50 protein-coding genes and 1 pseudogene (1 of these 51 running past the window's edge) are annotated in these 57,671 nt (G+C 65.9%); 26 read left to right on the forward strand and 25 right to left on the reverse strand.

The window, feature by feature from the left end:
• The 4 genes and pseudogenes from AC5Y5Z_RS00005 to AC5Y5Z_RS00020 form a co-directional block, all read right to left on the reverse strand.
• Window positions 1-717, reverse strand: a pseudogene (locus AC5Y5Z_RS00005) (hypothetical protein); the annotation flags it as partial.
• Window positions 718-740: 23 nt separating this feature from the next.
• On the reverse strand, window positions 741-1,259 hold the full coding sequence (locus AC5Y5Z_RS00010) for a hypothetical protein (RefSeq protein WP_499922637.1): 519 nt from the start codon (window positions 1,257-1,259) through the stop codon (window positions 741-743).
• 1 nt (window position 1,260) lies between these two features.
• Complete coding sequence (locus AC5Y5Z_RS00015; protein WP_499923149.1) at window positions 1,261-2,517, reverse strand: molybdopterin-dependent oxidoreductase; 1,257 nt, start codon at window positions 2,515-2,517, stop codon at window positions 1,261-1,263.
• Window positions 2,518-2,616: 99 nt separating this feature from the next.
• Window positions 2,617-3,330, reverse strand: a complete 714-nt coding sequence (locus tag AC5Y5Z_RS00020) for a methyltransferase domain-containing protein (RefSeq protein WP_463824761.1) — start codon at window positions 3,328-3,330, stop codon at window positions 2,617-2,619.
• Between the two features lie 517 nt (window positions 3,331-3,847).
• On the opposite strand from AC5Y5Z_RS00020, the gene AC5Y5Z_RS00025 reads away from it, so the two are divergent.
• Genes AC5Y5Z_RS00025 through AC5Y5Z_RS00035 form a run of 3 tightly spaced genes read left to right on the forward strand, consistent with a single transcriptional unit; the run spans window position 3,848 to window position 6,232 of the window.
• Window positions 3,848-4,912 (forward strand): NAD-dependent epimerase/dehydratase family protein, encoded by a 1,065-nt coding sequence (locus AC5Y5Z_RS00025; RefSeq protein WP_499922640.1) that lies wholly within the window; start codon window positions 3,848-3,850, stop codon window positions 4,910-4,912.
• A 4-nt stretch (window positions 4,913-4,916) separates the two neighbouring features.
• Window positions 4,917-5,570: a glycosyltransferase family 2 protein gene (locus AC5Y5Z_RS00030; protein ID WP_463824759.1), complete on the forward strand. Its 654-nt coding sequence runs from the start codon at window positions 4,917-4,919 to the stop codon at window positions 5,568-5,570.
• On the forward strand, window positions 5,567-6,232 hold the full coding sequence (locus tag AC5Y5Z_RS00035) for a TIGR04282 family arsenosugar biosynthesis glycosyltransferase (protein WP_499922642.1): 666 nt from the start codon (window positions 5,567-5,569) through the stop codon (window positions 6,230-6,232). Before AC5Y5Z_RS00030 ends, AC5Y5Z_RS00035 begins: the two co-directional genes overlap by 4 nt.
• Before the next feature lie 56 nt (window positions 6,233-6,288).
• Here the strand turns inward: AC5Y5Z_RS00035 and AC5Y5Z_RS00040 are convergent, their stop codons facing one another.
• From AC5Y5Z_RS00040 to AC5Y5Z_RS00095, 12 genes are all read right to left on the reverse strand, one after another.
• Window positions 6,289-7,095 carry a methyltransferase domain-containing protein gene (locus tag AC5Y5Z_RS00040; RefSeq protein ID WP_463824936.1) on the reverse strand — a complete coding sequence of 269 codons (807 nt, stop codon included), beginning with the start codon at window positions 7,093-7,095 and terminating at the stop codon, window positions 6,289-6,291.
• A 421-nt stretch (window positions 7,096-7,516) separates the two neighbouring features.
• On the reverse strand, window positions 7,517-8,077 hold the full coding sequence (locus AC5Y5Z_RS00045) for a hypothetical protein (RefSeq protein ID WP_499922644.1): 561 nt from the start codon (window positions 8,075-8,077) through the stop codon (window positions 7,517-7,519).
• A 14-nt stretch (window positions 8,078-8,091) separates the two neighbouring features.
• Complete coding sequence (locus AC5Y5Z_RS00050; protein WP_499922645.1) at window positions 8,092-9,429, reverse strand: FAD-binding oxidoreductase; 1,338 nt, start codon at window positions 9,427-9,429, stop codon at window positions 8,092-8,094.
• A complete protein-coding gene (locus tag AC5Y5Z_RS00055; RefSeq protein WP_499922647.1) occupies window positions 9,416-12,130 on the reverse strand; it encodes a cytochrome b5 domain-containing protein in 2,715 nt (904 codons plus the stop codon). The genes AC5Y5Z_RS00050 and AC5Y5Z_RS00055 overlap by 14 nt, the downstream gene beginning before the upstream one ends.
• A 667-nt stretch (window positions 12,131-12,797) precedes the next feature.
• The gene (locus AC5Y5Z_RS00060) at window positions 12,798-12,974 is read right to left on the reverse strand and encodes a hypothetical protein (protein ID WP_499922649.1); all 177 of its coding nucleotides are present in this window, start codon (window positions 12,972-12,974) and stop codon (window positions 12,798-12,800) included.
• Window positions 12,971-14,146 (reverse strand): CaiB/BaiF CoA transferase family protein, encoded by a 1,176-nt coding sequence (locus AC5Y5Z_RS00065; RefSeq protein ID WP_499922650.1) that lies wholly within the window; start codon window positions 14,144-14,146, stop codon window positions 12,971-12,973. Before AC5Y5Z_RS00065 ends, AC5Y5Z_RS00060 begins: the two co-directional genes overlap by 4 nt.
• A 168-nt stretch (window positions 14,147-14,314) precedes the next feature.
• Window positions 14,315-15,250: a LysR family transcriptional regulator gene (locus AC5Y5Z_RS00070; RefSeq protein WP_463824753.1), complete on the reverse strand. Its 936-nt coding sequence runs from the start codon at window positions 15,248-15,250 to the stop codon at window positions 14,315-14,317.
• A gap of 81 nt (window positions 15,251-15,331) precedes the next feature.
• Window positions 15,332-15,784, reverse strand: a complete 453-nt coding sequence (locus AC5Y5Z_RS00075; RefSeq protein WP_463824752.1) for a DUF4395 domain-containing protein — start codon at window positions 15,782-15,784, stop codon at window positions 15,332-15,334.
• The gene (locus AC5Y5Z_RS00080) at window positions 15,784-16,224 is read right to left on the reverse strand and encodes a thioredoxin family protein (RefSeq protein ID WP_499922652.1); all 441 of its coding nucleotides are present in this window, start codon (window positions 16,222-16,224) and stop codon (window positions 15,784-15,786) included. Before AC5Y5Z_RS00080 ends, AC5Y5Z_RS00075 begins: the two co-directional genes overlap by 1 nt.
• A 35-nt stretch (window positions 16,225-16,259) precedes the next feature.
• Window positions 16,260-16,943, reverse strand: a complete 684-nt coding sequence (gene cysE, locus AC5Y5Z_RS00085) for a serine O-acetyltransferase (RefSeq protein WP_463824750.1) — start codon at window positions 16,941-16,943, stop codon at window positions 16,260-16,262.
• Between the two features lie 2 nt (window positions 16,944-16,945).
• Window positions 16,946-17,878 (reverse strand): cysteine synthase A, encoded by a 933-nt coding sequence (cysK, locus tag AC5Y5Z_RS00090; protein WP_463824749.1) that lies wholly within the window; start codon window positions 17,876-17,878, stop codon window positions 16,946-16,948.
• On the reverse strand, window positions 17,875-19,155 hold the full coding sequence (locus tag AC5Y5Z_RS00095) for a thioester domain-containing protein (RefSeq protein WP_463824748.1): 1,281 nt from the start codon (window positions 19,153-19,155) through the stop codon (window positions 17,875-17,877). Before AC5Y5Z_RS00095 ends, cysK begins: the two co-directional genes overlap by 4 nt.
• Before the next feature lie 383 nt (window positions 19,156-19,538).
• On the opposite strand from AC5Y5Z_RS00095, the gene AC5Y5Z_RS00100 reads away from it, so the two are divergent.
• From AC5Y5Z_RS00100 to AC5Y5Z_RS00165, 14 genes are all read left to right on the forward strand, one after another.
• Complete coding sequence (locus AC5Y5Z_RS00100) at window positions 19,539-20,486, forward strand: family 2A encapsulin nanocompartment shell protein (protein WP_463824747.1); 948 nt, start codon at window positions 19,539-19,541, stop codon at window positions 20,484-20,486.
• Window positions 20,473-22,356, forward strand: coding sequence for a family 2A encapsulin nanocompartment cargo protein cysteine desulfurase (locus AC5Y5Z_RS00105; protein WP_499922655.1), 1,884 nt, complete (start codon window positions 20,473-20,475; stop codon window positions 22,354-22,356). Before AC5Y5Z_RS00100 ends, AC5Y5Z_RS00105 begins: the two co-directional genes overlap by 14 nt.
• 236 nt (window positions 22,357-22,592) lie before the next feature.
• Window positions 22,593-23,360, forward strand: coding sequence for an MlaE family ABC transporter permease (locus tag AC5Y5Z_RS00110; protein WP_499922657.1), 768 nt, complete (start codon window positions 22,593-22,595; stop codon window positions 23,358-23,360).
• Between the two features lie 16 nt (window positions 23,361-23,376).
• Window positions 23,377-24,228, forward strand: a complete 852-nt coding sequence (locus AC5Y5Z_RS00115) for an MlaE family ABC transporter permease (protein WP_499922659.1) — start codon at window positions 23,377-23,379, stop codon at window positions 24,226-24,228.
• 5 nt (window positions 24,229-24,233) lie between these two features.
• On the forward strand, window positions 24,234-25,502 hold the full coding sequence (locus tag AC5Y5Z_RS00120; protein WP_499922662.1) for an MCE family protein: 1,269 nt from the start codon (window positions 24,234-24,236) through the stop codon (window positions 25,500-25,502).
• On the forward strand, window positions 25,499-26,527 hold the full coding sequence (locus AC5Y5Z_RS00125; protein ID WP_499922665.1) for an MCE family protein: 1,029 nt from the start codon (window positions 25,499-25,501) through the stop codon (window positions 26,525-26,527). Before AC5Y5Z_RS00120 ends, AC5Y5Z_RS00125 begins: the two co-directional genes overlap by 4 nt.
• The gene (locus AC5Y5Z_RS00130; RefSeq protein WP_499922667.1) at window positions 26,524-27,687 is read left to right on the forward strand and encodes a virulence factor Mce family protein; all 1,164 of its coding nucleotides are present in this window, start codon (window positions 26,524-26,526) and stop codon (window positions 27,685-27,687) included. The genes AC5Y5Z_RS00125 and AC5Y5Z_RS00130 overlap by 4 nt, the downstream gene beginning before the upstream one ends.
• Window positions 27,684-28,997, forward strand: coding sequence for an MCE family protein (locus tag AC5Y5Z_RS00135; RefSeq protein WP_499922670.1), 1,314 nt, complete (start codon window positions 27,684-27,686; stop codon window positions 28,995-28,997). Before AC5Y5Z_RS00130 ends, AC5Y5Z_RS00135 begins: the two co-directional genes overlap by 4 nt.
• 11 nt (window positions 28,998-29,008) lie before the next feature.
• Window positions 29,009-30,121: an MCE family protein gene (locus AC5Y5Z_RS00140; RefSeq protein WP_499922672.1), complete on the forward strand. Its 1,113-nt coding sequence runs from the start codon at window positions 29,009-29,011 to the stop codon at window positions 30,119-30,121.
• Complete coding sequence (locus tag AC5Y5Z_RS00145) at window positions 30,121-31,590, forward strand: MCE family protein (RefSeq protein ID WP_499922676.1); 1,470 nt, start codon at window positions 30,121-30,123, stop codon at window positions 31,588-31,590. Before AC5Y5Z_RS00140 ends, AC5Y5Z_RS00145 begins: the two co-directional genes overlap by 1 nt.
• An 11-nt stretch (window positions 31,591-31,601) precedes the next feature.
• The gene (locus tag AC5Y5Z_RS00150; RefSeq protein WP_499922678.1) at window positions 31,602-32,225 is read left to right on the forward strand and encodes an Rv1363c family protein; all 624 of its coding nucleotides are present in this window, start codon (window positions 31,602-31,604) and stop codon (window positions 32,223-32,225) included.
• Window positions 32,222-32,839: a hypothetical protein gene (locus AC5Y5Z_RS00155; protein ID WP_499922679.1), complete on the forward strand. Its 618-nt coding sequence runs from the start codon at window positions 32,222-32,224 to the stop codon at window positions 32,837-32,839. Before AC5Y5Z_RS00150 ends, AC5Y5Z_RS00155 begins: the two co-directional genes overlap by 4 nt.
• Window positions 32,836-33,318 (forward strand): CAP domain-containing protein, encoded by a 483-nt coding sequence (locus AC5Y5Z_RS00160; RefSeq protein WP_499922681.1) that lies wholly within the window; start codon window positions 32,836-32,838, stop codon window positions 33,316-33,318. The genes AC5Y5Z_RS00155 and AC5Y5Z_RS00160 overlap by 4 nt, the downstream gene beginning before the upstream one ends.
• A gap of 151 nt (window positions 33,319-33,469) precedes the next feature.
• Window positions 33,470-34,858, forward strand: coding sequence for an MBL fold metallo-hydrolase (locus AC5Y5Z_RS00165; RefSeq protein WP_499922682.1), 1,389 nt, complete (start codon window positions 33,470-33,472; stop codon window positions 34,856-34,858).
• 89 nt (window positions 34,859-34,947) lie between these two features.
• On the opposite strand, the gene AC5Y5Z_RS00170 is transcribed toward AC5Y5Z_RS00165, so the two are convergent.
• A complete protein-coding gene (locus AC5Y5Z_RS00170; protein WP_499922686.1) occupies window positions 34,948-35,220 on the reverse strand; it encodes a hypothetical protein in 273 nt (90 codons plus the stop codon).
• Between the two features lie 115 nt (window positions 35,221-35,335).
• A complete protein-coding gene (locus tag AC5Y5Z_RS00175) occupies window positions 35,336-39,397 on the reverse strand; it encodes a bifunctional nitrate reductase/sulfite reductase flavoprotein subunit alpha (RefSeq protein WP_499922689.1) in 4,062 nt (1,353 codons plus the stop codon).
• 424 nt (window positions 39,398-39,821) lie between these two features.
• Between AC5Y5Z_RS00175 and AC5Y5Z_RS00180 the strand changes: the two genes are divergently transcribed.
• The gene (locus AC5Y5Z_RS00180) at window positions 39,822-40,280 is read left to right on the forward strand and encodes an LppP/LprE family lipoprotein (RefSeq protein ID WP_463824935.1); all 459 of its coding nucleotides are present in this window, start codon (window positions 39,822-39,824) and stop codon (window positions 40,278-40,280) included.
• Here the strand turns inward: AC5Y5Z_RS00180 and AC5Y5Z_RS00185 are convergent.
• A complete protein-coding gene (locus tag AC5Y5Z_RS00185; protein WP_463824730.1) occupies window positions 40,277-42,217 on the reverse strand; it encodes an acyl-CoA dehydrogenase family protein in 1,941 nt (646 codons plus the stop codon). The two genes, AC5Y5Z_RS00180 and AC5Y5Z_RS00185, sit on opposite strands and share 4 nt — an antisense overlap.
• A gap of 105 nt (window positions 42,218-42,322) precedes the next feature.
• Here AC5Y5Z_RS00185 and AC5Y5Z_RS00190 point away from each other — a divergent pair, with 105 nt between their 5' ends.
• Entirely contained in the window at window positions 42,323-42,889 is a 567-nt protein-coding gene (locus AC5Y5Z_RS00190) for a methyltransferase family protein (RefSeq protein ID WP_499922692.1), read from the forward strand.
• Window positions 42,889-43,974 carry an esterase-like activity of phytase family protein gene (locus tag AC5Y5Z_RS00195; protein WP_499922694.1) on the forward strand — a complete coding sequence of 362 codons (1,086 nt, stop codon included), beginning with the start codon at window positions 42,889-42,891 and terminating at the stop codon, window positions 43,972-43,974. Before AC5Y5Z_RS00190 ends, AC5Y5Z_RS00195 begins: the two co-directional genes overlap by 1 nt.
• Here the strand turns inward: AC5Y5Z_RS00195 and AC5Y5Z_RS00200 are convergent.
• A complete protein-coding gene (locus AC5Y5Z_RS00200) occupies window positions 43,946-45,475 on the reverse strand; it encodes an ABC transporter permease (RefSeq protein WP_499922695.1) in 1,530 nt (509 codons plus the stop codon). The genes AC5Y5Z_RS00195 and AC5Y5Z_RS00200 overlap by 29 nt on opposite strands.
• 395 nt (window positions 45,476-45,870) lie before the next feature.
• Between AC5Y5Z_RS00200 and AC5Y5Z_RS00205 the strand changes: the two genes are divergently transcribed.
• On the forward strand, window positions 45,871-46,092 hold the full coding sequence (locus tag AC5Y5Z_RS00205) for a hypothetical protein (protein ID WP_499922698.1): 222 nt from the start codon (window positions 45,871-45,873) through the stop codon (window positions 46,090-46,092).
• Window positions 46,093-46,609: 517 nt separating this feature from the next.
• Here the strand turns inward: AC5Y5Z_RS00205 and AC5Y5Z_RS00210 are convergent.
• Window positions 46,610-47,086 (reverse strand): MarR family winged helix-turn-helix transcriptional regulator, encoded by a 477-nt coding sequence (locus AC5Y5Z_RS00210; RefSeq protein WP_463824727.1) that lies wholly within the window; start codon window positions 47,084-47,086, stop codon window positions 46,610-46,612.
• 96 nt (window positions 47,087-47,182) lie between these two features.
• Between AC5Y5Z_RS00210 and AC5Y5Z_RS00215 the strand changes: the two genes are divergently transcribed.
• Genes AC5Y5Z_RS00215 through AC5Y5Z_RS00230 form a run of 4 tightly spaced genes read left to right on the forward strand, consistent with a single transcriptional unit; the run spans window position 47,183 to window position 52,386 of the window.
• A complete protein-coding gene (locus tag AC5Y5Z_RS00215) occupies window positions 47,183-49,228 on the forward strand; it encodes an ATP-binding cassette domain-containing protein (RefSeq protein ID WP_463824726.1) in 2,046 nt (681 codons plus the stop codon).
• A complete protein-coding gene (locus AC5Y5Z_RS00220; RefSeq protein ID WP_463824725.1) occupies window positions 49,225-50,073 on the forward strand; it encodes a CbiQ family ECF transporter T component in 849 nt (282 codons plus the stop codon). Before AC5Y5Z_RS00215 ends, AC5Y5Z_RS00220 begins: the two co-directional genes overlap by 4 nt.
• 4 nt (window positions 50,074-50,077) lie before the next feature.
• Window positions 50,078-51,523, forward strand: a complete 1,446-nt coding sequence (locus tag AC5Y5Z_RS00225) for an amino acid permease (protein ID WP_499922701.1) — start codon at window positions 50,078-50,080, stop codon at window positions 51,521-51,523.
• Window positions 51,520-52,386 carry a universal stress protein gene (locus tag AC5Y5Z_RS00230; protein WP_499922703.1) on the forward strand — a complete coding sequence of 289 codons (867 nt, stop codon included), beginning with the start codon at window positions 51,520-51,522 and terminating at the stop codon, window positions 52,384-52,386. The genes AC5Y5Z_RS00225 and AC5Y5Z_RS00230 overlap by 4 nt, the downstream gene beginning before the upstream one ends.
• A 342-nt stretch (window positions 52,387-52,728) precedes the next feature.
• Here the strand turns inward: AC5Y5Z_RS00230 and AC5Y5Z_RS00235 are convergent, their stop codons facing one another.
• The 4 genes from AC5Y5Z_RS00235 to AC5Y5Z_RS00250 form a co-directional block, all read right to left on the reverse strand.
• Window positions 52,729-52,947, reverse strand: a complete 219-nt coding sequence (locus tag AC5Y5Z_RS00235; RefSeq protein WP_499922705.1) for a hypothetical protein — start codon at window positions 52,945-52,947, stop codon at window positions 52,729-52,731.
• 482 nt (window positions 52,948-53,429) lie between these two features.
• Window positions 53,430-54,746, reverse strand: a complete 1,317-nt coding sequence (locus AC5Y5Z_RS00240; protein ID WP_499922706.1) for an extracellular solute-binding protein — start codon at window positions 54,744-54,746, stop codon at window positions 53,430-53,432.
• Window positions 54,743-55,555, reverse strand: coding sequence for a carbohydrate ABC transporter permease (locus AC5Y5Z_RS00245; protein WP_499922708.1), 813 nt, complete (start codon window positions 55,553-55,555; stop codon window positions 54,743-54,745). Before AC5Y5Z_RS00245 ends, AC5Y5Z_RS00240 begins: the two co-directional genes overlap by 4 nt.
• Complete coding sequence (locus AC5Y5Z_RS00250; RefSeq protein WP_499922710.1) at window positions 55,542-56,414, reverse strand: carbohydrate ABC transporter permease; 873 nt, start codon at window positions 56,412-56,414, stop codon at window positions 55,542-55,544. The genes AC5Y5Z_RS00245 and AC5Y5Z_RS00250 overlap by 14 nt, the downstream gene beginning before the upstream one ends.
• Window positions 56,415-56,447: 33 nt before the next feature.
• Here AC5Y5Z_RS00250 and AC5Y5Z_RS00255 point away from each other — a divergent pair, with 33 nt between their 5' ends.
• Window positions 56,448-57,671, forward strand: partial view of a TldD/PmbA family protein gene (locus tag AC5Y5Z_RS00255; protein WP_499922712.1) — the 5' portion only. The gene runs 294 nt beyond the window's last position; 1,224 of the gene's 1,518 nt are visible here — the first part of the coding sequence; it begins with the start codon at window positions 56,448-56,450; the stop codon falls past the right edge of the window.

Below are 57,671 nucleotides of genomic sequence, written 5' to 3' on the forward strand. Positions count from 1 at the left end.
GGCGACACCGGTGAAGTAGCCATCGGCGGACACCGCGATCCAGATCGCGGTCGGCGCGACCGCAACGAACGGCGCGGCCAACCGGGCGGTCGGCTCGTCGGCCACGGCGCGCACCGCGACGATCACGGCGGCGGCCGCGCTCGACCCGACCAGCAGGCAGAACGCACCCGCCCACGCACCACCCCCCAGTCCGATGCGGTCCAGCCAGACGAAGGTGAGCAGGGCGCCGGGGGGATGGCCGGAGACGTGGGTGATCCACGAGTTCGGCTGGAAGTCCACAATGCGGCTGGCGAACGTCCGCAACATCTCCGGGATGTCGGTGACGGCCGGTACCTGCCGCAGATATTCGTGTTGGGCGACCAGCCGTCCCGCGAACCCGAGTTGCCAGCCGTCGATCATCGCCAGCGCGAACGCCCACCCGCACGACGTGGCCCACGTGGCGAGCGTGAGCGTCCGCCACGACAATCGCTGCGCCAGGCCGGTCCCCCAGATGACCGCGGCAAGACCGATCGCGAGCGCGGCGATGCTGCCCCAGCCCACATGGGCTTTCCACCAGCCGAAGATCGGTGCGGTGTCGGCGACCGCGTGGATCGCCTGCGCCGAACTGTTCTTCAGCGGTGTGACGATGCCCAGGTGCAGGAAGGGCACCAGGAAAGCCGCGACCACCAGCACGATGCCCAGCGAGACCGCGATGACTTCGCGACGGCCGGTTTTCACAACACCCCACCTTATGGCCATGGTCAGACGGTGAGGTCGGTCGATTTCGCGCGACGCCCCAGTATTGCGAGGCGAGCGGCGTAGGCCAGCGCGCTGAGTCCGTATACCGCGGCGACGAGCAGCAGCCAGCGCCCAAGGAAGGGTTGCTGATCCTGCCCGGTGGCCGCGGCATAGCTCGGCCCACCCTGCTCGATGATGCCGGGGAAGAACAGTAGTAGCGACAGTCCCGCGGCCAGGGTCGGAACGCGCAGGTAGTTGAGCGGCGAGACGCGCGGCGCGGGCGCTGAACGTTGAATACGCACGGCGGCAAGGGCTTTGATCAGCGACCGGTCGGCCAGCGCGTAGAGCGGAAACAGGATGAGATCGTGTGCAACGATCGCAGCCAGGAACCAGACGCCGATCGATTGCCACCAGACGCTGGAATTCCATAGCCCGTTCGGGCCCAACAGGATTACGACATAACCTGCCAACGCCAACGCCGCGACCGTGCCTAGGAGATGCAGTGGGTCGGCCCCGTAGCACGCGGTGAACTGGGCACGCATTTCAGGATGCCCCGAAGTCGATGGACCGTACCCACTTGGTGTTGTGCACCCCCGGCAGCGCGGGCACGATGATGCGCGCGGGATAGCCGTGGTCCGGCGACAGGTCAGCGCCGTTGACCCGAAGCGCCAGCAGCGAGTCGGGATTGCCGATCTGGTTGGCCTGCAGCACGGCCTGATTGAAGGCACCGGCGCGTTCCAGCGATCGCACCGTGGCCCGGGTGGGGTTCGGCGTCCCGACCAGTGCGGCCAGATCAGCCAGGCGGACTCCGGTCCACGTCTGCGTCGTCGACCACCCTTCGACGCAGGCGATCGGCAGTTCGGCGGTGTATTGCGCCATCGACTGGAGGGCGGCCCTGTCCATTATGAGCTTTCGTCCCGGCCCGCGCAGGGTGAGCCGCCAGTCCGCGCCCGTGTCGGCGGGCGTGATGGCCGCGGCCGCAGCGGTTCTGTTGACCTGGAAATCACCGTCGCGGCTGCGTCCCCGCGGCAACAGCAGGGCCGTCCTGCGGATGCCGCCACCGAGGGTCTGGCCTGCGGTGAGTGCGGCGACGAACAGCGCCCCGCCGGAGACCAGGCCAAGTGCCCCGCGGCGACTCAGCGTGGGGGGAGCGGGGTCGGCGGCCACCAGCCCGCTGACGTCGGGAGGTTCCGGACGGGTGTCGGCGCGCGAGGTGCGCAATATCTCGCGAATTGACCGAGACCGTAGTCCGGCCAACATCTTTGGCCATTTGATCACTACATGGACGACGAAGCCGGCGATGAACACCCACGCCCCGTAATAGTGCGCGGTGTAGAAGCTGAATCCGAAGAGGTAGTCGTACTGGATGTTGAGCACCCCGGTGGCGAGTTCGAAGAGGATGCCGCCCACCAGCATCAACAACGACACCCGCTCCAGCAGTTGCGCGATCGAGCGTAGCGGCGGCCACGCGAACAGCCGCGGAATCACCGACCAGAGCTTGGCCAACACCACCGGCACGAGTATCAGGCCCAGACCGACGTGCACGCCCTGAGTCAGCCGGTACAGCCATGATGGCCGGCTCGGCCAATCGAAGGTCGGTAGCTTGAGCCAACCCACATCCTGCGGGAACGCCTGACCGAACTGTGGACCGTAGGCGACATAGGACAGCAGGCCGGTCAGGATCACCACCGGTAACCCGATCAGCAGCGCTGCACCGAACACCGACGTCAGCCACGGGCCGCGCAGAGGGCTGCGAAAGAGTTGCAGCCGACGCGTTCCCGGGGGAGGGTGGCGCTCCAGTGCGCGCCACAGCGGAGCCGGAAATGCGTGACGCGCCCCGTTCTCGGGTGGCGAATCAGTTTCTGTCACAGCAGTTTCAGTGCCTTGATGATAAAGGCTTCAAGCGGGGATGCCGGCGCTGGCGCCGAACCGCCGACGCGCTGCATCCGTCAGGACGGCGAACACCCGACCGTGCACTTCAATCACCTCAGTGACGAAGAATTCGGCGGCGTAAGCGATCCCACCGAGCGCCTGGATTCCGACGCGCGACCACGGAAACCATTGGCCGAGATGATGTTCGGTTTCCCAACGCAGGATCTCGAAGCAGACCGTGGTCGTCGGCGAATCGATCTCGGCGATCACGACACCGCCGGGGGCGAGCAGGTCGGCGGCCCGTCTGAGAGTCCGGACCGGGTTCCCGCCGATGCCAATGTTGCCGTCAATCAACAGGATCTGCTGCCAGCTGCCCTCGGCCGGCATCGGGGCGAACAAGTCGCGCCGAATCGCGGCGCCCCCGCGACGTCGTGTCATCTCGACCGCGGCCGCTGAACTGTCGACTCCGAGTGCAGGTAGGCCGCGCTCCTGCAGCGTTGCGGTGAATCGTCCCGGGCCACAACCCACATCGAGAGTGGGCCGGGGCGAGCACAGGCCCAGGACGTGCTCGTCAGCGAGCCGGTCCTGCGGCGTGGTCTGCTGCCCACCCAGCCAGCGCACCATCGGCAGATCGCGGCGCTGGCCGCGATGGTCCCGCGCCCAGCACAAGCGGCCTGCTGCAGCCGAGCGATAGATCAAATCGGCTGATCTGGACACCGCCTCGCGCGCGTCGACGCTCACTGTGGAACTCGCAGAGCGTCCGTGGCCAGCGGGGTCACCGGCGCTGTCCGGGTTGTTCTGAAGACGTACATCACCATGCCGTTCGCGTCGTGGGTGCATTCATCCGGTATTCGGAACCGAGCGCCGGGTGGATTGCCGTCAGCTTGATTTCAAAACACGCAATTTTCGCTCGCGGCTCGCCACAACCCTGTGATCAGGTGTTTCGTATCAGGCGGAGTCGGGCACAGGGGACGGATGACAGGTGACCGCGCGCTGTTCGGGCTTGCCGACGAGCCGCGAGCGGTCAGCCCCGCAGCCACCCTGCCGCGGGCGTCACACCCGGATTCGCCGTGACGGCAGCGTGGTAACCCACCACACCGCGCCGGGTCGCTGCCGCGCGGCCGAAAGGAGTCGAGATCTCCCACGCAGCAAGCACTTTGGCGGCCGGCCCACGCGGACACGTACGGTGGGGCTGGTCCGACGAGAACGACGAGGAGAACATGGAGTTGTTCAACCCCCGCGTGCCGCTGGCGCAGCCGTGAGGATATTGCTGACCGGGGCCGCCGGATTCATCGGGTCCCGGGTGGGCGCCGCTCTGCGCGCCGCCGGCCACGAGGTGGTGGGCGTCGACCTCCTGTTGCCGGCTGCCCATGGTGTCGATGCGCAGTTGCCGTCGGGATGCCACCGGGTCGACGTCCGGGACGGCGAGGCGTTGGCCCCGCTGCTCACCGGTGTCGATCTGGTATGTCATCAGGCTGCGATGGTCGGCGCCGGGGTGAACGCCGCCGACGCGCCCGCCTACGGCGGCCACAACGACTTCGGCACCGCGGTACTGCTGGCGCAGATGTACGCCGCCGGGATCCGACGTTTGGTGCTTGCTTCGTCGATGGTGGTGTACGGGCAGGGGCGCTACGCGTGCCCCGAGCACGGACCGGTCGATCCGCTACCACGCCGCCCGGCGGACCTGGACGCCGCCATATTCGAGCACAGGTGTCCGGTGGGCGGTGAGCAACTGCAGTGGCGACTGGTCGACGAGGACGCACCTCTGCGCCCGCGCAGCCTGTACGCGGCGAGCAAGACCGCGCAGGAGCACTACGCGCTGGCCTGGTCGGAATCGGCCGGCGGTTCAGTGGTGGCGCTGCGCTACCACAACGTCTACGGTCCCGGAATGCCCCGCGACACCCCGTATTCCGGTGTCGCGGCGATCTTCCGCTCGTCACTCGAAAATGGTGCGGCACCAAGGGTATTCGAGGATGGTGGCCAGATGCGCGACTTCGTTCACGTTGACGACATCGCCGCCGCGAACCTGGCGGCAGTGACCGACTGCACGACCGATCGCGGCGATTTCACGGCGGTCAACGTCTGCTCCGGACGGCCCATCTCGATCCTCGAGGTGGCCAACGCGCTGTGCGATGCCCGCGGTTGCGAGTTCACCCCGGTCGTCACCGGCCAGTACCGCAGTGGCGACGTTCGGCATATCGTCGCCGACCCCGGCCGGGCCGCCGAGGTGCTGGGCTTCAGAGCGGCCGTCGACCCGCTCGTGGGGCTGCGCGACTTCGCGTTCGCCCCGCTGCGCCAGCAGGCGGTAGGTCACATTGGCTAACCCGATGGCGCCCGAGGTGACGGTGGTGTTGCCCTGCCTCGATGAGGAGGAGTCGCTGCCGGCGGTGCTTGCCGCCATTCCGGCCGGCTACCGGGCGCTGGTCGTCGACAACAACAGCACCGACGACACCGCCGGGGTGGCTCGCCGCCACGGTGCGGACGTGGTCGTCGAACCGCAGCCGGGTTACGGCTCGGCGGTGCACGCGGGAGTCGTCGCCGCGACTACCTCGATCGTGGCGGTCATCGACGCCGACGGTTCGATGAACGCCGCCGACCTGCCTCGGCTGGTCGACGAACTGGGTCGCGGTGCCGACCTGGTGATCGGCCGGCGGCGACCGGTGCCCGGGCTGCACTGGCCGTGGGTCGCCCGGATCGGCACCGTGGTGATGAGCTGGCGGTTGCGGACCCGGCACGGCCTGCCGGTGCACGACATCGCGCCGATGCGGGTCGGCCGCCGGGAAGCGTTGCTGAATCTGGGTGTCGTGGATCGGCGCTCGGGCTATCCGCTGGAGTTGCTGGTCCGCGCCGCGGCCGCCGGTTGGCGCGTGGTCGAACTCGACGTCAGTTACGGCCCCCGCACGGGCGGCAAATCGAAGGTCAGCGGTTCGCTGCGGGGCAGCATCACCGCCGTGCTGGATTTCTGGAAGGTGATTTCATGACGGCGATGCCGGTGACCCTGCTGGTGGTCGCCAAGGCGCCGGAGCCCGGCCGTGCCAAGACTCGCCTGGCCGCATCCGTCGGCGAACAGACCGCCGCCGAGATCGCCGCCGCCGCGCTGCTGGACACGCTGGATGCGGTGGCCGCGACACCGGTGGCAGCCACGGTGGTGGCACTGGTCGGCGACTTGGACGCGGCCGCCCGAGGCGACGAGATCCGCCGTCGGCTCGAGTCCTTCAGGGTGATCGGGCAACGCGGGGTGGACTTCGCCGACAGGCTCGCCAATGCGCACGCCGACGCAGGCGCCGCGGGGCACGCGGTGCTGCAGATCGGAATGGACACGCCTCAGGTGACCGCGCCGCTGCTGACCAGTTGCGCGCAACGCCTACTTCGTGCTCAGGCCGTGCTGGGGCCCGCGCGGGACGGCGGTTGGTGGGTGCTCGGACTGCAGGCACCCACCGACGCCGAATGTTTGCGTAGCGTGCCGATGTCCCAAGCCGACACCGGTAATCTCACGCTGAAAGCATTGCGCGACAACGGGATCGAGGTCGACCTCGTGGAGGTTCTGGACGACGTCGACATCGTCGGTGATGTCGCGGCGGTACGGGATGCCGGTGCGCCCGACAGCCGCTTCGCTCGGGTCACCCGCGACGCCGGCCTCTGACTAATCAGGCCCGACGCCGCGGGAACGACCGCGCTGCACCTATTCGGAGAAGATGCTCACGCACTTCCCGGGCGATAGTGATCGGGCTTGCGGGCTTCAACGAGCATGCGAACGGAGCGCGTGACGAAGGGACCGTTGTCCTGCATAGATTGGTGAAGTTCGAACAGGCGGTCAGAGTAGCGTTCGATGGTGAAGTCGGGGACCGCCCAGATCACCTTGCGCAGCCAATAGATAACTGCCCCGATGTCGAAGAACTCCACGCGCAGCCGCTCCAACCGCTGATCGACGATCTCCAGCCCGGCCGCCTCCGCCTGCCGCTTTTCGACCTCGGGCTGGCGCTCGGCCCCTGCACCGGGCTGCGGCCCGAGGAAGAACTCGATGAGTTCGACCATCGTGTCGGCACCGTTGTGTTGGGCGAAATAGGTGCCGCCGGGCGTGAGCACGCGCGCGATCTCAGTCCACCAGCCCCCGACGTCGTGCGGGTGGCGGCTGGTTACCAGGTCAAACGCCTCGTCGGCGAATGGCAGGACCGGCTCGTCGCTGGTGGCGACCAGCACCACGCCGCGCGGATGCAAGATTTTTGTCGCAAGGGCTACGTTGGGCGGATACCATTCGGTGGCGGCCATGGTCGGCGGAAACTTCTCCGCCCCCGCCAGCACCTCGCCACATCCGGTCTGCAGATCCAACGCCGCTGACGCGCCGGCCAATCGCTCGCTCATCAATCGCTGATACCCCCAGGATGGGCGTTCCTCCGTGGCGCGGCCTTCGAGCCACGAGAAATCCCAACCCGGCGTAGGCGCAGCCATGGCCTCTGCGATGAGATCTTCGAAAGTCTTTGTCTTCTCTACATTTTGGGTTTGCATGCGTGCACTGTACCGCATCCCGGACCAGGTTGATGCAGATCTGCCGAAGATCATCTGATTTGACTAGTGTTATGCCGCAACAGCTTTCGATCGGACAAACGCGCAACGACACGGCTGGCAGCCCGGACTCGTCACAGGCGGGGTATGTGAATATCACTGCAGTACAGACTGTTAGGTATCAGTACGCACTGCTCATATCTTTCGGCATGATCGACGACGAGTAGTGTTGCAGCACAGACACGTCGGACGATGCCGCGATCTCGATCCGCACTGTACGAGAGTGCCCGACGTGTCGACTTCCGTCGGTACATTAACGCCCCGTAGGGCTGGTCAGCGCCGAAACCTTCTGAATCGTCGTCGAATTGAACCTATCCGGTGCAATTCGACTGAACGACACGGCGGCGGCGCGGGCGAGTCTTCCTCAGATCACCCACGATTCGCCCAGCAGATGATATTCCTCGACAGGATCGTTGGGGCCGATCAGGCGGACATAGTTTTCCGGCTCATCGCAGTACGTCTCGACAATCGACACCTCGGGCACCTTGAAGCCGAAGTCGCCGTCCAGATCGGTGTGCAGAATTTGGAAGGTGATCGTCACCATGCATAATTTTTCCAAGCCCGCGTCACTGTTGGCGAACAGAACCATTTGTGAAACACGGCCGCTCGGATGCCGTGGCGGTTGACGACCGTTCGTGTATTCATCTTCGATGTCGTAGTAACCGGGGAACCAGGCGTTGGTGTGAACACCCATCTGCAGCAGGAGGTTCATCATCGGTATTCCGACGAAGCGTGCCGCGAATTCGTACGGCGCGTGCGGCAGCCGCTTGCGGTGGACGTGCGTGTACTGCTCGTCCGCCCAGAGAAAGTCGTGGTACTCCCTGCAGTAGTCAAGGAATTTGCTCTGCCGGAAATCTTCCAAGCCCTTTTCGAGGGCCGACTGCATGAGGCCTTCAAAGGTTGAATAGAAGTGGGTGGCGTTCACAGCATGGTGCCTTTCTAGATGTCGGCGAACTGTCTGTTGCCGCTGAATCGTTGGTGCGGATCAAATCTGAGTTTCAGTTCGGCCAGCCTTGTGTAGTTGCCGGCGTAGATCGCGCGCGCATCGCCGCTTCCGTAATTTTGGTAAAGCGCTTTGCCTAACAGGTAGGGCGACATCGCCTGCCAGAAATCGTCGGCATACCGCACATGGCGCGCAGATTCCTGTCCGCGCGACCACGCCGAACAAATGAGGAGGTTGTAGGCCGCATCTCGATGGGGGAAAGCAGTTTCCGATGATGCGACGCGGTTGATCTGTCCGCCCACGTGCTCCAGTGAAACCAGACTTTGTGGCGACGTAATCTGCGCCAAGTTCTCTATGAGGGTTTTCGTCGCCGTGCTGGTCAGCGATCCCTCACCCAGGTAGCCGGCACGCCAATAGTATTGCCCGCCATGCGGCACATCATTGTCGAGCATGCTTTGCAACGCCGAGTAACGCACCAGGCCGATTTGGTCCCGGATGGGCGTGCCGAGCGAGCGCAGGCACCCAGCCAACCGGTCGTTGTCCCCGGCGGAAAGGCTGGACAGCAGCGTCAGCACACAAGCGAACTCACCGTCGAGATGCATGAAATAGAGATAGAGCGTCACGTCATCGTTGCAACCCTGAGTGAAGTCCCGATAGAAATCGAGGATCGTCGCTGCGTCTGCGATCGGAAATGCGATCGATCCGCCGAACACGTCCGGTCCCACGTCATGCAGTGCGTACTTGAACGAGGTGACGATGCCGAAGTTCCCGCCGCCGCCGCGGATCGCCCAGAACAAGTCTGCGTGGCTGTCGCGATCTGTGCGGATGTAATCCCCTTGGGCGGTAACCACATTCGCCGCCAGAAGGTTGTCCGAGGCGAGGCCGTGGCTGCGCGACAGCCAACCGTAGCCACCGCCCAGGGTGAGGCCCGATATCCCCGTATGTGAAACGGTGCCGAGCGGCGTCGCTAGGCCGAATTGCTGTGTTTCATTGTCGAGTTCGTTTCCCAGCAGGCCCGCTTCAGCCCACGCCGTTTTGGCCTCCCGCGCAACGACAACTCCCTTGAGGCCGCTCAAGTCGACAACGAGTCCCCCGTCGATCATGGCGTGTCCGGCGACGCTGTGTCCGCCGCCCCGCACCGCAATCTGAAGCTCCTGCGCATTGGCGAAACACACTGTCTCGACGACGTCGGACACGCCGCGGCATTGAATGATCGCGCCCGGATGTTTGTCGATCCGACCGTTCCAGATCCGTCGTGCCGAGTCGTAGTCTTTGTCGCCCGGCACGAGCAGACGGCCCCGAAGTTTTCCGCGCAAATCTTCAACGCTCGGCATGCGTTGACCTGCCGAATCGGAGGGTGTCAAAGCAACTCGCCGCGAATCGCCCCAGCACGTCGTGGATCTGCACGGCAGCATCCTCGGCGACAGTGGTGGCGCCGTCGGGTTCGGCGTACGCGCGCCGCAGTACGTCGCAAAGCCGCAGCGTCAGCATTCGGCCATAATCTTCGTACGTGGCGACACAGCAGGCTAGATAGTCTGCCCACCGCTCAAGCGAATCCGGATCTGCCATACATCGCTTGATGAAGTCGATGGTTTCCTTGTGCTGCGTCGTGCACATATCCGTCAGGGCGGAGAGACGTTGGGAATCGATTCCCAGCTGCTCCGCAAGTTCCTGACCCCACATGGTGGTTTCCGGCCACAGTTCGAGCGCATTCGATAGACCACAAGCCTGCACGTAGAGATCCGCTTCGTTGTTACGCAGCACCTCGGCCTGCGTGACCGCGAATGCGTTGGTGTAGCGGACCACTTTATAAATGAATGCCGTCAGCGGTTGCAGGGTAGTCGGCATCGGCACAGCTGTGCCTTCGACAAACACGTCGGGCATCCCGAGCGTCTTCGCCGCATTCCCATGCGCGATCTCGAACTCCCTGGTGATGTCGGTGCCGGCCAGCATTGACAAGATCGTGTCGCCGCCGAGGTGAATTGCGAGAAATGACGTGATGTTGAGCACTTTGCTTTTGCAAATGACGCGCACTCGACGGCGTGGGTCGGTTGCGGTAGCAATATCCCACGGATAGAAGCGTGCATTCGGTACGACCGGACTGGAATCCACCTGCACGCAGAAGTTCAGGCGACGCTCTTCCCGCAATCGCCGCATCGTGTCGTCAACCAGGGCTGAGTGCAGTCCAATGGCATGACGCAGTGCGGCATGGATTCGGCGCACGAACGCGGTACCGCCGAGCACGTACACGTGGGCCCCGCAATCGAGCAATCGCTGCAGGTCTCGAGCCTCACGCGGAAGTACGACAGAGAGGTCCCGGTGGGGTTGAATCGTCGTGCCGAGGTTCACCATCGGGAGAAGATCGCGCGGAATTTCCGCGCCTTCCAGGAAGATGGCCGGCGTGCTCGCATACTCGTGACGTGCAATGGCCAGCGCAATGCCCACGCAGCTCAGGTCGGCGAAGACGACGACAGGCGCCGGCCGCTTGGGCGGACGGCAAAATGCGCTGGGGCGCCGCTCAACTGAACGGACCCGTCCGACCTCGATCGGATCGGGTAGCCAGAAGAAGGTTCTGCCATTTTCGCGATCTTCGGACACGAAATTTGCCAGCACCGACACCGATGTCCCGTCGTCGCGTTCGACAGCGATCTCGGCACGGTCGCCCGGCAGCCAGCCGAGGTCACGCGACGGCAACGCCAAGAGTTGGGCATTCCCATGGCAGGTGGGCGACACCTCGAAGGGGAGATGATTTCGCCGTGGCCCACTCAGCCGTTCGTTGGCGCTGACCCGTAGGTGCCGGTTTGCAAGTTCCCAACCCGGCGTCGCTGCAGTGCCTTCGATTCCACCGTTGCTTCTTTCGCGACCGCTGAGAATCGCTTGATACGAATACGCGAATACCTTCCGGTGATGTGACTGGAAAATGTATCCATAACTCTGACAGAGGAAGTGGTAGGCCTCGTCCAGTTGAGCGCACTCCGCACGATGTTCAGCGACGTATTCGGAAACAGGCATTTCACCGACAGCGGCGACGAGCTGTTGCCAGGCGGGTGGCAACATCGCTCTGGTCCGAATCATGATCTGGCCGAGGAACGAGTCGTATTTCGTGCGACCGATGAGCTGATCCATCACATGCCAGGCAGGGGAGAACAATCCCGAGAAGCCTTCTTCGCCCTCCGACATGGCGGCAGTCCAGCGGGCAGTGGTGTTGCCCCATTCGATGGCACTGACTCGGGTGTCAGCCGAAGCAAGAACGTCTTCGACAATCGATTGCCAAAGTTGTGCCAGCCGAACCAGTTCGGCCGCCACCCGTGCGTGATCGTGTGCCCGCATCGCGCGCTGCAACTCGAGTGGCGCGCTGACCCCTGGGAAACGAGAACAGATTTCGACCACAGAGAACCAGAATCGGTGCTCGGTGCGGGTTGCGAAGAACGGAACCAGCAACTTCGCGTTGTCCCCGGTGATGTTGTTCGATGCGTAGGGCGCACCCGTGGCGCAGACGAAGTTGGCGACGAACAGATCGCTCTCCACGCAAGATCGGTGCCGGCCCATCCGGCGCCAGACCGCCTCCCATGGCTCGATGATTTGTCGGCGGATCGGGTCGAGCACATTGTCGCCCGCGGCCGTAATCTGGCGCCGCAATGCCGCACTGGCATCCTGACCGCTTTCGAACATCTCTTGCCAGGAATATTTGAAGCCAAGAGCCAGAACGCCCAGAACCATGTTGGCGCGAACCAGGTATTGGTCGGGCAAGTCGGCCGGATCCAAGACGGGTAGGTCGACCAGCTGCTTACACACTCGTCCGGCTCGATACCAGTCCGGTATCTGTTGCACGTACTCATCCCATACGGACCACTGCGCAGGGAGGCCCTGGGGCATCGGTGCGTGCGGGAAGAAATTGTGTGTTTCACTCACAAATCCACGGTGACCATAGATGTCGAGTTCGCAGGTACGCAATAGCTGCTCGATGGGAGTAGCCGCTGGCTCGACATTCGCCAGCGTAAAGGCACGGTCTTCGACTGAAGATGAAATGATCATCTCTTTTCTTCCTTTTAGCTGCTATTGGGCAAGCCAACATCGCTTGTCCCCGGAACGCTTTTTACTAGATGCTCTGCGGACGCTTTATGTGCGACCGCCCGCGGTTTCTTCAATAATCACGCGATTGGTGAGAATGATCGACTGGTGAAACACTCCGCATCCATTCGACCGGGAGGACGAACGACCCAGACGGTCCTCGCGCCATGACCTCCAGGGGATAATAAGTGCAGTTCAAGCCATGTTTTGTCAACGGTACTCGGGCACCCGCACAGCCAGGAGCCGGTTTCTGCCCGACTGGGAAACCGCGCGGGTAGAGGGGGATACAGCTACGCCAGGGCTAATGGACCCACACCTCCTAATGGTGATGCATCGACCGACGGTAAAGGCAAACATCACGCCACGTAGCCACAACAAACCTCCGATTCGTCAAAGCTATCGCGGTACGCGACTCGGGGAAACACGAGACGATCATGTGACGCATATCAACACTGCAGACGCATGGTACCCAGACGCACCCGATGTCGGGAGGAAATTCATTGAAATGACATTACATCCAGCGATGTATCCGGATTTAGAAATGTATTCGGTGATTGCATGGATCGACGCGCCCACAAGGCCGGTGACGAACCGGGAAGGACCGGCACGCCATTCCGGGGGACCGGTCGGCTCAGCGACTGGGCGACGTCGCTCGGCAGTCGATGACTGCGGCGAGCAACCGAATCCCGCGCTCGGTCTTCTCCCGGAAAATCGCGGCCGCCACGAGGACCACGACAACCCGGGCTGACGTGATCATTTCCTGCGCGGTGGTGACCAGACGGCTCAACCAACAGTCGGCTGCAGTCATTTGTTGGTTGCGTGCAGCGCAAGGTCGGTAAGCCAGTCACGGATCTCGTCGCTGTGCTCGCCTAGTCGCGGCGCTCTGGTTCGGTAGGTCACTGGTGTGGCGGACAGATTGATTGGGCTGGCCACTTGGCGGCCCACGTCGTCTCCATCGGCGGTGTTGCGGACCGGGCTCAATCCCAACTGCTCGGCTAGGGCAAAGGCTTGGGCGACGTTGTTGACCGCGCCGGCCGGAATTCCCTTCTTCAGCAGTACCGACGACCAGTACACCGCCGAGTTGGTTGCCAGCGCGCGTTCCAATTGCTCCCGCAGGGCCGCCCTGTTGCGCACCCTCAGCTCATTGGTCCGAAACCGCTCATCCTGGGCCACATCCGCAAGCCCCCAGACATCGCGGAGCAGCCCGAACTGCTTGTCGTTGCAGATGGCCAGCACCAGCGTGCCCTTCGCGGTGGCGTAGCAGCCATAAGGCGCCATGCTTGCGTGACCATCACCCGAAGTGCGGGGAACCTGTTGTGCAACAACGTAACTGGTGGACTGGTCGGTCATGGCCGCCAAAATCACGGACAACAGGTTGACCTCAACGTGCTGCCCGCGCCCCGTACGATCTCGATCGCGCAGTCCCGCCATGATCCCGACCGTCGCGAACATGCCCGCCAGCGAGCCCACCAGCGCAGCGCCGACATGCGTCGGATGGTCGGAATCGGGTCCGGTGATGCTCATCAATCCGCCCAGCGCCTGGATTGATATGTCGTAGCCGGCCCACTGGGCCCCGGCGTTGGCACCGAATGCCGAGATGCTGCAGTACACCAGGCCAGGATTCGCCCGGCGCACTGTGGGCTCGTCCAAGCCGAACCGGGCCATGACGCCGGGCCGGAAGTTCTCCACCAGCACGTCGGCGCGCTCAGCGAGAGTCCGGGCCAGATCGAGATCCTCGGATTGGCGCATGTCGAGGACGACGCTGCGCTTGTTGCGATTCACGCCCAGGTGATAGGTGCTCTCGCCGTCGACAAATGGCGGACCCCAGACCCGAGTGTCATCGCCGCCCGGACGCTCCACTTTGACGATCGTGGCGCCGAGATCGCCGAGTGTCATGGTGCAGAACGGTCCGGCGAGAGCGTGCGAGAAGTCGGCCACCAGAAGCGACGAAAAGGGGCCAGTTGTGGAAGTCTCGCTCACTCGGTGATCTCCTGCGCTCGTTGACTCCGACCACCGTATGACGAGCACATCATCATGTCTAAGACAAAGTATGACCACTAAAATATGCTGTAGATATAATACCGAGTAGCGGGAACCCGCGAATCGCCCGCACCGAGGGCTACCTCAGCGGCAGGCCCGGCGCGCCAGCTACGTACTCAACTGGGGGTAGTGCTTTCCGAGGTCTTGCACGTAGCGCGGGGATGCCTGCAGTGTGACGTCCAGGAAACAGCGCACGGTCGGCGACCGGTCGACGGTGCGCCAGGCCAAGATCAGCGGGCGGTGGGGCAGCTCACCGGATAACGGAATGAAGCGCACATCCTTCCGATTGAGGTTGATGAAAGACGTTGGTAACAAAGCGATCCCGGCACCTGAGGCGACCAACGCCAGGATTGTCTGGATATGCTGCACTTCGTCGACGATCGGTGGGTCGATGTCATACATCCGGAACAGCTCGACGACGTCGGCGTAGGTGGTGGTTGCCGCGGCCCGGGTCCACAGGATGGTTGGTTCGTGGGCTAATTGTCTCGGGTCGATTCGCTCTTGATCGGCCAACGCGTGGTCCACGCAGACGACCGCGGCGAGCGGGTCGGCGATCAGCGTCTGGATGGTCAACGACGGTTCGTCGATCGGTCCCCGCAGGAATCCGACGTCGATGCGGTGATCCACGAGTTGCTCGACCTGCTCGACGTTACCCAGCTCGATGAGTTCGAGCTTGACGTCCGGATACTGCAGCCGATGAGCCCGCATGACATAGGCCAGGACGCCGTTCACTGCCGCCTGCATCGCACCGATGTAGACACAACCGAGCTGGCCGTTGGCGGCCCGTCGTGCCGCCGCGTACGCCCGCTTGGCGTAGGTGAGCGCAAGGCGTGCCTCGGCGAAGAGCGCCTCCCCCGCGTCGGTGAGCTCGATGGGACGGCGCGACCGGTCGAATAACTCGGTGCCCAGCCGACGTTCCAGTTTTTGGATCTGTTGGCTCAACGGTGGCTGGGCGATATGCAGCCGCCGGGCGGCATTGCCGAAGTGGCGTTCCTCCGCGACAGCCACGAATAGGCGGAGCAATCGCAACTCAGGCTCGTCCATATTCCGAGAATATAAGAGCTGATTGGATATGGCTTTAAAACTTAAAACACCGTCGAATCTCGGTGTGTCGCGCAGCGCGCTCTACGCAGCGGGGGCGCGGCGCCAGCGCGCCACCATCGGGTACAGCTGGCAGCCGAGGCAGATGCCGAAAGCTGCGTTGAGAAACGCAGCGAATAAGGCGAACCCGGTGGCGATTACGCCCAGCAGCGAGATCCCGGCGGCGAACCCGATCACCCCGGCGACGGCGAACACTAGCCCGACCACTTGGGCAAACTTCAACGGCGGCACGGGTTCCCGTTCACTGGCCGGGCTGAGCCGGGGCGCCACCACCTTGGCGAACACCAATCCGTACGGAGAATTTCGCGGACCGCGTACCGCGCTCACCGCAAAGACGATCGCTTGCAGGCCGAGCAGGACGGCCGCGGCGGGTTGACTGAACACCGAGACCACCAGCGTCGCCACCAGCACCGTGCTGGTGACCCATGCGGCGAAACGCGGCCCGCGGACATCCACGTGGTTGACATCGGGGGACATCAACTGCTCCTCTCCTGATCGACGGTCATCAGCGGGCGCAGAGCCGACTGCAGGTCGGCGGCTTTCGGAACACCCGCGCTGCGATATTGTTGCCGGCCAAACGCGTCGAAGATGAACGTAGTCGGCAACGACAACACCGAAAGGCGTTTGGCAGCAACGGGATTCTGGTCGATGTCGAGCTCGATATGGGCCACCTCGGGCAATTCCGCGCACACCTGGTCGACCACCCGCCGTACCGCAGCGCACGGGCCGCACCACTCGGCACTGAAGTGCACCACCGTCGGCCCGGTGTCGGACAGGCCCAGGTCCGAATTGTCCTGGTCGTCGGCAGCAGCGGCCTTGCGCACCACCCCGGATCGGCGGTTGACCGCAACTCCGATAACGCTGGCACCCCCCAGCGCCGCGACAACCGCGATGCTTGCGATCACAACCGAACTCACTTGTGCACCAACACTTTCACCGACGCAACGGTCCCCTAGATCGAGAAATCCTCGCCGTACCAGACGCCGGCCTCGGGGGGCCGGATGACGCGCTCGGTCGCGGCTCCGTTGGATTTGCCTTCCAACCGGGACACCCGGGTGAGCAGCGACTTGAGGCTGACGCCGACCAGGTCGGGCAGCTTCGATTCGTCCTCGCTGGCCGGCCCGGGTCGGCTCACGATCTGGCCGGGCACTCCGACGACCACCGCGCTGGCCGGGACCTCCTTGACGACGACGGAGTTGGCGCCGATCCGGCTGTCGTCACCAATCTTGATGGCGCCGAGCACTTTTGCTCCCGCGCCGATGGTGACCCGATCACCGATCGTGGGGTGACGTTTGCCGGTTTCGCTGCCGGTGCCACCCAGGGTGACCCCGTGGAAAATCGTGACGTCCTCGCCGATTTCCGCGGTTTCCCCGATCACCACCCCGGTTGCGTGGTCGATGAACAGCCCGGGTCCGAGCACGGCGCCGGGATGGATGTCCACACCGGTCAGGATGCGGTTCAGTTCGGCCAGTGTCCGGGCCGCCAGGCGCCGGCCGCGCCGCCACAGCCAGTGCGTGATCCGGTGTCCCCACACGGCGTGGACGCCCGGGTAGGCGAAGACGACCTCCAGCACGGTGGGGTTGGCCGGGTCGCGTTCCCGGGCCGCCTGGATGTCGCGCCGGATAGCCGCCAACATGACTAGTCGCTCAGATCCTTGAACAGCACCGTGCTCAGGTACCGCTCGCCGATCGATGGCAGGACGACCACGATCAGCTTGCCGGCGTTCTCCGGTCGCCGGGCCAGGTCGAGGGCCGCGGCCACCGCGGCGCCCGACGAGATGCCGACCAACAGCCCCTCTTCCCTAGCCAGGCGTCGGGCCAGGTTCAACGCGTCGTCGTTGTCGACGGTGACGACCTCGTCGACCAGACCCATATCCAGCACCGGCGGCACGAAGCCGGCGCCGATGCCCTGGATGGGGTGCGGTCCCTTCTGGCCACCGGACAGCACCGGCGATGCGGCCGGTTCGACGGCGACGAACTGCACCGACGGCTTGCGCTCCTTGATGGTCTGTGCCACACCGGTGATGGTGCCGCCGGTGCCGACCCCGGAGACGAAGATGTCGATCTTGCCGTCGGTGTCTTTCCACACTTCTTCGGCGGTGGTGACCGCGTGTACTGCCGGGTTGGCCGGGTTTTCGAACTGCTGCGGGATGAAGTACCGCTGATCGCTTTTAGCCAGTTCCTCGGCCTTGGCGATGGCCCCGGGCATGCCCTCGGAACCAGGCGTGAGGATGAGGTCGGCGCCGTAGGCGCGCAACAGGATTCGGCGCTCGATGCTCATGGTCTCCGGCATGGTCAGCACCAGCTTGTAGCCGCGGGCAGCGGCGACCATCGCGAGCGCGATCCCGGTGTTCCCACTCGTGGGCTCGAGGATGATGGTGTCCTCGTTGATCAGGCCGGCCTTCTCGGCCGCGTCGATCATCGCCACGCCGATGCGGTCTTTCACACTGCCGGCCGGGTTGAACGACTCCAGCTTGGCGACGACGTCGGCGACCGCGCCGTCGGTGACCCGGCGCAACCGGACCAGCGGCGTGTGGCCGATGAGTTGGGTGATGTTCTCGGCAATGGTCATCCACATTCTCCAACGGTGTCAGTGCGGGCCTGGCCGGCTTCCCAGGTGATGTCGAACTCCATTGTCACGTGCGAGGGGGTGGTCAAAGCAACCGGAGTCAGTCCCCGCGCGGGCCCGGCCACCGCCACCCCGGTCAGTACCCGTCCGCTGCCGTGATCAGACGTGGTTGCGTGCAGCGTTATTCCCGAGCGGCCCGGTGTGACCCGAACGTAGAAGTCGGTGCCTGGTCGGACCGCTCCGTCGATCACCGCGCCGAAGGCGTCGACGATCACCTGGCCGCTGCCGGCGGCCAAGGTGAGGGGTGCGCTCACCTGGAACGGGCCGACGAGCCCGCCCTGGGCCACTGCCTCGCCGTCGATCAAGGGTTCCTCGGCGTCCCGAAGCGCCGGGTAGGCCCCGGCGAGCAGGTAGTTGTACAGGTGGACGATGCGGTCGGCATTGCGGTAGTGACCGGACCCGGTCAGCCAGAAGTCGACGTGGTCGATCGCGGCTTCCGGTGCGGTGGTGAGTAGTCGGTAGTACCGGTAGCCGCGGGCGCCGCGGCCGTGGCGGTGGCTGGAGGTGGTGCTGCCAACCCCGAGGGTGCGCTCGTAGCGACCCTTGCCCGCGTCGGTGACCAGTGTCGATCCGGAGACGTCGTGCCACGTCAGGCCGTCGGCCGATTTTTGCAGCGTTACGGTGACGGGGGAGTCGGACGCGGTCCACAGCGCATACCCACCGAGCTGGGGCTGGCCGTCGAACTCGAACGTCAGCGTCGAATCCGGACCGCGGTGCACCGCGGTGGGTGCGTTCAACGGTCGGGTGTCCAGGGCCATGCCGTTGGTGAAATGCCAGATCGCGGCCTGGGTTCCTGCGATGGCCTCGTGTTCGCTGATGTTGGCCGCTCCCAAGGGATATCCGGCCCGGCGCAGTCGGTCACTCAGTTCAGACACTGCCAAAACCGGGAACGAGTGCCGCAGGATCCAGGCGACTTCGGCCTCGCAGCCCCGGGTGTGCAGATGCGGCAATGCCGACCAGGCGCCCAGCCGGTAGGGCGACGGGTGGTACGGAGAGATTCCGGCGAAGTCCAACGAGTACGCCTGCAGGCCGGGATTGAGCCGGATCAGGTCGGTACGTGCGGAGGTGCCGTCACTGAACACGATTCTGTCGACGGTGTGTGAATAGGTACCGCCGCGGTAGCGCGTCATGCGGGTGGGCGCGTCGGCCGGCCGCACCCGGACGCGCCTGCGGGTTGTCACACGCGCCAGCGCACGATCGGGGATGGACACAACGGTCATGGGGACTTGTTCTTCCTGGAAGGTGGCGCGCCTCACACCGAGGAGGGGAGCCCTCCGGGCGGTGGCTGCGGCGATTACTGAGCGGTCAGCGGGCGTCAGAAATCAACAGGAACAACAACAACAGATCACGGCGATGCAGCGCGTGCGGACAAAACGCAGCTGGTCGGCCTGTTGCATGCGTCCCACTATAAAGCATCGACAAATCGGCCAGGCTGGGAACAATCTGGGAAACCAGCCCGAGTCGGTTCGGCTCAGTCGAGGTTTAACTCTTTGTCGCGGCGTCGCCATCTGCCTACTCTCGGCAGGCATTCACGCAACTTGTGAGGCATGATGGCTCTGCTCGATACCCAGCGCAGTTCTGATCACGCATGGAAAGGACGACGATGGCCGCTTCTACTCAGGGGTCGGATCCCGGAGCACAGAACGAATCCCAGGCCCTCGGCGACCTTGCGGCACGCCAGCTTGCCAACGCCACCAAGACGGTCCCGCAGCTGGCGACGATCACGCCGCGCTGGCTGCTGCATCTGCTGAGCTGGGTGCCCGTCGAAGCCGGTATCTACCGCGTGAACCGGGTGGTCAATCCGGAGCGGGTCGCGATCAAAGCCGAGGCCGGTGCCAGTATTGATGAACCGCTACCGGAGACCTACGTCGACTACGAGATCAGTCCGCGCGAGTACACGCTGCGCAGCATCTCCACGCTGCTGGACGTCCACACCCGGGTGTCCGACCTCTACTCCAGCCCACACGACCAGATCGCGCAGCAGCTGCGACTGACCATCGAGACCATCAAGGAGCGCCAGGAGTCCGAGCTGGTGAACAACCCCGAGTACGGGTTGCTGGCCCAGGTGACTCCGGAGCAGACCATCCAGACCCGGGGCGGTCGGCCCACGCCGGACGACCTGGACTCGCTGATCACCAAAGTCTGGAAGACTCCGAGCTTCTTCCTCGCGCACCCGCTGGGCATCGCCGCGTTCGGCCGCGAGGCCACCCGCCGTGGCGTGCCGCCGGTGGTCGTGAGCCTGTTCGGCGCGCAGTTCATCACCTGGCGCGGTATTCCGCTCATCCCGTCGGACAAGGTCCCGGTCGAGGACGGCAAGACGCAAATCATCCTGGCCCGCACCGGTGAGGAGCGCCAGGGTGTGGTCGGCCTGTTCCAGCCCGGCCTGGTCGGCGAGCAGGCGCCGGGCTTGTCGGTCCGGTTCACCGGCATCAACAAGTCGGCGATCGCTACTTACCTGGTCACCCTGTACACGTCTTTGGCGGTCCTCACCGACGATGCGCTTGCCGTGCTCGACGACGTCGCCGTGGACCAGTTCCATGAGTACGAGTGAGTACCGTTCGGTAGACGCCGAAAGCGAGCTGCCAGTCAGCGCCACGGAACTCGCGGTGTTGGCAAGCCAGCTCTACGCGGCCAGCATCCGGCCGGGACCCGACAGTCCGCCGCAGACCGCCCCGGTCGCCCCGCGCGGCAACTTGCCCGACACCACGGCCGCGACCTCGGCTGGCCGGACCGCAGCCGGCACCTCCGACCCGCTCACCGCCGGCGTGCCTGCGATCGCGTTTTCCGACATCTACGTGCCGGCGCCGACATCACCCGGGCCGGAAGCCACCCCGCCGCAGACGGTGCCGGTGGCGCCGCGTGGCAACGTGCCGGACAGCACGGCGGGCCCGTCCGCGGGCGCGGCCGGTGTCGCGGTCGCCGACCCGTTCCTGCCGCCCGGTGTCGGCGACCTGAGCGCCTTTGCGGTGCCGACGGGCATCGTGCCGACCGTGCCCGGCGTGCTGGCCGGCGCTCCACCCAGCGTGCCGGTGGCCCCGCGCGGCTCGGCTCCCGGCTGGCACCCGCAGGCGCCGACGGTGGCCGACCTGGGCTGGTCGGACGCACCTGCGGCAGCGCCGACCGGTGACGAGGCCAACTACTACTTCCTGGCCACCCCGCGGGAGCCGGTGCCGCAAGTGCCGGACGACCACGAGGTCTTCGAGGTCAATGCGGTACGGGCCGACTTCCCGATCCTGCAGGAGACGGTCAACGGCAGACCGCTGATCTGGTTCGACAACGCGGCCACCACCCAGAAGCCGCAAGCGGTGATCGACCGGCTGGCGCACTTCTATGCCCACGAGAACTCCAACATCCACCGCGCCGCGCACGAGTTGGCCGCCCGTGCCACCGACGCCTACGAAGATGCCCGCGAGACGGTGCGACGGTTCATCGGCGCACCCCGGGTGGAACAGAACATCTTCGTGCGCGGCACCACCGAAGCGATCAACCTGGTGGCCTACGCGTGGGGTGGAAAACATCTGGGTCGCGGCGACGAGATCGTCATCACTCACCTCGAGCACCACGCCAATATCGTTCCGTGGCAGTTGCTTTCGCAGGCGACGGGTGCGGTGCTGAAGGTCGCCCCGGTGGACGAGGCCGGCAACCTGCTGCTGTCGGAGTTCGAGGATCTGCTCGGTCCGAAAACCAAACTGGTTGCGGTGACTCACGTCTCGAACGCCCTCGGCACGGTCACACCGGTCGAGAACATCGTCGAGCTGGGTCATCGGTACGGTGCCCGGGTGTTGATCGACGGCGCCCAGTCGATTCCCCACCTACCCATCGACGTCGCGGAGCTGGGCGTCGACTTCTTCGCGTTCTCCGGTCACAAGATCTTCGGTCCGACCGGCATCGGTGTGCTCTACGGCTCTGAGGAGGCTCTTGCCGAGACGCCGCCGTGGCAGGGCGGCGGCAACATGATCGCCGACGTCACCCTGGAGCGGTCGCTGTATCAGGGGCTGCCCAACAAGTTCGAGGCGGGCACCGGCAATATCGCCGACGCCGTCGGACTCGGGGCGGCGTTGCGCTATGTCGAGAAGGTGGGTGTCGAGCGCATCGCGGCCTACGAGCACGCCCTACTGGAGTACGCGACACCGCGCCTGGCCGACATTCCAGGCGTCCGGTTGATCGGCACCGCGCAGGAGAAAGCCAGCGTGCTGTCCTTCGTGCTGGCCGGCCACGAACCGCTCGAAGTCGGTAAAGCCTTGAACGCCGAGGGCATTGCGGTACGTGCCGGACATCACTGTGCCCAGCCGATTTTGCGGCGCTATGGTCTGGAGGCGACCGTGCGTCCCTCGTTCGCGTTCTACAACACCCGCGACGAGATCGATGTCTTTCTCAAGGCGGTGCGGCGCATCGCTGAGGGCGGTACGACCGTAGGCTGACCGGTGCGGGCTTCCGACCTTTGTTTCCGGGTGATTGCAAGTCTCGGAATCGATTTTCGATGCTCGTAAGCTGGCGGCATGTTTCTATCTGCAGCCAGGCGACCCGGTCTCGCCACTCCTGTGGATGGCGTTAACCCGTTGCCGCACAATGTATTACGGCACTCTTTGATGTCCTTGACGGCGTCGGCGTAACCGCATGGACCGGATGCTCTGGTGGGTTGGGGGTGAGCCGAACGATGGACGCGGCAACCCTGGCTAAGCCGATGAACGCATTGGGCGGGTTCTTCTCGTTCTGCGCCGAGACATTTCTGGTGCTGGTCCGACGGCCATGGAACTGGCGCGAGATTCTGGAGCAGATCTGGTTCGTCGCCCGGGTGTCGATCTTTCCGACCATCATGTTGTCGATCCCGTACACGGTCCTCATCGTGTTCGTGCTGAATATCCTGCTCGTCGAGATCGGTGCCGGCGACCTTTCCGGCGCCGGTGCCGGGCTCGCCTCGGTGACCCAGGTGGGTCCGGTGGTCACCGCCATGGTCGTCTCCGGCGCCGGTTCGACCGCTATGTGCGCCGATCTGGGGGCCCGCAAGATTCGCGAGGAAATCGACGCGATGGCGGTGATCGGCGTCAACCCCATTCAGGCCCTGGTGGTTCCACGCCTGATCGCCGCGACTTTCGTTGCGGTGCTGCTGTTCTCATTGGTATCGGTTACCGGCCTGGTCGGCAGTTACATCTTCGTGGTGTACGTCCAGCACGTCACACCGGGGGCTTTCGTTGCCGGAATGACGCTGCTCGTCGGATTGCCACAGGTGGTCATCTCGCTGATCAAGGCGACGCTGTTCGGGATCTCCGCCGGTCTGATCGCTTGCTACAAGGGCCTTTCCGCCGGTGGCGGCCCGGCCGGTGTCGGCAGCGCCGTGAATGAAACCGTGGTGTTCTCCTTCATGGCACTGTTCTTCATCAACATCCTGACCACGGCGCTGGGTGTGAAAGTGACCGCCAAATGAGTCGGGTGTGGCGCCCATGAGCGACGCCGTGGTCGACGAACCGTCGCGGTTGAGTACAGCCGGTCACAGGACGGTGGCTGCCACCCGCAAGCTGGGGGAGCAGACCGCGTTCTACGGTCGGTCATTACTCAACATCGGCGAGGCGGTACGCCGATACCCCGGTGAACTGCTGCGGCTGATCGCCGAAATGGGCATGGGCACCGGCGCTTTGGCGGTGATCGGCGGCACCGTCGGGATCATCGGTTTCCTCACGCTGACCACCGGAGCACTGGTCGCGGTACAGGGTTACGACACGCTGTCCAACATCGGCGTCGAGGCGATGACCGGATTCCTCTCGGCGTTCCTGAACGTCCGGATGATCGCGCCGTGCACGGCCGGCCTGGCACTGGCGGCCACCATCGGCGCCGGCGCCACGGCGCAACTGGGTGCCATGCGGATCAACGAGGAGATCGACGCGCTCGAGGTGATGGGCATCCGCGCGATCACCTACCTGGCCTCCACCCGGATCATCGCCGGTGTGCTGGTGGTGATCCCGCTCTATGCCGTCGCCGTGCTGATGTCATTCATCGCCGCCAAGTTCCTCACCATCTCCGTGTACGGCCAGTCCCGTGGCGTCTACGAGCACTACTTCGCCACCTTCCTGCATCCCAACGATCTGCTGTGGTCGTTCCTGTCGGCGCTGACGATGGCCACCGGCGTGATGGTGGTCCACACCTACTACGGGTTCACCGCGACCGGTGGGCCGGCCGGGGTCGGCGAGGCGGTGGGCCGGTCGGTGCGGTCGTCGATGATCGTGACCGCCTTTGTGTGCCTGATGATTTCGCTGTCGGTATACGGGCAGCACGGCAATTTCAACCTGTCGGGTTAGCCGGTATGAGCGACGAGAAGTATCGAGGAGCCTTCCGGGCCAACCGGGTCCGCACCAGCCGGATCGACCCGATCTGGTACGCGCCGACCCTGTTTCTGGTGGTGGCTGGTCTGGTGGTGATGACGACCGGCATGTTCGCCGGCAAGTTCGACGAATCGATCCCCCTGACCCTGGTCTCGGACCGCGCGGGACTGGTGATGGAACAGCGCGCCAAAGTCAAGTTCCGCGGAGTGCAGGTCGGGCAGGTCGAGTCGATCGGCACCGACGTCAAAGTCGCCGAGCTGAAGCTGAAGATGCAACCGGACGCGTTCAGGTATCTGCCCAGCAACGTCGAGGCCGAGATCAAGTCGACCACCGCGTTCGGTTCCAAGTACGTCGACCTGACCGCGCCCGGGCGGCCCAGTCCCGCAGCCCTCAAACCCGGTGCCGTGCTGCACTCACGGAATGTGACCGTCGAGGTGAACACCGTCTTCGAGAATCTCCAATCCCTGGTTCAGGCAATCGATCCCGCCAAACTGAACGCGATCCTGTCGGCCTTCGCGCAATCGGTGCGCGGTAAGGGCGACCGGATCGGGCAGGCCATCACCGACGCCAACAACGTGCTGCTCGCCGTGAATCCCCGACTGGACACCATCCACCGGAACTGGAAGCTGTTCGGCCAGGCCGCGGCCACGTATTCCACTGCGGCGCAGGATATTCTGTCGATCCTGGACTCGGTGACGACCACCAGCGTCACCCTCACCGAGAACCAGCAGTCGCTGGACGCCATGCTGATGTCAGCCATCGGTTTCAGCCGGACCGGTATCAGCGTCATCGGCCGCACCGAATCCGACATCGTACGAGCCATCAATCTGCTCGACCCGACCACACGACTGCTGGACATGTATTCCCCGACCTACACCTGCCTGTTCCAGGGCGCGCAGTGGTACGTGGAGCACGGCGGCCGGGACACGTTGGGCGGCAACGGATATTCGTTCATCATGGACGCCGGACTGCTGTTCGGCGACGACCCGTACCGGTACCCGAAGCACCTGCCGAAAGTCAATGCCACCGGCGGCCCCGGCGGCAGGCCGAGTTGCGGTTCGCTGCCGGACCCGAGTGCCAACTACCCGGTGCGCGCGCTGGTCACCGACACCGGCTGGGGTACCGAGCCCAACGAGATCCGCACCAACCTGGCGGTCGGTAATCCCTGGTGGTCCAACTACTTCCCGACGACCAAGAACCCGCCTGAGCCGCCGCGCTACTTCTACCGCGGGGGGCAGCCGCCGCCATGAGACGAAGCATGCCGAGCATCATCATCCGGGTCGCGCTGTTCACAGCGGTGTGCCTGGTCTTCACCTTCGGGTTGGTCACGGTCTTCGGGCAGTTCCGATTCGAGGACCGCACCGACTACCACGCGGTCTTCACCAACATCTCGGGGCTGAAGTCCGGCAACTTCGTCCGCATCGCCGGTGCCGAAGTCGGCAAGGTCGGCGACATCACCCTGCACCGCGACGGCACGGTCAGTATCGACTTCGCGATTGACAAGGGTTTGCGACTGACCGAGGGTACCCGCGCGGTGGTGCGCTACGAGAACCTGATCGGTGACCGCTTCCTGGCTCTGGAAGAAAGCTCCGGATCGCCGCACCGGCTGCCCGCGGGCGCGACGATCCCGCTGGCGCGGACATCGCCGGCCCTGGATGTCGACGTGCTGATCGGCGGTTTCCGCCCGTTGTTCCGCGCGCTGGACCCCGACCAGGTCAACGCGCTGTCCGGGCAGTTGCTGCGGATCTTCCAGGGCCAGGGCGGCACGCTGTCCTCGGTGCTGGCCCAGACCGCGACGTTGACGTCGACCCTGGCCGGGCGCAGCGAGTTGATCGGCGAGCTGATCACCAACCTGAACACCGTGCTGCACACCTTCGCCGCCCGCGATCACGAATTCGCCGACGGATTGGACAAATTGGCCGAGTTCGTCAAGGGCCTGGCGCAACGCAAGGACGACATCTCCGCCGGCCTGGCCTACGTCAATGCCGCCGCCGGCTCCATCGCCGACCTGCTGGTGCAGGCTCGGCAACCGATCAAGAACGTGGTGCACGAAACCGACCGGATGGCGACCCAGGTGATGGCCGACCGCGACTACGTCGACCACCTGATCCACACCCTGCCCGACGTCTACCAGGTGCTGTCCCGGCAGGGCCTCAACGGCGACTACTTCGGCTTCTACTTCTGCGAGGTGCTGCTCAAACTGAACGGCAAGGGGGGCAACCCCATCTACGTCAAGCTGGTGGGTCAGCCCTCCGGACGGTGCACGCCGCAATGAGTCGATTCCGCGGCAAGCCGGGCAAGAACCGCAGTCCCTTCCTGTTGGGAGTGATGGGCACGGTCATCATGACGTTGGTGGTGGTCGTCGCATTCCAGTACAACAAGCTGCCCTTCGTCAACGGCTACGACAACTATGCGGCCTATTTCTCCGAAGCCGGTGGCATCAAACCCGCTAACCAGGTGCGTGTTTCGGGTGTGGGAGTCGGTCGGGTGTCCGATGTGAGTCTGGAGGGCACCAAAGTCCGGGTCGGCTTCACCGTCCGCAAGAGCGTCGAGTTGGGCGAGCGGACCGAAGCGGCGATCAAGACCGAGACGATTCTGGGTTCCAAGATGCTCGAGCTGACCCCGCGCGGGCAGGGCCGGCTGCGGATCACCATTCCGCTGGAACGCACCACCTCGCCCTACGATTTGCCGGACGCACTGGGCGACTTGACAACTCAGATCAGCGGCCTCAACACCACCCAATTATCCTCAGCCCTCACGACTTTGGCCGACACGTTCCACGACACACCACCCAATCTGCGGCCGGCGCTGGACGGGGTCGCCCGGTTCTCCGACACCCTGAACAACCGCGACGCACAGCTGCGCAGCCTGCTGACCAACGCCAACAGCGTTGCCGGCGTGTTGGGTCGGCGCAGCCAGCAGATCGCCGGCCTGGTGTCCAATTCCAACGCGTTGCTGGCGGCGCTGCTACAGGAACGCAGTTCCATCGACGCACTGATGAACAACCTCACCGCGGTGTCCCACCAGATTTCGGGGCTGGTCGATGACAACCGCACCCAGCTCAAGCCGGCTCTCGACAAGCTCAACGGCGTGCTCGAAATCCTGGACAACCGCAAGGAAGACATCCAGCGGACACTGCCGAAGTTCAAGCGGTACGCCATGTCCTTCGGCGAGGTGCTCGGGTCCGGTCCGTTCTTCAAAGCCTATGTGGCCAACCTGGTTCCCGGCCAACTCAGCGGACCGATCCTCGACTCGCGCATGTATGACCGGTATCTGGACCCCAACCAGCATCTGCCGTCCGAATCGGTGGACCCGCCGATCGGATCCCCGCCGGTCCCACCCGAAGCCGCACCGACACCGCTGTGGTCGCAACCACCGTCGCCCGGACCCGCACCGGGGCCGCCGCCGGAGCCCGCGGGAACGGGGGGCCCGTGAACGTCAGCCCCACCGCACGGAAAACGCTGCGGGCCGCAGCCGCTCTCAGTTTGGTGGTCACCCTGGTCTTCTCGTTGTTCCTGGTCGGCAAGCAGCTGTGGAAAGAGGTCGACAAGAACACGTACTCCGCGTATTTCGTCAACGCCAACGGTCTATTCGTCGGCGACGAAATCCGGATCCTGGGCGTCGCCGTCGGGACCGTCGACAAGATCGAGCCGCAACCGGCCAGCTCCAAGGTGACATTCTCCGTCGACAAGAAGTATCCGATTCCCGCCGCGGCCCGCGCCGCGATCCTGTCCCCGTCGTTGGTGACCTCACGCGCTGTGCAACTGGTCCCGGTCTACAACGGCGGCCCCAAACTCGCTGCCGGAGCAATCATTCCGCTGAGCCGCACCGCGGTACCGGTGGAGTGGGACGACTTCCGCAAGCAGTTGGAGAAGCTGACCGAGTCCCTGCAACCGGCGACACCGGGCGGGGTGAACTCGCTGGGCGAATTCATCAACTCGGCCGCGGACAACCTGCGGGGTGAGGGCGACACGGCTCGCGACACCATCATCAAACTCTCCGCGGCACTTTCGGCGCTCGGTGATCACGCCGACGACATTTTCAGCACGGTGCGCAACCTGCAGCTGCTGGTCTCGGCGCTGTACTCCAGCAGCGACCTGCTGGCCGCGTTCAACCAGAACCTGGCCAGCGTGACCACCATTCTGTCCAACTCGCCCAACGAGATCGCCAATGCGGTGCAGGGTCTGGACGCGGCGCTGGTGGACCTGCGCGGATTCCTTGCCGAGAACCGGGAATCCATCGGTGTCACGGTCGACCGGTTCACTTCCATCACCACTGCACTCAACGACAGCCGTGCCGACATCAAGCAGATCCTGCATGTGGTGCCGACGGTGTTCCAGAACTTCATGAACATCTACCAACCAGCGCAGGGCGCCATGACCGGCATCATCGCGCTGAACAACTTCGCCGATATCCCGCAATGGATTTGCAGCTCGATCGAAGCGGCCTCGCGGCGCGGATTGGACCGGGTTTCCAAGCTCTGCCTGCAATATGTCGAGCCGATCATCAAAAACCGCATCTATAACTACGTGCCCGTCGGGCTCAACCCGTTCGTCGGACCGCAGGCCCGCCCGGGCGAGATCACCTACAGCGAGGACAGATTGCGCCCCGGCGCCCTGCCACCGCCAGAGGCGGCCCCGCTGCCGGCCGAGCAGCCGGCGCCGGCAGCGGCGCCCGGGCCCACCGTGGTCGATCCAAAGCTGGGCCTGCCGGGCCTGATGGTCCCCCAGGGGCCGTCCTCATGATTGGGCGGCAGATGATCACGGCTGCGGTCAGTGTCGCCTGCATGACGGTCCTCGGTGGGTGTGACTGGCACGGCCTGAATTCGCTCACGCTGCCCGGCACGTCCGGTGGCGGCGCGGGCTCCTACACGGTCCAAGCCCAGTTACCCGATGTGGTGAATATCCAAGAGAACACCCGGGTCCGGGTCGATGACGTCAACATCGGCAATGTCACCAAGATCGAGGTCCAGGACTGGCACGCGTTGGTCACCATGCGGATCAACGGCGACGTCCAGCTGCCCGCCAACGCCACCGCCAAGATCGGTCAGACCAGCTTGCTCGGGTCCATGCACATCGAGCTCGCCCCGCCCAGGGACGAGCCGCCGGTCGGACAGCTGCGAAACGGATCGGTCATCCCGCTGGCACACGCGAGCATGTATCCGACCACCGAGCAAACCCTGGCGTCGGTGTCCGTGCTGCTCAACGGCGGTGGCCTGGCTCAGCTGCAGGAGATCACCCAGGCGGTCGCCAAGGCTTTCGCCGGACGCGAAAACGACATGCGCAGCCTGCTGCGGCAACTCGACGAGTTCATCGCCGGCACCAATAAGCAGACCGACGACATCATCGCTGCCGCTGAGAATCTCAACTCGTTGGCCGGTCAGTTCGCCGCCAAGGACGCGGTTGTCGACCGGGCGCTGCTGACGGTGCCCAAAGCTCTCGCGGTCCTGGCCGACGAGCGCACCCAGATCGCCGACGCCATCGACCAGCTCGGCAAATTCAGCGCGATCGCCGCGGACACCGTCCGCCAGAGCAAAGCATCGTTGGTGAACAACCTGCGTCAGATCGCCCCGGTGCTGCGCAGGCTCGCCGACGCGGGACCGTCGCTCACCAAGGGACTGGACGGATTGGCGACCTACCCGTGGCCGACGTCGACGGTGACCAACTGGTTTCGCGGTGACTACGCGAACCTCACCATGATCGTCGATCTCACGTTGAGCCGCATCGACACCGGGATATTCACCGGCTCCCGGTGGGAAGGCAATCTGACCCAACTCGAACTGCAGTGGGGACGCACCATCGGCATGCAGCCGAGCCCGGCCACCGGCGGGAACCCGCTGACCTTCCCTTACCACTTCGAGGGATACTGATGCTGCGCCTGAACGGCAAGACCTGGATCCAATTGGCAGTACTGTCGGTGGTGACGCTGATCTCCTGTGGCTCAATGGCTTTCAACTACATGAAGCTTCCTGAGACGCTGTTCGGAATCGGCGAATACAGCGTCACCGTCGACCTGCCGCAGTCGGGCGGGTTGTACGAGAACTCCGTGGTCACCTATCGCGGCACCGACGTCGGTCAGGTGCGGTCGGTCAGTGTCACCGCCGAGGGGGTGCGCGCGGTGCTGGCCATGCGGTCCGGCGTCATGGTGCCCGCTCACGTGCAGGCATCGGTGCACAGCCGGTCGGCGATCGGGGAGCAGTACATCGAACTGACCCCGCAGCCCGGTGGGGACGGCCGACAGTCAAGGTCGCTGAGGGCCGGTGACGTCATCCCGGCCGGACAGGTCGATGTGCCGGTCGACATCGGGCGGCTGCTCGACATGACCAACCGTGCGCTGCAAGCGATTCCGCGCAACAATCTGCGCACCGTGATGGACGAGGCCAATCGTGCGGTGGGCGGGATGGGACCCGAGCTGTCCCGGATCGTGGACGGGTCAACGGCATTGGCGAACGCCGGCGGCCGCACCGTCGACCCGCTGGCCACCCTGATCGACCAGGCCCCGCCGGTGTTGAACTCCCAAGTGCAGACGTCGGATGCGATAGCCACCTGGGCCCGTCGAACGGCAGCCATCACCGCGCAGTTCCAGGCGCAGGATGCGGCTCTGCGAGACCTGTTGGCGCAGGGCAGTTCCGGGCTGGAGGAGGGCCGTGCGCTGTTCGATCGGGTCGCGCCCGCGGTACCGGTGCTGTTTGCCAACCTGGTGAGCCTGGGTGACATCGCCTTCGTCTACCGGCACGACATCGAACAGATCCTGGTGTTGCTGCCGCAGGGCATCGCGGTGATGGCGGGCTCGCTGGTGCCCAACGTCGGCACCAAGCAGGACTACAAGGGCTTCTACCTGGATTTCAACCTCAACATGAACCTGCCGCCGCCCTGCACCACCGGCTTCCTGCCGCCCACGCAGCGGCGTTCACCGGCCAGTGTGGATGCCCCGGACCGGCCGGCGGCCGAACTGTATTGCCGACTGCCGCAGGATTCCGAACTCAATGTTCGTGGCGCGCGCAATATTCCGTGTGAGACCAAGCCGTGGAAACGTGCCCCGACCGTCGAGTTGTGCGAGAGCGACGAGGAGTACGTGCCGCTCAACGAGGGCTACCACTGGAAGGGCGACCCCAACGCCACCACCACCGGCCAGGGTGTCCCGCAGTACCCGCCCGGACAGGATCCGCGGCTGCCGCCGCCGCGCGGTACCGCGCCGCCGCCCCCGCCGATCGCGGTCGCCACCTACGACCCGGCCACGGGTGAGTATGTGGGGCCCGACGGGCGTCGTTACACCGAGGCCGATTTGGCGCACCCGCGTGCCAAGAACTGGCAGTCACTGCTGGTGCCGTCACCGTAGTTAGGAGCAACATGGCTGAGCAGCCCGAAGAGCAGAAGGTCAGCTTGTCGAAAGAAGCTGATGTCGTCAACGAGACAGATGTCGACGACGGCGTGGCGGAGGAGGCTGTCGACGACCGCGCGAGACCACTCCGGTTGCGCAACCCGTTCGGGCGCCTTTCCCGGGTCGGGCGTGCGCTGGTGGCCGCCGCGCTGGTCGTGGCCGCGCTCACCGGATTGACCGGTTGGCTGGGCTACCGCGACTACGCGCAGCACCGGGCGCAGGCCCAGCGTGAGCTGTTCATCCGGGCCGCACGGCAGGGCGCGGTGAATCTCACCACGTTGGACTACACGCAGATCGACACCGACGTGCAGCGCATCATCGACCTGGCCACCGGGGCGTTCCGGGACGATTTCGAGCGTCGCGCCAAGCCGTTCGTGGAACTGGTCAAAGTGGCGCAGTCGAAGTCGGAAGGCACGGTCACCGATGCCGGGCTGGAATCCCAGCGCGGTGACTCAGCGCAGGTGCTGGTGGCGGTCGCGGTGAAATCGCGGACCGCGGCCGGCGAGGAGGCGCCCCGGGAATGGCGGATGCGCATCGAAGTCCAGGCCGTCGGTGACGAAGCCAAGATGTCGAACGTGGTGTTTGTGCCATGACGACACTGAGCGAGCGGATCGTCGAAGCAACTCCCGCAGACGAGGAATCGCTAAACGACGACACCACACCGGAACCCGACGACAACGACGCGGCCGAGCCGACCGCCGAGTTGGAGCCTGCAAGGACCTTGGTCCCGTGGTTGCGGCTGCTGGCCTTTGCGGTACTACCCGGCATCGCACTGCTGCTCGCGGCGGCCGCGGGTTACTTCAAATGGGATGCTTCGAACACGGACGTGGGCCAGGCCGGAACCGAGTCGGTGCGGGTCGCCAGCGACGACGCGGTGGCCATGCTGTCCTATACCCCCGAGTCAGCGGATAAAGATCTCACTGCCGCCCGGGAACGGTTAACCGGCGAGTTCAAGGACGCCTACACCGCGCTGACCCGCCAGGTCGTCATCCCCGGCGCGAGAGAGAAGCGCATCGCCGCGGCCGCGAAAGTCAGCGCGGCGTCCTCGGTGTCGGCGAGCGCAAACCACGCCGTCGTGCTGTTGTTCGTCAACCAGACCGTCACCATCGGCGACGGCGGCACCCCCACCGATACCCAGCCGGTGATCCGGGTGGTGCTGGATAAGGTCGACGGCCGCTGGCTCGTGTCACATTTCGACCCGGTATGAACCGGCTGCACGCCCCGGCGGTTGCCGGCCTCATCCTGCTGGTGACGGCCCCCAGCGCCGTCGCAGATAACAAGCGGCTCAACGACAGTGTCGTCTCCGGGGTGTACACGGCTCAGCATCAGGCGGGTTGCACCAACGATGTGAACATGAACAACTCGTTGTATCTGGCCGCCCAATGGCACGCCGACGACCTGATCAACGACCGAAACATCAACGCCGACATCGGGTCTGACGGATCGACGGCACAGTCCCGGGCCGCCGCGGCGGGCTTTCGCGGCAAGGTGGCCGAAACCGTCGCGATCAACCCGGCGTTGGCCATCAGCAGCCTCGAGGTGTTCCACCAATGGTTCGACAACCCGGACTATGTGGCGATCATGCGCGATTGCGCCAATACCGCGATGGGGGTGTGGTCCAACAACAGCCTGGACCGCAGCGTGGTTGTCGCGCTGTACGGGCAGCCCGAACCGCGAGGCCGATGACTTCGGCTCACCGCGATTCCAGTCACCGTGTGCTGCGCGAACGGGGTGAACGTCCCGGGTTCGGCGTGATCGTCGTGGCCCGGGGTTACGGCGCCGCGCCGCGGGGGAACCCTGCGTTAAATCTGCCTCAAGGGCTCAGGAGGAAGACTCGATGATCTTCACACAGCACTATCTGGAATGCCTTTCGCAGGCTTCGTACTTCATCGGCGACGAAAGCTCGGGACGTGCCGTGGTTGTCGATCCCCGCCGCGACATCGACGAATACCTGCAGGAAGCCGCCGAACACGGCCTGACGATCGAACGGGTGATTGAAACCCACATCCACGCCGACTTCCTCAGCGGCCACTTGGAACTCGCGGCCGCGACCGGGGCCGTGATCTCCTACGGCAAGGACGCCCGGGTCGAGTTCCCGGTCGAGCCGCTGCACGACGGGCAGCGAATCTCGTTAGGCGAAGTCACTTTCGAGATCTTGGCGACCCCGGGTCACACCCCGGAGTCGATTTCCGTCGTGGTCTACGAGCACCCGGACGACGAGGTGCCTTATGGGGTGTGCACCGGCGACGCGCTCTTTGTCGGCGACGTCGGAAGGCCGGATCTGCTTGCCGATGAAGGCATTTCAGCCGAGGACCTGGCCCGCACACTCTACGAGACGCTGCACGGCAAGCTGCTCACGCTGCCCGACGCCACCCGCGTATTTCCCGCGCACGGGGCCGGGTCGACGTGCGGCAAGCAGCTTTCCAGCGAAACTTACTCCACGATCGGCGAACAGCGGGAGACCAACTACGCGGCCAAGATCGACAACGTAGCCGAGTTCGTCGCATCGCTGACCTCGGATCAGGCGACCCAACCGCGCTACTTCGAATACGACTCGCACCGCAACCGAGAGCGGCGCCCACTGCTCAACGACGGCCCGCCGAACGTGTTCGGCATCGACATCGTGGAAAAACACGCGGCGGCAGGCGTGACGTTGCTGGACAGCCGCGAGCCCGAGGACTTCGCGGCCGGTCACCTTCGCGGTGCCATCAACGTCAGCCTGGCCGGGCGGTTCGCCGAATGGGCCGGCGGCGCAGTGGAAATCGACCGCGACATTGTCTTAGTAGGCGATCCGGAGAAAGCGGGGGAGTCCCGGCTCCGCCTGGCGCGGGTGGGGCTGGACCGCGTGCTGGGTCAATTGGACGACCTGTCGGCGGTGTCCGACGAGCGCCCGGAGCTGATCGCGACCACCCGCCGCTACCGCGCCGTTGAGCTGGAGCAACGGCGCGACTCGACTCCGAACCTGCAGATCGTCGACGTGCGCGGCAAAGCCGAGGTCGAGGACGGCGTGGTGCCGGGCGCCCGCCACGTCCCGCTGCCCGCGCTGGTCGATTCCCTCGACGAGTTCGACAAGTCCGCTCCGGTGGTGACCTACTGCGCCAGCGGCACCCGTTCGATGATTGCGGCCAGCCTGTTCCAGGCGGCGGGTTTCGACGTCGCGGATCTGCTCGGTGGATTCGGCGCCTGGGCGGATGAGGACCTGCCGGTGGCGGACGCCGAAAATTAGTGCGCCTGAGTCACATCCGTCTCGTCTTTCACAGCCGTAACCCGAAGGTGGCTGTGGGATCTTCCCGGAGTTGGTAGCACCGGCGCGCGCTACATGGCTGCGGCGTCGGCCCGCCCGTAGCCCGACATCTCGCAGACGCAGTCCTGCGTGACGTCGGCGGACGCGCGGCGCAGCAGCGTGCCACGCCGAAACTTCAGGTGCTGCGCATAAACCTTATCCCGCTGGCTCGGCGAGAACGCGAAGTCCAGATTGACCGGCAGTCCAGCCCAATCGACCTGGTCAGCGGGGGCGTCATCGTTGCGCGCACCGCAGTGCAGCGGACATGACGCACCGTTTTTCGGACCATTCGAATCCCGACCCACGTCTGCGACCCTCCCTTGAGTGCGCGAACTCCTGGGTGAAATGGTGCGACTCCGATGTTTCAGCTACGGCCTCGTGACGTTTCCGTCAAATTACGGAGTTACCCAGAATCGCGTGTCAGTACACGTCGCGGTGGTAGCGCCTGTCAGTTCGCAGCGAACCGACGAAGGCCCGGGCGTCTTCGATACAGAGGTTGCCGTGCTCGGCAGCGATGTCGCAGATGGCCTGGTCCACGTCTTTCGCCATCGGATCGGCGCTGCCGCAGACGTACAGCTGGGCCCCGTCCTGCAACCATCGCCACAGTTGCGCACCCCGCTTGCGCATCAGGTGCTGGACGTACACCTTCTCGCGCTGGTCGCGGGAAAACGCCAGGTCCAGCTCGGTGAGCAAACCGTCGGCATGCATCGCCTGGATCTCGTCGCGGTAGTAGAAATCAGTGGCGGCATGCTGCTCGCCGAAGAACAGCCAGTTAGGACCGCTGTGGCCGAGCGCGCGCCGTTCCTGCAGAAATCCGCGAAACGGAGCGATCCCGGTGCCGGGGCCCACCATGATCATCGGGGTCTGCGGGTCGCTCGGCGGCCGGAAGTTCTTCGATGTCCGCACATACACCGCGATCCGGTCACTGGGGGAGCGGTCGGCCAGATACGTCGAGCACACTCCGCGCCGCGGCACGCCCGCAAAGTTGTAGCGCACCGGCGCCACCGTCAGGTGCACCTCGCCCGGATGCTCTTTGGGACTGGACGAGATCGAATACAGCCGCGGCTGCAGGGGCTTGAGGATGTCGAGCCATTCCTCGGCGGAGGCGGTGACGGGCGCCCAGGCGAGCAGATCGACCGACTGGCGTCCCCAGGACCAATCTGCCAGTGCGCCTTTGTTTTCCGGCTTCATCAACGCGGCGAGCTGCATGGCCGCACCCGAATCCGCGGTGCGCTCGCACACGAAGCGCAGCAGGTCCGGGCTGATGTGGGCGATCTCGAACCGGTCGGTCAGGGCGGCACGCAACGACATCGAACCGTGTTGGGCGACCTGCACTTCAGTGTGTCCGTCGAGGCCGGTGACGGTCAGCCATTCGTCGACGAATGCGTCGCTGTTGTGCGGCCACACACCCAGCGCATCACCCGCCTCGTAGCACACCGTTCCCTCGGGGACGTGAAAAACCAACTGGCGCACATCTTTTGCCGACTCCGGCCGACTCAGCGTGGTGTTGCGGATGAGATCGGTAACCAACGGCTGCTTCTTGGAGTACTTCGTGGCGGCTCGCACCGCAACGGTCGGTGTGCGGGCGAAGGACCCCAGGATGTCGGTCACCCAGCGCGCGGCGGCGTCCTCGTAGTCGGGTTCGCAATCGACGCGGTCGATGATGCGGGTCGCGCCCAGTTCGGCGAGTCGGGCGTCGAGTTTGCGACCGTGCCCGCAGAAGTCGTCGTAGTTGGAATCACCGAGCGCCAGCACGGCGTATCGGGTGTCGGGCAGGCGGGGGGCGTCCGGTGCGGTCAGCGCCTGCCAGAACTCCGCGCCGTTGTCCGGCGGGTCGCCGTCACCAGTCGTGCTGGTGATCACCAGCAGTTCAGGGGTGGACGCCAGGTCCCCGGTGGGGAAGTCATCCATGCCGCGCAGCTCAATCGACATCCCAGCGGCACGCAACCGCCCGGCGATGTCGGCAGCGAGTTCCTCGGCGTTGCCGGTCTGCGAAGCCCACAGCAGCACGGTCCGGGACCCGGCCGACGGTGACTGCGGCGACCACATGCCCGCCAGCACGCCGTTCACCCACATCCGGGCACGGTCGTCGAACGGTGCGCTGTCGGGCAGCGTGGGCGGTTGAACTGTCGGAGTGCCTTTCGTGCCCAGCCCGGTCAGCAGCCCGGCGAGGTAGGCGCGACCATGCGCGTCGAACTCGGGTATCGCCTCGGCCGCCACGCCGAGAAACTCGGCGATGGCGTCGATCTGGGCCAGACCGCTACGCGGGACGCGGTAGAGCTCGTCGACCGGGTCGCCCTGCACGGCGGCCACCTTGGTCAGGTTTACCGCGCAGGCCTTGTACTCCGGTTGGCGCGATACCGGGTCGACGGCGTCGTTGGTGACCGCGTTGATCGAGAGGTACTCGCCGAACACGTCGTTCCAGTGGAACGGCGCGAAGCAGTTGCCGGGCAGTACGCGGTCGGTGACCACGGCGGGCAGTACGGCGCGGCCCCGGCGCGACGCCACCTCGACGCGGTCGCCGTCGCAGATCTGCAACCGGTCGGCGTCGTCGGGGTGAAGTTCGACGAAGGGGCCGGGGTTCAGCTTGTTCAGCTTTGCGACCTTGCCGGTCTTGGTCATCGTGTGCCACTGGTGCGCCAGGCGGCCGGTGTTGAGCAGCAGCGGATAATCGGCGTCGGGCATTTCTTCAGGCAGCAGGTGCGGGCGGGCGAAGAACACCGCCCGGCCGTCCGCAGTCGGGAAGGTCAGCCGGGGCTGGTGACCGTCGTCACGGACGCGGCGGTCTTGGCTGACGCCGTCGTTAAGGTAGCGGATCGGATTGCGGTCCGCGGTGCTCCCGGGTGGGCATGGCCACTGCACCGGGGTGGTCCGCAGTCGCTGGTAGCTGACACCGCGAAGGTCGTAGCCGGTCCTGGGATTCCAGAACTGCTTGATCTCCTCGAAAACATCTTCGGCCGAGGCGTAGGTGAAGGAGTCGGCAAAGCCCATCGCACCGGCGATTCGGGCGATCAGCTGCCAATCCGGCAGTGCCTGGCCCGGCGGTTGCACGGCCGCCTCGAACAAGGTCAGGTTGCGCTCGGAGTTGACCATCACCCCGTCGGACTCGGTCCACAACGTGGCCGGCAGCACGATGTCGGCGTACTCGTTGGTCTCGGTCTCCAGGAATGCGTCCTGGGTGATCACCAATTCGGCTTTCTCCAGACCGGCCAGCACGGTCTTTCGATTGGCCACGGTGGCAACGGGATTGGTGCAGATGATCCAGCAGGCCTTGATCTGACCGTCGGCCATCCGGGAGAACATGTCGATCACCCCGTCGCTGACATCGGTACGCAGCGAGCCGTGCGGGATGCCCCACAGATCCTCGGTGAACTCTCGGTCCTCGGCGCAGGTCACCGACCGCTGCCCGGGCAATCCTGGTCCCATATAACCCATTTCGCGTCCGCCCATGGCGTTGGGCTGCCCGGTCAGGGAGAATGGGCCACTGCCGGTCTTGCAGATCGCGCCGGTGGCCAGGTGCAGATTGCAGATCGCGTTGGTGTTCCAGGTGCCGTGGGTGCTCTGGTTGACGCCCATCGTCCAACAGGTGACCCAGTTGGCGGCTTCCCCGATCCAGCGGGCCGCCGTGCGGATGTCTTCGGCTGGGATGCCGGTGGTTTCGCTGACCGCGTCGACGGTGAACTGTTTCAGGAAGCCGGGCATCACCTCCCACCCGGTGGTGAACTCAGCGATGAAATCGTCGTCGGTGTGCCCATTTTCGACGATCAGTTGCAGTAAACCGTTGAGCAGCGCGAGATCTGTGCCCGGCGCGATCTGCAGGAACAGGTCGGCCTTGGCGGCGGTGGCGGTGCGGCGGGGGTCGACGACGACCAGTTTGGCGCCCGCCTTGACCCGATCCATCATGCGCAGGAACAGGATCGGGTGGCAGTCGGCCATGTTGGATCCGATGACGAAGAACACGTCGGCGTGGTCGAGATCCTGGTAGGAGCCCGGCGGTCCGTCCGCGCCCAGCGACAGCTTGTAGCCCGAACTGGCCCCGGCCATGCACAGCCGCGAGTTGGATTCGATCTGGTTGGTGCCGATGAAGCCCTTGGTCAGCTTGTTCGCCAGGTACTGCGCCTCCAGCGACAGCTGGCCGGACACGTACAGCGCGACGGCATCCGGGCCGTGCTCGTCGATGACGGCGCGCAGTCGCTGCGCGGCCGCGGTGATCGCGGTGTCGGTGTCCACTGCTTCCAGTGGTTGCCCCCGGTCGGTCCTGGTATACGCCCACTCTGTGCGACCCGGCGCGGTCATCAGGTCAGCGGTGGTCTTGCCTTTGGTGCACAGCCGGCCGAAGTTTGCCGGATGATCTTGACGCCCAACTGATTTCACGATGTGACGACGGCCGCTTTCGGGGTCCGTGGTGATCTGCAACACGAGTCCGCAGCCGACACCGCAGTACGCGCACATGGTGTGCACGGTGTCCTGCTCGGACTGCATAGTGCCCTCGTCCTCCCCGGATGGTGCAGCGGAATATGTGCAAAATCGTGCTACGACGATGTTTCGCTTCGACGCATCCGAGGTTTCCGCCGCTTTACGGAGATCTCGCAACCCGCTGCACCGCACTGTGCGCTGCGGGAAACCTCGGGCTCACGTGTCGACCAGCGCCCTGCGCTCAGATTAGCGTCGAGCATCCCGAATTTCGGCCTGTAGCTGCGGTTTTGACGGAACCGGGAGTACATTCACAGGTCATCGCAAGGTCGGCGCCGGTGACCCACGAGCGCGTTCACCCTGCGGTGGTGGCGACAAAATGCGGGAACCCCCGCCATCAGCGCAGAATCAACGCCCGGGGGAGGCCGACGCCGGGTCGGGACGAGTCGTTTAGGCTCGCGACGTGCGTCGTTGGAGCGCGATCGTCGTGTTGATGAGCCTGCTGGCTGTCGGCTGCGACGACAAACCGTCGCCGCCACCGGCCGCCAAACCGGACAGCTGCAAAGAATCCGACGGCCCCACCGCCGACACGATCCGGCAGGCCATCGCCGCGGTTCCGGTCGAGGTGGCCGGCTCGAAATGGGTGGAGATCGGCCGCGGCCGCACCCGCAAGTGTCGGTTGCACTGGGTGCAGATCATCCCGACCATCGCCTCCGAATCGACCCCGCAGCAGCTGCTGTTTTTCGACCACAACATCCCGCTGGGCTCACCCACGCCCGATCCGCGGCCCTACATCACCGTGCTGGCGCCCAGCGACGACACCGTCACCGTGCAATACCAGTGGCGCAAGGGCAACGACGAGGAGTGCTGCCCCAGCGGCCGCGGCACGGTGAAGTTCCAGATCGGACCCGACGGCAAGCTCAAAGCGCTCGGGCCCATCCCCCGAAGCTAGTCGGGCAGATTCTCCGGGTGCAGCATCTCGGCGTAGCGCAGCGGCTCAGGGATGCCGAACCCGTCGACCAGCGTCCGGGCGTGCGGACGCAGCACCCGGCACCGATCGTTGATGCCGCGGGTCACGGCCTTGGCCCGTTCGGTCGACAGGTACGTGTGCTCGATGAACCAGGCCTTGTCCTCTTCGATCACCGACAGCGCGTAGAGGTCGCAGACCACGTCGAGCAGCTCGCGGGTCTCGCTGTCCGGGCACGCGTCGATGCCGGCGACGAACGCCTCCAGCACCACCCGGTCGATGTGCGCCTGGGCCGCATGCAGCACGTGATCCTGCACCGCGTTGAAGGCGTCGAAGGCCGACATCTCCTTGGACTTGCCCTGTAGCCGGCGGGCGACCGAGGACAACAGATAGTTCTCCCGGTCCTCGAACATGCTGACCTGAGTGCCGCGGTTGAACAGGCTGCCTTCCTCTTCGCTGTCCTGCCGCGAGTCGACGATGCGTTGCATAATCGCTTCGGCCGCAGTGCGTTTCATCACCCGGTCGCCGACGGTGTTGGCCGCGAACCGCACCCATTCCACCGGGCTCATGCTCTTGATGTCGTCGGCGTACTGGGTCAGCAGCTCCTTGGCGACCAGCTGGGTCAGCACGTGGTTGTCGCCCTCGAAGGTGGTGAACACGTCGGTGTCGCCGCGCAGCGCGATCAACCGGTTTTCGGCCATGTATCCCGCACCGCCACACGCCTCCCGGGCCTCCTGAATGGCCCGCGACGCGTGCCAGGTGTTGGCCGCTTTCAGGCCGGCCGCGCGGGCTTCCAGCTCACGTTGCTCGTCGGCGTCCACCACGTCGGAGGTCTGCAGGTCGTGAGTCTTGGAGACCAGCTCGTTCTGCGCGAACTGCAGTGCGTACGACCGCGCGATCAACGGGAAAAGCCGGCGCTGATGCACCAGGTAGTCCATGATCAGCACTTCGGACTCGTCGTCGTCGGGTGAAGTGAACTGCCTGCGCTGCAACGCATATCGGGTGGCGATGTCCAATGCGACGCGAGCGGCGTTGCCCGCGCTGCCGCCTACGGTGACCCGGCCCCGGATCAAGGTGCCGATCATGGTGAAGAAGCGGCGGTTCGGGTTGTCGATCGGCGAGCTGTAGGTCCCGTCCTCGGCGACGTCGCCGTACTTGTTGAGCAGGTTCTCCCGCGGAACGCGGACGTGGTCGAACATGATGCGGCCGTTGTCCACTCCGGGCAACCCGCCCTTGTACTGGCAGTCCGAGGTGGTCACGCCCGGCAGGTCGTCGCCGTCCTCGTCGCGGATCGGTACCAGCAGGCAGTGCACCCCGTGGTTGACCGGCTCACCGTCTTCATGGGTGATCAACTGCGCGAACACCGCTGCCATACGGGCGGTTTCGGCCGCACCACCGATGTAGTCCTTGCGTGCCGAGGGTGTCTCGGAGTGCACGACGAACTCCTGGGTATCGGCGTCGTAGGTCGCCGTCGTCTCCAGCGACTGCACGTCGCTGCCGTGTCCGGTCTCGGTCATCGCGAAACAGCCGAGCAGGTCCAGGGAGATGATGTCCTTGATGTAGGACCCGTGGCGCTCGGTGCCGAGGTTCTCCACCGCCCCGCCGAACAACCCCCACTGCACCCCGGCTTTGACCATCAGCGACAGATCCGACATGGCCAGCATCTCGATCATGGTGACCGCCGCCCCGACGTCGCCGGTGCCGCCGTGCTCTTTGCGGAAACCTTCGTCAGAGATGCCGGAGGCAGCCATCATCTGCATCTGCTCGGCCACCTTGGCCCGGGCGATGACGGTGTTGGGGGTGTAGTGCGGACGGAACGCCTCCTGGGACAGCTTGGCGCGTACCTCGTTCTTCACATCGCGCCACCGCCCGTCCAGCGCGTCGCGGAGATGATCAGCTGTGGTCTTGTTGTCTGACGCCATTCCACGACCGTAGCCCGTCGTCCGCGCTGCCGGAACAAGTCGCACTTCCCGGCCTTGCGGTGTCGTGGAATCGTTAGGTTTGCTGGGCGACAAAGGGGGTCGGCGATGCCGCAGTATCTGGCCGCACTCATGGTGGTGCTGCTGTTCGGCACGGTGGCCGGACGACTGATAGTGCTCAAGCGAACCGGCACCCAGGCCCTGCATTTCGGGAACCTGGACAACAGCGATTTCGCGATCCCGCCGGTGGCGTCGTTCTACTTCTACACGATCTTCGCGGCGGCGTTCGGCTGGCCGCTGGTCAGTAATCAGCGGTTTTTCCGGTCCAGCGTGGCCGCTTGGGTCGGAGTGGGCCTGTGCGCGTGCGCCATCGGCGTGCTGGTGTGGAGCCTGGTGTCGTTCGGCCGCAGCTTCCGGGTGGGCATCGACGTCGACAAACCTGGCCGCCTGGTCACCTCCGGCGTCTTCGCGGTCAGTCGCAACCCGATCTACGTCGGCTTTTTCCTGTTCTTGGTGGGCCAGCTGTTGGTGTTCCCCAACTGGGTTCCGCTGTTCTACCTGTTCGCAGGAACCTGGCTGTTCCACCGCCAGGTGTTGCGGGAAGAAAAGTTCCTACGCGAGCAGCACGGCCGCGAATTCGACGAGTACTGCACTCGCGTCAGGCGCTATGTCTGATGCGGCGCCGGTTGGTGGCCCAGCTGCTGGCCCTGGGGCTGGCCGGCTGCGCTGCCGGGCCGCCTGCGTCGCACGCGGCGCCGCTGCTGAGTTATCTCGGCCAGATGCAGCTCGGTTCCGGCGCGGTGTGCGACGGCACCGTCGTCGGCGGGCTGTCGGGCATCAGCTACGACCCGCAGCGTCAGATCTACTACGTCATCAGCGACGACCGCTCCGGCAAAGCGCCGGCCCGGTTCTATACCTTCCGATTGTCGTTGTCAGACAACGGGATTGACGAAGCCACCTGCATCGGCGGGCGCCCTTTGCGGGACCGGTCCGGAGCGGTGTTCGGCCCGTTGGACCCGCCGGTGGTGCCGCCGGACCCGGAGGGCATCGCTTTCGACGCGGGTCGGCAGCGACTGTACTGGAGCTCCGAAGGGGAGCGACTGACCGAGCGGGAGCCGGTGCTGCTCGATCCGTGGGTGCGCATCGCCGGACTCGACGGCGGCTATCAGGGGGAGTTCACCCTGCCCGCCAACCTCAAGATGTCCGCGGCACGCACCGGGCCGCGGCGCAACCTCGCGCTGGAGGGGCTGACTCTCACGCCCAGCGGTGCGTCGCTGTTCGCCGCGATGGAAGACCCCGGCTACCAGGACGGGCCGGTGGCCGACGGGGAACACCAGGTGTTGACTCGCATCACCAGATTCGATGTCGCCACCGCCGCGCCCACCGCTCAGTACGCCTACCCCATGGACCCACCCGGGCGCGGCGTCGACCGTAACGCGGTCTCTGACCTCGTGGCGCTGACCGACACCACGTTCCTGGTGCTGGAACGCTCCACCGCCATACCTGCGGTCGTGCGCATCTACCGCGCCGAAATCGGCGCGGCGACCGACATCTCGGCGCTGCCGTCGATGCGGGAAGCCGCGCTGACGCCGATGACCAAGTCGCTGGCAGTCGACCTGTCCGCGGTCTATCCGCTGGACAACGTCGAAGGCATCACTCTCGGACCGAGACTGCCCGACGGGCGTCAGTCGGTGGTGCTGGTCAGCGACGACAATTTCGCAGCCACCCAGATCACCCAGTTCGTGCTGTTGGCGATGTAGCAGGCACGCGCAACCGGTATCGAACCAGTCCGGCCCACGCCAACCCCAGGACCGCCAGCATCAGCATGTCGAACACCCACCAGCCGGAGTAGTGCGCCCACATGGCGTTCTGCGCGGCCAGTTTGTCGACCCGGCGCAGGTTGACCGTGGACGCCGCGGCCGCAAACCCCCACTGCGCCGGGATGAACCAGGACACCTGGTCATACACCCAGGTGCCCACCAACGACATCAGACCGCCGGCGAACAACAGCGAGGCCAGCAACGCCGGCACCGCCAGCGCCACCGCCTCGCCGACCGATCTGCCGAGCGAGGACAGCGCCAGCCCGACGATGGCCGAGACGACGGCCGTCGCGGCCACGCTGACATACAGCTCGAAATCCGCGCTGCCCAGCAGGACGGCGCCGTGCCTGGGTCCGCCTTTGCCCGCCAGGACGATGACGCTCAGAATTGCCGCCTGCACCGCGGCGACGACGCCGAAGACGACGATCTTGCCCAGTAGGTACGCCGACGCCGACAACCCGACCTGCTGATCCCGCCGGAACACCCGCCGCTCGCTGACCAGGGCGCTGATGGTGGCGGTGGTGCCCAGCAGCACCGCGCCGAAGTTGAGCGCGGCCAGGATCTCGACGGCTTCGTGGGTGTTGCTCGACGACGAACCCGCTCGTCCCAGCCCGGAATTGCCAGGGATCAGCAGCGTCAGACAGCCCAACGCGACCGGCAGCAGCAGCAGGAACAACCCCTGCACCGGGTTGGCGGACACCATCCGGACCTGGCGGCGGACCACCAGCCGGACCTGCTGGCCGAAGCTGAGGGCGGGCGGGGTGCGTTCGGGATGGGCGACCGACGGTGGCGGGGGAGCAACCTCCTGCTGCCGGAGCTGGAACGCGTGGTGGGCGCCGTCGGGGTCGGCGGCCACGCGGGCGAAAATCTGGGACCAGTCGGTGGTGCCCAACACCGATTCCAGCTGCGCGGGTGGCCCGGCGAAGGCCAGCCGGCCGGCGGGAGTCAGCACCAGCACTTGATCGCACAGGCTGAGATAGCCCAGCGAGCCGGGCGACGTCACCGCCATCACGACCACACAGCCCAGATCGGCCTGCCGGCGCAACATCGTCATCAGGTGGTGCTCCTGCTGCGGATCCAACCCGGCGGCAGGCTCGTCGACCACCAGCATCGTCGGCCGGGCCAGCAGTTCGACCGCCAGCGACGCGCACCGGCGCAGCTCGGGGGGCAGCTTGGCCACCTTGGTTTTGCGGTGCGGGGTCAGCTCGAGCTCGTCGAGAACCTGCTCGACGATCCGGGTGCGGTTTTCGACCGTGGTGTTCGACGGCAGCCGCAGTTCGGCGGCGTAGCCCAGGGCGCGTTCCACGGTCAGGTTGAGATGGACCCGGTTGTCGCGGGGCACCACGCCGATCCGCGTACGCATCGCCGCCGGGTCGCCGTGCACGTCGCGGCCGTCCACCGTCAGGACACCGGAGGTCAGCGGGCGGGTGCCGGCCAGCACTGCGGTCAGCGCGAAATTGCGGGCCGACGACGGCGATCAGCGAGCCCGGACGGGTCGTGAACGACACGTCGGCGAGCACCGGGTGGCCGTCGAGCGTCAGTCCGAGCTGGTGGGCGGTCACCCCGATGGTCCGCGCGCCGGATTGCAGCAGCGGCAACCGGCCGGTTTGTCGGGTGAATTCGCCGGGTGCAGGCTCGTCCTGGGCAGGGAGCAGTTTGCGCGTCGCCTCGCTCATCCGGCTGATCAGGCCCGGCCCCTCGGGCTGCTTGTCGAGGTCGACGGGTGCAGGCGCCGGCGGGACGGGCGGTGTCACGGGTGGCGGACTCGGCGCGACGGCGGGTTCGGCCCGGATGAAGCGGAACGGCCGGGTGGGCCGTTCCATCGGGGATTGCTCGGTGCCCGAGAAGTCGAGCGGCGCCATCGGAATACGGGTGGTAGCCGGCTCGTCGGCGACCGGCGGCGGCTGCACCGGGATGCGGCCGGTGGTCGGCTCGGGCTCGCCGGTGGGAGGCGTCTGCGCCGGAAGCCGCGTGGTTTCCGGCTCGTCCACCACCGGCTGCGCCGGGATGCGGGTGGTCTCCGGATCGTGTTCGGCCTCGGGCTGCGCGCGAAGCTGAGCAGTGGCCGGCTCCCCGTCCAGCCGTGATTCGGGTGGCAACGCGACCCCGTGCGGGTCGGTCGCGGACGCCGCCGCAGCCGGATCGTCGGCGGCAGAGACCTGGAAGGTCAGTCGCGGCCCGCGCTCCGCGTCGCCGAGCGCGATCGTCTGGCCATCCCGGATGTCCACTGTCGACAACCGGGTGCCGTCCACGAACAGGCCGTGCTGACTCTGATCGACGGCCAACCAGTGGGTGCCGGCGAACCGCAGCACCAGGTCGGGGACCGGTTGGGACGCATCCTCGACCCCGCCCAGGCCGGGGCGGTCCAACCGGATGTCGCAATGCCCGCCGTGGCCCACGATCACGTCGCGGCCCGGCGTGAAGAAATACCGCAACGATCCGACCCACACGGTCAACGGGGAGGCATCAGGTATGGCCGGCACCCTTCTCTAAAGAGCGGTCCAGGGCGCACCATTCGCGCCCTGGAACCAGTGTCTACCCGCTGAGGCGGTACATCCACCTGCAAAATCGGGGCTCAGAGCGTGTTGCGTCCCGGCGCGCTCGCCGCGTTCTGCAACACCCGCCGCAGCACGTCGACGGCGTCGACCAGCACCTGGCGTTCGGCGGGTCGCAAGCGGGCCAGTTGCGGTTCGATGGCGGCGGCGCGGTCGCGGCGCACCGCGTTGAGCATGTGCAGTCCCTCAGGCGTGATTCGGATGCGGACCGCCCGCGCATCGCCGGGGTCGACGGTGCGCGAGACCAGTCCGGCCTCTTCGAGCCGGCGCACCTGGGTGGTCATCGTGGGCTGGGAACAGTGGTCGACGGCGGCCAGGTCGCCGATGCGAGCTTCGCCCTCGGCATCGATGGTGGCCAGCAGCCGGGCCTGCGCCGCCGGCAGCGGCATCTGGATGCGCTGAGTTGCCAGCCGATTCAGCCGTGCGACCACGGCCAGCAGATCCGCTCCCAGGCCGTGCGGGACCTCGGCGTCATTTGCCGTGGCGGACGAACTCATGAACTCATCGTTGCATAGCTTTGCTATGCGCCACCAATCGCGGTTAGTCCTACGTGCTGCGCCGGTGCAGGGCCTGTGCCTGGCAGAATCGGTCGAGTGACACCGCCCGGCCCATCACCTTCGCGCCATCGGCGCGGACCCCTGCGCCCCCCTGAATTGGCGCAGGCCGCGGTGATGGCGGCGTTATGTGCGGTGACCGCGATCATTTCCGTTGCCGTGCCGTTTGCCGCGGGTCTGGCGCTGTTGGGCACTGTGCCCACCGGCCTGCTGGCCTACCGGTACCGATTGCGGGTGTTGCTCACCGCGACGGTCGCCGCGTCCATCATCGCTTTCCTGATCGCCGGCGGCGGTGGGCTGGGCGCGGTGGTGCAGAGTGCGTACATCGGCGGGCTCACCGGGGTGATCAAACGCCGGAACCGGGGCACGCCGACGGTGGTCGTGGCCTCGCTGATCGCCGGGGTGATCTTCGCGGCCGGCAACGTCGGGCTGCTGATGATCCTGACCCGGCTGCGGCACCTGATGCGCGACGCCATCACCGCCAATGTGGACGGTCTCGCGTCCTTCCTGAACGGCGTGCACGGTGAGCGCCTCGGTGCCTGGCTGAAATCTGCCTACGCCTTCTCCTTGCATTACTGGCAGCTGGTGCTGCTCGGCATCGTGACGATCGGGATCGTGTTCATGTCGCTGATCGGCTGGTGGGCGCTGTCGCGGCTGCTGGAACGCATGCGCGGCGTGCCCGACGTGCACAAGCTCGACGCGGCCGTCGGCGACGCGCAGGATGCCGCCGTCGGGCCGGTCCCGGTGCGCTTGGACAAGGTGCGCTACCGCTATCCCGGTGCCGACCAGGACGCGCTGCCCGAGATCAGCATGGAACTCCGCGAAGGCGAACACGTCGCCATCACCGGGGCCAACGGTTCCGGAAAGACCACGCTGATGCTGATCCTGGCCGGCCGGGAGCCCACGTCGGGCACTGTGCACCGGCCCGGCGCGGTGGGTCTGGGCAAGTTGGGTGGGACGGCGATCGTGCTGCAGCACCCGGAAAGCCAAGTGCTGGGCACCCGCGTCGCCGACGACGTGGTGTGGGGGCTGCCGCCGGGCACCAAGATCGATGTCGAGAAGTTGCTCCGCGAAGTGGGACTGGACGACCTCGCTGAACGGGACACCGGCAGCCTGTCCGGCGGTGAGCTGCAGCGCCTCGCGCTGGCGGCGGCACTGGCCCGCGAGCCGGCGATGCTGATCGCCGACGAGGTCACCACGATGGTCGACCATCAGGGCCGCGAGGGTCTGCTCAACGTGCTGTCCGGTCTGACCAAACGGCACCGCATGTCGCTGGTGCACATCACGCACTACAGCAACGAAGCCGAATCCGCCGATCGCACAATCAAACTCAGCGACTCGCCGGACAACACCGGCATGGGCCAGGCGACCGAGGCCCCGGCGCCGGACGTGGGTGACACCCGCCATGCGCCAGCCCTGGAACTCGTCAACGTCGGGCACGAGTACGGCGTCGGCACGCCGTGGGCCAAGACCGCGCTGCGCGATGTTTCGTTCGTGGTCGAGCAGGGCGACGGCGTGCTGATCCACGGCGGCAACGGCTCGGGGAAGTCGACGCTGGCGTGGATCATGGCCGGGTTGACCACACCCACCAGCGGCGCCTGCCTGCTGGACGGGCGGCCCACCCACGAGCAGGTCGGCGCGGTCGCGTTGTCGTTCCAGGCGGCCAGGTTGCAGTTGATGCGCAACCGGGTGGACCTGGAAGTCGCCTCTGCCGCCGGCTTTTCGCACAAGGACGAAGACCGCGTGGTGGCCGCGCTCGGCGTGGTCGGGCTGGATCCGGCGCTGGCCAAGCGCAGCATCGACCAGCTCAGCGGGGGCCAGATGCGCCGGGTGGTGCTGGCCGGGTTGCTCGCGTGCTCGCCGAAGGCGCTGATCCTCGACGAGCCGCTGGCCGGTTTGGACATCGCCAGCCAGACCGGCCTGCTGCGCCTCTTGGAAGACCTGCGCCGCGACACCGGGCTGACCGTGGTGGTCATTTCGCACGACGCCGTCGGGATGGAGACGTTGTGTCCCCGGACGCTGCATCTGCGGGACGGCGTGCTGGAATCGGCGTCGGCGTCCAGTTCGGCAGGGGGTGCGTCGTGACGGTGGCGTCGTCCCCGGCGGGGCGGGAGAAGCGCAAACCCGGCCGTCCGGTCGTGCTGCTGGTGCCGATACCGGGCGGCTCGCCCATCCACGATCTGTGGGCCGGAACGAAGCTGCTGGTGGTCTTCGGGATTTCGGCGTTGCTGGCGTTCTACCCCGGCTGGGTGACGATCGGGTGCATGGCGGCGCTGGTACTGGCGGCGATCCGGATTGCCCGCATTCCCCGCGGGGCGCTGCCGTCGATACCCCGCTGGTTGTGGATTGTGTTGGCGATCGGCGGTATTACCGCCGCCCTGGCTGGCGGCGATCCGGAAATCCCGGTCGCCGGTGTCGAACTCGGACTCGGCGGAACGCTGAACTTCCTGCGCATCACCGCGCTGACACTGGTACTGCTGGCGACCGGTGGGCTGGTCTCCTACACCACCAATGTGGCCGAAATCGGTCCTGCGGTAGCCACTTTGGGCCGCCCGCTACGGCTGTTGCGGCTGCCGGTCGACGAGTGGGCGGTGGCGCTGGCGCTGGCGCTGCGCGCCTTCCCGATGCTGATCGACGAATTCCAGGTCCTCTACGCCGCGCGTCGATTGCGGCCCAAGCAGACCCCGAAGAGCCGCAAGGAGAAACGTCAGCAGCGCCGGCTGGAGATGATCGACCTGCTGGCCGCCGCCATCACGGTGACGCTGCGGCGCGCCGACGAGATGGGCGATGCGATCACCGCCCGCGGTGGCACCGGTCAGCTGTCGGCCAATCCGCGGGGGCCCAAGCTGGCCGACTGGGTGACGCTGGCGATCGCCGTCGTGGTGGGTGGCGCGGGCGTCGCAATCCAGACCATCCTCACCGCGGCCTGACGAGTTGGCGGCTACTTCGATCGGCCTCAAACAGCAGCTGCTGCGTCGCCGACCGGTGGGTGGTGCCCCAGTCGCTGTGGGCGCCGACTCCGGTCTGAAGCGAAGTTTCGGCACCTTTCAGCTGACCCTGTTCGGGGTCGGATCGACGATCGGGACCGGGATCTTCTTCGTGCTGTCCCAGGCGGTGCCCGAGGCCGGCCCCGGGGTGATCGTGTCGTTTCTGGTCGCTGGTGTCGCAGCCGGGCTGGCCGCCTTCTGTTACGCCGAATTGGCTTCGGCGGTACCGGTTTCGGGCTCGTCGTACTCGTATGCGTACACGACCATGGGCGAGGTGGTGGCGATCGTGGTCGCGGCGTGCCTGCTGCTGGAGTACGGGGTGGCCACCGCCGCGGTGGCGGTCGGGTGGAGCGGGTATTTGAACAAACTGCTGCACAACCTGTTCGGATTCGAATTGCCGCATGCACTGTCCGCGGCGCCGTGGGACAAGCCACCGGACGGGGTCGCGCACGGGTGGGTGAATCTGCCGGCGGTCATTCTGATCGTGATGTGCGCCCTGCTGTTGATCCGTGGCGCCAGTGAATCCGCGAAAGTCAACACGGTGATGGTGTTGGTCAAGTTGGGCGTGCTGGGCATGTTCGTGGTCATCGCGTTCACCGGGTTCGACGACGGAAACCTCAAGGACTTCGCCCCGTTCGGGGTGGCGGGCATCGGCTCGGCGGCGGGCACCATCTTCTTCTCTTACATCGGCCTGGACGCGGTCTCGACCGCCGGCGATGAGGTGAAGGACCCGCAAAAGACGATGCCGCGGGCGTTGGTGTCGGCGTTGTTCATCGTGACCGGGGTGTACGTGCTGGTCGCGCTGGCCGCGTTGGGCACCCAGCCGTGGCAGAACTTCGGGGCGCAGGAAAACGCCGGGCTGGCAACCATTCTCGACAACGTCACCCGGGGCACCTGGGCCGGCACAGTGCTGGCCGGTGGCGCGGTGATCTCGATCTTCACCGTCACGCTGGTCACCCTGTACGGGATGACCCGGATCCTGTTCGCGATGGGCCGCGACGGGTTGCTGCCGTCGCGGTTCGCGAGGGTGAATCCGCGCACCATGACGCCGGTGAACAACACCGTGATCGTGGCGATCGTCGCGTCGGCGTTGGCGGCGTTCGTGCCGCTGGACAAGCTGGCCGACATGGTGTCCATCGGCACGTTGACCGCGTTCATCGTGGTCTCCACCGGGGTGATCATCCTGCGGGTGCGGAATCCTGACCTGCCCCGCGGCTTCCGGGTGCCGGGTTATCCCGTGACTCCGGCACTTTCGGTGCTGGCCTGCGGCTACATCCTGTTCAGCCTGCACTGGTACACCTGGCTGGCGTTCTGCGGCTGGATTGTGGTGGCGTTGGTCTACTACCTGGCCTGGGGCCGGCACCACAGCGCGCTCAACAAGGACGCACCGTGACCGTCGTCGTGGGGTACCGGGCCGGCAAAGTCGGCCTGTCCGGGCTGAACCTGGCCGCCGGCGCCGCTCGCACGCTCCAGACGTCGCTGACCGTGGCCACGATCGTGCCCAGGCCGTGGCTGACGCCGTCGCTGGCCCGGGTGGACGCTGAATACGAGCAGTGGGCGGATTCGTTGGCCGAGAATTCGGCTCGGGAAGCCGAGCGGATTCTGTTCCCGTTGGCTGAGGGGATCGACATCAGCTACCTGCATCGGGCGCATCGGTCGGTGTCGGGCGGACTGCTGGAAGTCGTCGCGGACGTCGACGCCGAGATGCTGGTGCTGGGGTCGCTGCCCAGCGGCGGGCGCGCACTGGTGGTGGTCGGCACCACCGCGGATTGGCTGCTGCACTCCTCACCGGTTCCGGTCGCGATCAGCCCGCCCGAATATCGTTCTCATTCAGCGGGTTTGACGCGGCTTGCCTGTGCGTATTCGGCTACCCCGCAGTCAGCGGAGGTGGTGCGCCGCTGCGTGGAGTACTCGGAGCGGTTCTCGGTGCCGCTGCGGGTGATCACCTTCGCGGTGCGGGGTCGGACGATGTATCCGCCGGAGGTGGGGTTGGATGCCGAGGACGCCGTGCTGGAGGCGTGGGCGTCACAGGCGCGCGAGATCCAGTCTCAGCTGACCGTCCCCGACGACGTCGACTTCGAGGTCGTCACCGCGCACAGTTGGGCGGAGGCATTGTCGAGCACCGTATGGGTTGACGGGGAGATCCTGGTGATGGGCACCTCGCCGCGCGGCGACATCCGGCGGGTGTTCCTGGGGGCGCGCAGCGGCAAGATCATTCGGCACAGCCCGGTACCGGTGCTGGTGTTGCCGGGTTAGCGTTTCTGGCCGCTCTGTTGCGTTTTGCGGGCGTTGGCTGCGTCGAGCGTCACGTCAGCGTGGCTGCGGGCGTCGAGCGTCACGCCAGCGTGACGAGCCGGGGGCTGCGGTGCGTCGAGCGTCACGCCAGCGTGGCTGCGAGCGTCGAGCGTCACGTCAGCGTGACGAGCGGGGGCTGGCTGCGTCGAGCGTCACGTCAGCGTGGCTGCGGGCGTCGAGCGTCACGTCAGCGTGGCGAGCCGGGGGCTGGCTGCGTCGAGCGTCACGCCAGCGTGACGAGCCGGGGGCTGCTGCGTCGAGCGTCACGCCAGCGTGGCGAGCGGGGGCTGGCTGCGTCGCGCGTCACGTCAGCGTGACGAGCGGGGGGCTGGCTGCGTCGAGCGTCACGTCAGCGTGGCTGCGGGCGTCGAGCGTCACGCCAGTGTGACGAGCCAGGGGCTGCGGTGCGTCGAGCGTCACGTCAGCGTGGCTGCGGGCGTCGAGCGTCACGCCAGCGTGACGAGCCGGGGGCGGCGTTGCGTCGAGCGTCACGCCAGCGTGGCTGCGGGCGTCGAGCGTCACGCCAGCGTGACGAGCCGGGGGTGGCTGCGTCGAGCGTCACGCCAGCGTGGCTGCGGGCGTCGAGCGTCACGCCAGCGTGACGAGCCGGGGGCTGGCTGCGTCGAGCGTCACGCCAGCGTGGCTGCGGGCGTCGAGCGTCACGCCAGTGTGACGAGCCGGGGGCTGCTGCCCGGGTGTGGTGTCGGTTGACGACGGTCCCCCGTCCGGCGGCCGATGTTTCCGTTGCCCGGCTCGTAGCGACTTTCTCACCTACGCGCGACTTTCCTTGCCGCAGCGATGTTCTGCAGCATCCGTCTCGGCTAGCACCCTCTGCAATGCTGCCCTGCCGGCTCGGTCAAAAGTCGCGCACGGTGAGAAAGTCGCTCGGAGGCGGGCTTTCAAGTAACCATTCCGGGCTCGTGACGGATGAGGCGCATGTGGTCCAGCCCGCCGTTCTTGGCCTCTTTGTGCCTGGCGTCGACGCACAGTCAGGTGCGGCGGAGTTAACGCCGGGCTGCGGCATTAGCCGCCACCTGCGCCTGCTGCAACGTCGTCGCGATATCGCCGCGGCCCAAGAACATATCGTCGAAGTACGGCTGGAGCGCCTCGTTGCCGGCAGCGAACCCGGCCCCGCCGGGAGCCGGGATGCGCGGCCCGTCAAGCACGGTGAAGAACGGCGCGACGTCCACGCCCCTGGCTTTCCAGTAGGCGAAGTAGCCCGGCTGGGCCGACAGCACCGCCGGGATGGCCGCACCCTCGCGTCCCAGGTATGCATTCCCCTCGGCGCTACCCATCCAGGCCAGCACCTGACGTACGGCATCGGGATGCTTGGACGCCGAATTACCGGCTGCGGCAATGCCATTGGTGACACTCACCCGGCCGCGCGGACCGGTCGGCAGCAGCGCGATACCCCACCGGAAGGTGGCGTCGCGGGACACCGCGGCCAGGCTGTAGGTGCCGGACTGGAACAGCGCCATCTTGCCGGCCAGGAACTGGTTGAGCGAGAAGTCGCCGTTGTCGTTGGTGTCCGACGCCGGTGGTGCGACGTGGTCGTGGTTGATCAGGCCGACGAGGTAACCGAATGCTGCCGAGGCTTCGGGATTGTCGAACGCGAACTCGTTGCCGCGCTGGAACACCCCGCCGTTGGATCCGATGTAGTTGAGGTAAATGCCCTGCGGGTCGTTGGCGGCGTTGTACCCCCACTGGCGGACCCGGCGGAACTCGAAATCCGGTGCGTCGGCGCGATGCCCGTCGGCGTCGATGGTGAGCCGGGCCAGTAGCGGCCGCAGCGTGTCGTCACTACCGGGACTCCAGCGCATGTCGGAAAGTTCTGCGGGATCGACACCGGCGGCGGCCAGCAGGTCGGCGTTGTAGAACACCGCGATTCCCGCGTCGGTCAGCTGCGGCACCGCCCACAACGACCCGCTGTGGGTGAACTGGGTGACCACCGAGCGTTCCCAGTCCGCAGCAGGCTCGCCGATCCGGATCAGCCGACCGCTGTCGGCGTAGGCGTCGAGGTAGGCATTGGAGATCCAGAAGATGTCGTCGGCACTACCGCCGGCCACGTCCGTGCGCAGGGTGTCGAAGTAGTTGGAGAACGCCACCATGTCCAGGCGCACCTCGATGTCGGGGTGGGCCCGGCCGAACGCGGCGAACGAATCCCGATACGCCCGCGCGATCGGCTCGGCCCACAATCGCACGGTGACCACGATCTTGCCGTCGTCGCTCGAGCGCCCCATCATCACCGCCGTCGTCAACAGCAGTGCCACCACCAACAGCAACGAACCGGCGAACAGAGTGGAGAACCGCAGCCGCTTCACTTCAGACCCGACACCAGGATCGACGAGACGATGTGACGCTGGAATACCACGAACAGCGCGATCAGCGGCACGATCGCCACCGTCGTCGCCGCCATCACCAGCGTCCACTGCGAGTTGTACCGGGACTGCAGATCCGCGGTGGCCACCGTCAGCACCCGCCACTTGCGCCCGCTGGTGATCACCAACGGCCACATGAAGTTGTTCCACTGGGAGACCACGGTGATCATCGTCAACGCGGCCAGCACCGGCTTGGAAGACGGCAGGATCACGTGCACCAGCACGTCCAGAGTGTTGGCACCGTCCAACGACGCGGCGTTGATCAGATCGTCGGGGATGAGCCGAAAGTGCTCGCGCAGCAGGAAGATGGCATACGGCGAGCCGAACATGAACGGAATCACCAACGCCCAGAACGTGTTCCGCAACCCGAGCTGGGCCATCATTAAATACAGCGGCACCACCGTCACGGTGCCCGGCACCATCAGCGTCGCGACGTACACCCAGAACAACCCGTCGCGGCCGGGGAAGTGCAACCGTGCGAACGCGTAGCCGGCCAGCACCGAGAAACTCAACTGTCCCAACAGGATCAGCGCCGTCATCAACGCGGTCACTGCCGCCGCCCGGCCGAACCCGCTGCCCACCAGGTCGGTGTAGTTGGACAACGTGAACGGCTCCGGCCACTGCAGCGGCGATCCGGTCGCGAACTGGTGTGCCGAGGTGAACGACGTCAGCAAGCCCAGGGCGAACGGCGCCAAAGTGATCACCGCGCCGAAAATCAGGCCGACGTAGATCAGCGCGTTACGTGAGTTCATAGGTGATCCGCTTGCGGAAATACATGTGCTGGATGAACGTGACGCCGACCAGGATGACGAACAGCACGACCGCCATCACCGCGGCCCGCCCGATCGCGGCCGCACCGAACGCCTCAGCGTAGATCTGATGCGCGACCAGGTCGGTGCTGCCTTCCGGCCCACCGCCGGTCAGCGCATAGACGGTGTCGAAAACCTGTGCGGTGCTGACGATCCCGGTCACCAGCACGAAGAACGTGGTGGGTCGCAGCATCGGCAGCGTGATGCGCCAGAACCGCTGCCAGGCGTTGGCGCCGTCGGTGCGCGCCGCACGGTGAATGTCCTCCGGGATCGCCAGCAGGCCGGCCAGGAACGACAGCGAGACGTAGCCGACGTTGGTCCAGATAACCACCGCCGACACCACCGGCAGCGCCAGGTCGGGGTTGGTCAGCCATTCGATGCGCCGGCCCAGCAGGGTGCTGACCGCGCCGTCGGTCGGTGCCAGGATCCAGCGCCACATCACCGCGATCGCCAACGGCGCGCAGATCCACGGCAGCACATACAGGGTGCGGAACAGCCCGGTGCCGGGCAATTCCCGGGCCAGCATCATCGCGGCGATCAGCCCCAACACCGTCTGTGCCGGCACCACGATCGCCACGAAGATGGCGGTGACCACCAGCGAGTCGGCGAAGTCGCCGTCGTGCAGCACCGAACGCCAGTTGGCGAAGCCCACATAATGCAGTGGCCCCAGCAGGTCCCACCGGTACAGACTGAGCCACACCACCACCAGGATCGGCAGCAGCAGGAAGGCGATCACGCCGAACAGGCTGGGCGCCAACAGGGCGTACGCCAGCGCGGTGGAACGGCGCGGCGAGTCTGACATGAATGTATTAAAGCCGGTCGATACGGTGGACCCGTGACACCGAACCGGGGGATCGATGCCGACTTCCTGGACCTGCCGCGCCACCAGTTGGCGGACGCCGCGTTGTCGGCGGCCCGAGCGGCCGGGGCCAGTTATGCAGACCTGCGGATACACCGCATCAGCACCGAAAGCATCCAGCTGCGCGACGGCGAGTTGGAGACGGCGGTGCTCAGCCGCGAGGTCGGGCTGGCGGTGCGGGTGATCGTGGCCGGCACCTGGGGGTTCGCCTCGCATTCCGAGCTGGTGCCCGACGCGGCGGCCCGCACCGCACGGCACGCGGTGCAGGTGGCGACGGTACTGGCTGCGCTGAACACCGAGCAGGTCCGGTTGGCGCCGGAGCCGGTGTACGCCGACGTCAGCTGGACGTCGGACTATCAGATCGACCCGTTCGGCGTGCCCTCGTCGGAGAAGATCGGGGTGTTGCAGGACTACTCGGGACGGTTGCTGGACGCCGACGGTGTCGACCACGTGTCGGCCAGCCTGACCGCGGTCAAGGAGCAGACCTTCTACGCCGACACGTTCGGCTCCTCGATCACCCAGCAGCGGGTGCGGCTGCAGCCGTCGCTGGAGGCGGTCAGCATCGACGCGAAGGCGGGTGGGTTCGACTCGATGCGTACCTTGGCACCGCCGACGGCGCGCGGCTGGGAGGCCGTCGCCACCGACGAGGTGTTCAATTGGAGCGCCGAGCTCGCCGAGCTGCCCGACCTGCTTTATGAGAAGGTGCACGCGCCGTCGGTGATGCCCGGGCCCACCGATCTCGTGATCGATCCGACCAACCTGTGGCTCACCATCCACGAATCCATCGGGCACGCAACCGAATACGACCGGGCTATCGGCTACGAGGCCGCCTACGCCGGTACCTCGTTCGCCACCCCCGACAAACTCGGCAGCATGCAGTACGGCTCGTCAGTGATGAATGTGACCGCCGACCGTACCGTCGAACACGGCTTGGCCACTGTCGGTTTCGACGACGAAGGCGTGGCCGCGCAGAGCTGGGATCTGGTTCGCGACGGGGTGTTCGTGGGCTACCAGCTGGACCGGGTGTTCGCTCCGCGGCTGGGCGAGCAGCGCTCCAACGGCTGCTCGTACGCCGACTCCGCACACCACGTGCCGATCCAGCGGATGGCCAACGTGTCGTTGCAGCCGGGCCTGGAGGATCTGTCCACCGCCGACCTGATCTCCCGCATCGACGACGGGATCTACATCGTCGGCGACAAA

The organism is Mycobacterium sp. NGS29 (genome assembly GCF_059812965.1).

Bases quoted from the DNA above. Each gene is read 5' to 3' on its own strand.
- AC5Y5Z_RS00010 (WP_499922637.1), bottom strand. From the start codon at position 1,259: ATGCGTGCCCAGTTCACCGCGTGCTACGGGGCCGACCCACTGCATCTC.
- AC5Y5Z_RS00030 (WP_463824759.1), top strand. From the start codon at position 4,917: ATGGCGCCCGAGGTGACGGTGGTGTTGCCCTGCCTCGATGAGGAGGAG.
- AC5Y5Z_RS00035 (WP_499922642.1), top strand. From the start codon at position 5,567: ATGACGGCGATGCCGGTGACCCTGCTGGTGGTCGCCAAGGCGCCGGAG.
- AC5Y5Z_RS00040 (WP_463824936.1), bottom strand. From the start codon at position 7,095: ATGCAAACCCAAAATGTAGAGAAGACAAAGACTTTCGAAGATCTCATC.
- AC5Y5Z_RS00050 (WP_499922645.1), bottom strand. From the start codon at position 9,429: ATGCCGAGCGTTGAAGATTTGCGCGGAAAACTTCGGGGCCGTCTGCTC.
- AC5Y5Z_RS00055 (WP_499922647.1), bottom strand. From the start codon at position 12,130: ATGATCATTTCATCTTCAGTCGAAGACCGTGCCTTTACGCTGGCGAAT.
- AC5Y5Z_RS00060 (WP_499922649.1), bottom strand. From the start codon at position 12,974: ATGACTGCAGCCGACTGTTGGTTGAGCCGTCTGGTCACCACCGCGCAG.
- AC5Y5Z_RS00070 (WP_463824753.1), bottom strand. From the start codon at position 15,250: ATGGACGAGCCTGAGTTGCGATTGCTCCGCCTATTCGTGGCTGTCGCG.
- AC5Y5Z_RS00075 (WP_463824752.1), bottom strand. From the start codon at position 15,784: ATGTCCCCCGATGTCAACCACGTGGATGTCCGCGGGCCGCGTTTCGCC.
- cysE (WP_463824750.1), bottom strand. From the start codon at position 16,943: ATGTTGGCGGCTATCCGGCGCGACATCCAGGCGGCCCGGGAACGCGAC.
- cysK (WP_463824749.1), bottom strand. From the start codon at position 17,878: ATGACCATTGCCGAGAACATCACCCAACTCATCGGCCACACGCCGCTG.
- AC5Y5Z_RS00095 (WP_463824748.1), bottom strand. From the start codon at position 19,155: ATGACCGTTGTGTCCATCCCCGATCGTGCGCTGGCGCGTGTGACAACC.
- AC5Y5Z_RS00100 (WP_463824747.1), top strand. From the start codon at position 19,539: ATGGCCGCTTCTACTCAGGGGTCGGATCCCGGAGCACAGAACGAATCC.
- AC5Y5Z_RS00105 (WP_499922655.1), top strand. From the start codon at position 20,473: ATGAGTACGAGTGAGTACCGTTCGGTAGACGCCGAAAGCGAGCTGCCA.
- AC5Y5Z_RS00110 (WP_499922657.1), top strand. From the start codon at position 22,593: ATGGACGCGGCAACCCTGGCTAAGCCGATGAACGCATTGGGCGGGTTC.
- AC5Y5Z_RS00115 (WP_499922659.1), top strand. From the start codon at position 23,377: ATGAGCGACGCCGTGGTCGACGAACCGTCGCGGTTGAGTACAGCCGGT.
- AC5Y5Z_RS00120 (WP_499922662.1), top strand. From the start codon at position 24,234: ATGAGCGACGAGAAGTATCGAGGAGCCTTCCGGGCCAACCGGGTCCGC.
- AC5Y5Z_RS00125 (WP_499922665.1), top strand. From the start codon at position 25,499: ATGAGACGAAGCATGCCGAGCATCATCATCCGGGTCGCGCTGTTCACA.
- AC5Y5Z_RS00130 (WP_499922667.1), top strand. From the start codon at position 26,524: ATGAGTCGATTCCGCGGCAAGCCGGGCAAGAACCGCAGTCCCTTCCTG.
- AC5Y5Z_RS00140 (WP_499922672.1), top strand. From the start codon at position 29,009: ATGATCACGGCTGCGGTCAGTGTCGCCTGCATGACGGTCCTCGGTGGG.
- AC5Y5Z_RS00145 (WP_499922676.1), top strand. From the start codon at position 30,121: ATGCTGCGCCTGAACGGCAAGACCTGGATCCAATTGGCAGTACTGTCG.
- AC5Y5Z_RS00150 (WP_499922678.1), top strand. From the start codon at position 31,602: ATGGCTGAGCAGCCCGAAGAGCAGAAGGTCAGCTTGTCGAAAGAAGCT.
- AC5Y5Z_RS00155 (WP_499922679.1), top strand. From the start codon at position 32,222: ATGACGACACTGAGCGAGCGGATCGTCGAAGCAACTCCCGCAGACGAG.
- AC5Y5Z_RS00160 (WP_499922681.1), top strand. From the start codon at position 32,836: ATGAACCGGCTGCACGCCCCGGCGGTTGCCGGCCTCATCCTGCTGGTG.
- AC5Y5Z_RS00165 (WP_499922682.1), top strand. From the start codon at position 33,470: ATGATCTTCACACAGCACTATCTGGAATGCCTTTCGCAGGCTTCGTAC.
- AC5Y5Z_RS00175 (WP_499922689.1), bottom strand. From the start codon at position 39,397: ATGCAGTCCGAGCAGGACACCGTGCACACCATGTGCGCGTACTGCGGT.
- AC5Y5Z_RS00180 (WP_463824935.1), top strand. From the start codon at position 39,822: ATGAGCCTGCTGGCTGTCGGCTGCGACGACAAACCGTCGCCGCCACCG.
- AC5Y5Z_RS00185 (WP_463824730.1), bottom strand. From the start codon at position 42,217: ATGGCGTCAGACAACAAGACCACAGCTGATCATCTCCGCGACGCGCTG.
- AC5Y5Z_RS00190 (WP_499922692.1), top strand. From the start codon at position 42,323: ATGCCGCAGTATCTGGCCGCACTCATGGTGGTGCTGCTGTTCGGCACG.
- AC5Y5Z_RS00195 (WP_499922694.1), top strand. From the start codon at position 42,889: ATGCGGCGCCGGTTGGTGGCCCAGCTGCTGGCCCTGGGGCTGGCCGGC.
- AC5Y5Z_RS00210 (WP_463824727.1), bottom strand. From the start codon at position 47,086: ATGAGTTCGTCCGCCACGGCAAATGACGCCGAGGTCCCGCACGGCCTG.
- AC5Y5Z_RS00245 (WP_499922708.1), bottom strand. From the start codon at position 55,555: ATGAACTCACGTAACGCGCTGATCTACGTCGGCCTGATTTTCGGCGCG.
- AC5Y5Z_RS00250 (WP_499922710.1), bottom strand. From the start codon at position 56,414: ATGTCAGACTCGCCGCGCCGTTCCACCGCGCTGGCGTACGCCCTGTTG.